The 57,671-nt window shown below is 30.5% G+C and carries 58 protein-coding genes, 1 tRNA gene and 1 other annotated feature (1 of these 60 running past the window's edge); of the genes, 56 read left to right on the top strand and 3 right to left on the bottom strand.

Annotated elements, in window-relative coordinates:
* The 36 genes from V6137_RS01205 to V6137_RS01030 form a co-directional block, all read left to right on the top strand.
* On the top strand, nucleotides 1-715 hold the 3' portion of the coding sequence (locus tag V6137_RS01205; protein ID WP_425446046.1) for a YebC/PmpR family DNA-binding transcriptional regulator. The gene continues 29 nt to the left of window position 1, outside the view; the window shows 715 of its 744 coding nt (coding positions 30-744); its start codon lies off the left edge, out of view; it ends in the stop codon at nucleotides 713-715.
* A gap of 216 nt (nucleotides 716-931) precedes the next feature.
* Nucleotides 932-1,975: an acyltransferase gene (locus V6137_RS01200; RefSeq protein ID WP_425446045.1), complete on the top strand. Its 1,044-nt coding sequence runs from the start codon at nucleotides 932-934 to the stop codon at nucleotides 1,973-1,975.
* A 161-nt stretch (nucleotides 1,976-2,136) separates the two neighbouring features.
* Nucleotides 2,137-2,796, top strand: coding sequence for a hypothetical protein (locus tag V6137_RS01195; protein ID WP_425446044.1), 660 nt, complete (start codon nucleotides 2,137-2,139; stop codon nucleotides 2,794-2,796).
* A 246-nt stretch (nucleotides 2,797-3,042) separates the two neighbouring features.
* Nucleotides 3,043-4,995 (top strand): GTP-binding protein, encoded by a 1,953-nt coding sequence (locus tag V6137_RS01190; RefSeq protein ID WP_425446043.1) that lies wholly within the window; start codon nucleotides 3,043-3,045, stop codon nucleotides 4,993-4,995.
* 215 nt (nucleotides 4,996-5,210) lie between these two features.
* Nucleotides 5,211-6,929, top strand: coding sequence for a Na+/H+ antiporter NhaC family protein (locus V6137_RS01185; protein WP_425446042.1), 1,719 nt, complete (start codon nucleotides 5,211-5,213; stop codon nucleotides 6,927-6,929).
* Between the two features lie 444 nt (nucleotides 6,930-7,373).
* Entirely contained in the window at nucleotides 7,374-8,105 is a 732-nt protein-coding gene (locus V6137_RS01180; protein ID WP_425446041.1) for a hypothetical protein, read from the top strand.
* 91 nt (nucleotides 8,106-8,196) lie between these two features.
* Nucleotides 8,197-8,829: a CBS domain-containing protein gene (locus V6137_RS01175; protein WP_425446040.1), complete on the top strand. Its 633-nt coding sequence runs from the start codon at nucleotides 8,197-8,199 to the stop codon at nucleotides 8,827-8,829.
* A 195-nt stretch (nucleotides 8,830-9,024) separates the two neighbouring features.
* Entirely contained in the window at nucleotides 9,025-9,630 is a 606-nt protein-coding gene (locus tag V6137_RS01170; RefSeq protein ID WP_425446039.1) for a BofC C-terminal domain-containing protein, read from the top strand.
* A 227-nt stretch (nucleotides 9,631-9,857) separates the two neighbouring features.
* Complete coding sequence (ruvC, locus tag V6137_RS01165; protein WP_425446038.1) at nucleotides 9,858-10,352, top strand: crossover junction endodeoxyribonuclease RuvC; 495 nt, start codon at nucleotides 9,858-9,860, stop codon at nucleotides 10,350-10,352.
* 12 nt (nucleotides 10,353-10,364) lie between these two features.
* Nucleotides 10,365-10,955 carry a Holliday junction branch migration protein RuvA gene (ruvA, locus tag V6137_RS01160; RefSeq protein WP_425446037.1) on the top strand — a complete coding sequence of 197 codons (591 nt, stop codon included), beginning with the start codon at nucleotides 10,365-10,367 and terminating at the stop codon, nucleotides 10,953-10,955.
* A gap of 18 nt (nucleotides 10,956-10,973) precedes the next feature.
* The gene (gene ruvB / locus V6137_RS01155) at nucleotides 10,974-11,984 is read left to right on the top strand and encodes a Holliday junction branch migration DNA helicase RuvB (RefSeq protein ID WP_425446036.1); all 1,011 of its coding nucleotides are present in this window, start codon (nucleotides 10,974-10,976) and stop codon (nucleotides 11,982-11,984) included.
* A 30-nt stretch (nucleotides 11,985-12,014) separates the two neighbouring features.
* Nucleotides 12,015-13,622 carry a SpoIID/LytB domain-containing protein gene (locus V6137_RS01150; RefSeq protein ID WP_425446035.1) on the top strand — a complete coding sequence of 536 codons (1,608 nt, stop codon included), beginning with the start codon at nucleotides 12,015-12,017 and terminating at the stop codon, nucleotides 13,620-13,622.
* Nucleotides 13,623-13,634: 12 nt separating this feature from the next.
* Entirely contained in the window at nucleotides 13,635-14,660 is a 1,026-nt protein-coding gene (queA, locus tag V6137_RS01145; protein WP_425446034.1) for a tRNA preQ1(34) S-adenosylmethionine ribosyltransferase-isomerase QueA, read from the top strand.
* 23 nt (nucleotides 14,661-14,683) lie between these two features.
* Nucleotides 14,684-15,805 (top strand): tRNA guanosine(34) transglycosylase Tgt, encoded by a 1,122-nt coding sequence (gene tgt, locus V6137_RS01140; protein WP_425446033.1) that lies wholly within the window; start codon nucleotides 14,684-14,686, stop codon nucleotides 15,803-15,805.
* A 77-nt stretch (nucleotides 15,806-15,882) separates the two neighbouring features.
* Complete coding sequence (gene yajC / locus V6137_RS01135) at nucleotides 15,883-16,146, top strand: preprotein translocase subunit YajC (protein ID WP_425446032.1); 264 nt, start codon at nucleotides 15,883-15,885, stop codon at nucleotides 16,144-16,146.
* 200 nt (nucleotides 16,147-16,346) lie between these two features.
* Nucleotides 16,347-17,702 carry an extracellular solute-binding protein gene (locus tag V6137_RS01130; protein ID WP_425446031.1) on the top strand — a complete coding sequence of 452 codons (1,356 nt, stop codon included), beginning with the start codon at nucleotides 16,347-16,349 and terminating at the stop codon, nucleotides 17,700-17,702.
* 155 nt (nucleotides 17,703-17,857) lie between these two features.
* Nucleotides 17,858-18,247 carry a TIGR04086 family membrane protein gene (locus tag V6137_RS01125; protein ID WP_425446030.1) on the top strand — a complete coding sequence of 130 codons (390 nt, stop codon included), beginning with the start codon at nucleotides 17,858-17,860 and terminating at the stop codon, nucleotides 18,245-18,247.
* Nucleotides 18,248-18,311: 64 nt separating this feature from the next.
* Nucleotides 18,312-18,452: a six-cysteine ranthipeptide SCIFF gene (gene scfA / locus V6137_RS01120; protein WP_425446029.1), complete on the top strand. Its 141-nt coding sequence runs from the start codon at nucleotides 18,312-18,314 to the stop codon at nucleotides 18,450-18,452.
* Nucleotides 18,453-18,611: 159 nt separating this feature from the next.
* Entirely contained in the window at nucleotides 18,612-19,970 is a 1,359-nt protein-coding gene (gene scfB, locus V6137_RS01115) for a thioether cross-link-forming SCIFF peptide maturase (RefSeq protein WP_425446028.1), read from the top strand.
* Nucleotides 19,971-19,972: 2 nt separating this feature from the next.
* Nucleotides 19,973-20,473 carry a gamma carbonic anhydrase family protein gene (locus V6137_RS01110; RefSeq protein ID WP_425446027.1) on the top strand — a complete coding sequence of 167 codons (501 nt, stop codon included), beginning with the start codon at nucleotides 19,973-19,975 and terminating at the stop codon, nucleotides 20,471-20,473.
* Nucleotides 20,474-20,555: 82 nt separating this feature from the next.
* The gene (gene secD / locus V6137_RS01105) at nucleotides 20,556-21,800 is read left to right on the top strand and encodes a protein translocase subunit SecD (protein WP_425446026.1); all 1,245 of its coding nucleotides are present in this window, start codon (nucleotides 20,556-20,558) and stop codon (nucleotides 21,798-21,800) included.
* Between the two features lie 14 nt (nucleotides 21,801-21,814).
* On the top strand, nucleotides 21,815-22,702 hold the full coding sequence (gene secF / locus V6137_RS01100) for a protein translocase subunit SecF (RefSeq protein WP_425446025.1): 888 nt from the start codon (nucleotides 21,815-21,817) through the stop codon (nucleotides 22,700-22,702).
* Nucleotides 22,703-22,804: 102 nt separating this feature from the next.
* Complete coding sequence (locus V6137_RS01095) at nucleotides 22,805-24,490, top strand: ABC1 kinase family protein (RefSeq protein WP_425446024.1); 1,686 nt, start codon at nucleotides 22,805-22,807, stop codon at nucleotides 24,488-24,490.
* Nucleotides 24,491-24,500: 10 nt separating this feature from the next.
* On the top strand, nucleotides 24,501-24,881 hold the full coding sequence (locus V6137_RS01090; protein ID WP_425446023.1) for a LapA family protein: 381 nt from the start codon (nucleotides 24,501-24,503) through the stop codon (nucleotides 24,879-24,881).
* 122 nt (nucleotides 24,882-25,003) lie between these two features.
* Nucleotides 25,004-25,516, top strand: a complete 513-nt coding sequence (locus V6137_RS01085) for an adenine phosphoribosyltransferase (protein WP_425446022.1) — start codon at nucleotides 25,004-25,006, stop codon at nucleotides 25,514-25,516.
* 207 nt (nucleotides 25,517-25,723) lie between these two features.
* A complete protein-coding gene (locus V6137_RS01080; RefSeq protein WP_425446161.1) occupies nucleotides 25,724-27,880 on the top strand; it encodes a RelA/SpoT family protein in 2,157 nt (718 codons plus the stop codon).
* A 13-nt stretch (nucleotides 27,881-27,893) separates the two neighbouring features.
* Nucleotides 27,894-28,343 (top strand): D-aminoacyl-tRNA deacylase, encoded by a 450-nt coding sequence (gene dtd, locus V6137_RS01075; RefSeq protein ID WP_425446160.1) that lies wholly within the window; start codon nucleotides 27,894-27,896, stop codon nucleotides 28,341-28,343.
* A gap of 14 nt (nucleotides 28,344-28,357) precedes the next feature.
* Nucleotides 28,358-28,978 (top strand): MBL fold metallo-hydrolase, encoded by a 621-nt coding sequence (locus V6137_RS01070; RefSeq protein WP_425446021.1) that lies wholly within the window; start codon nucleotides 28,358-28,360, stop codon nucleotides 28,976-28,978.
* A gap of 68 nt (nucleotides 28,979-29,046) precedes the next feature.
* Entirely contained in the window at nucleotides 29,047-29,229 is a 183-nt protein-coding gene (locus V6137_RS01065) for a hypothetical protein (RefSeq protein ID WP_425446020.1), read from the top strand.
* Nucleotides 29,230-29,240: 11 nt separating this feature from the next.
* Nucleotides 29,241-30,725, top strand: a complete 1,485-nt coding sequence (gene hemZ / locus V6137_RS01060) for a coproporphyrinogen dehydrogenase HemZ (RefSeq protein WP_425446019.1) — start codon at nucleotides 29,241-29,243, stop codon at nucleotides 30,723-30,725.
* Nucleotides 30,726-30,767: 42 nt separating this feature from the next.
* Nucleotides 30,768-30,980: a binding site (T-box leader), on the top strand.
* Nucleotides 30,981-31,037: 57 nt separating this feature from the next.
* Nucleotides 31,038-32,303, top strand: a complete 1,266-nt coding sequence (hisS, locus tag V6137_RS01055; protein ID WP_425446018.1) for a histidine--tRNA ligase — start codon at nucleotides 31,038-31,040, stop codon at nucleotides 32,301-32,303.
* A gap of 4 nt (nucleotides 32,304-32,307) precedes the next feature.
* Nucleotides 32,308-34,092, top strand: a complete 1,785-nt coding sequence (gene aspS, locus V6137_RS01050) for an aspartate--tRNA ligase (protein WP_425446017.1) — start codon at nucleotides 32,308-32,310, stop codon at nucleotides 34,090-34,092.
* Between the two features lie 349 nt (nucleotides 34,093-34,441).
* Nucleotides 34,442-34,870 (top strand): SoxR reducing system RseC family protein, encoded by a 429-nt coding sequence (locus V6137_RS01045; RefSeq protein WP_425446016.1) that lies wholly within the window; start codon nucleotides 34,442-34,444, stop codon nucleotides 34,868-34,870.
* 126 nt (nucleotides 34,871-34,996) lie between these two features.
* Complete coding sequence (locus V6137_RS01040; protein WP_425446015.1) at nucleotides 34,997-37,282, top strand: spermidine synthase family protein; 2,286 nt, start codon at nucleotides 34,997-34,999, stop codon at nucleotides 37,280-37,282.
* Nucleotides 37,283-37,296: 14 nt separating this feature from the next.
* Nucleotides 37,297-37,569 carry a metal-sensitive transcriptional regulator gene (locus V6137_RS01035; RefSeq protein ID WP_425446014.1) on the top strand — a complete coding sequence of 91 codons (273 nt, stop codon included), beginning with the start codon at nucleotides 37,297-37,299 and terminating at the stop codon, nucleotides 37,567-37,569.
* 76 nt (nucleotides 37,570-37,645) lie between these two features.
* Nucleotides 37,646-37,966 (top strand): thioredoxin family protein, encoded by a 321-nt coding sequence (locus V6137_RS01030; RefSeq protein ID WP_425446013.1) that lies wholly within the window; start codon nucleotides 37,646-37,648, stop codon nucleotides 37,964-37,966.
* Here V6137_RS01030 and V6137_RS01025 read toward each other — a convergent pair.
* Together V6137_RS01025 and V6137_RS01020 are read right to left on the bottom strand one after the other, a co-directional pair.
* Nucleotides 37,959-38,402 carry a threonine/serine exporter family protein gene (locus V6137_RS01025; protein WP_425446012.1) on the bottom strand — a complete coding sequence of 148 codons (444 nt, stop codon included), beginning with the start codon at nucleotides 38,400-38,402 and terminating at the stop codon, nucleotides 37,959-37,961. The two genes, V6137_RS01030 and V6137_RS01025, sit on opposite strands and share 8 nt — an antisense overlap.
* Before the next feature lies 1 nt (nucleotide 38,403).
* Nucleotides 38,404-39,183, bottom strand: coding sequence for a threonine/serine exporter family protein (locus V6137_RS01020; RefSeq protein ID WP_425446011.1), 780 nt, complete (start codon nucleotides 39,181-39,183; stop codon nucleotides 38,404-38,406).
* Between the two features lie 203 nt (nucleotides 39,184-39,386).
* On the opposite strand from V6137_RS01020, the gene V6137_RS01015 reads away from it, so the two are divergent.
* The 8 genes from V6137_RS01015 (at nucleotide 39,387) to spoIVA (ending at nucleotide 48,184) form a co-directional block, all read left to right on the top strand.
* Entirely contained in the window at nucleotides 39,387-40,619 is a 1,233-nt protein-coding gene (locus V6137_RS01015; protein WP_425446010.1) for a serine hydroxymethyltransferase, read from the top strand.
* A gap of 230 nt (nucleotides 40,620-40,849) precedes the next feature.
* Nucleotides 40,850-41,767 carry a YIEGIA family protein gene (locus V6137_RS01010; RefSeq protein ID WP_425446009.1) on the top strand — a complete coding sequence of 306 codons (918 nt, stop codon included), beginning with the start codon at nucleotides 40,850-40,852 and terminating at the stop codon, nucleotides 41,765-41,767.
* A gap of 11 nt (nucleotides 41,768-41,778) precedes the next feature.
* Nucleotides 41,779-41,973, top strand: a complete 195-nt coding sequence (locus V6137_RS01005; RefSeq protein WP_425446008.1) for a capping complex subunit for YIEGIA — start codon at nucleotides 41,779-41,781, stop codon at nucleotides 41,971-41,973.
* A gap of 248 nt (nucleotides 41,974-42,221) precedes the next feature.
* Nucleotides 42,222-43,553: a DUF512 domain-containing protein gene (locus V6137_RS01000; RefSeq protein WP_425446007.1), complete on the top strand. Its 1,332-nt coding sequence runs from the start codon at nucleotides 42,222-42,224 to the stop codon at nucleotides 43,551-43,553.
* Between the two features lie 11 nt (nucleotides 43,554-43,564).
* Entirely contained in the window at nucleotides 43,565-44,881 is a 1,317-nt protein-coding gene (gene der, locus V6137_RS00995; protein ID WP_425446006.1) for a ribosome biogenesis GTPase Der, read from the top strand.
* Nucleotide 44,882: 1 nt separating this feature from the next.
* The gene (gene plsY, locus V6137_RS00990; protein WP_425446005.1) at nucleotides 44,883-45,479 is read left to right on the top strand and encodes a glycerol-3-phosphate 1-O-acyltransferase PlsY; all 597 of its coding nucleotides are present in this window, start codon (nucleotides 44,883-44,885) and stop codon (nucleotides 45,477-45,479) included.
* A 21-nt stretch (nucleotides 45,480-45,500) separates the two neighbouring features.
* Nucleotides 45,501-46,529 (top strand): NAD(P)H-dependent glycerol-3-phosphate dehydrogenase, encoded by a 1,029-nt coding sequence (locus V6137_RS00985; RefSeq protein ID WP_425446004.1) that lies wholly within the window; start codon nucleotides 45,501-45,503, stop codon nucleotides 46,527-46,529.
* 176 nt (nucleotides 46,530-46,705) lie between these two features.
* A complete protein-coding gene (gene spoIVA, locus V6137_RS00980) occupies nucleotides 46,706-48,184 on the top strand; it encodes a stage IV sporulation protein A (RefSeq protein WP_425446003.1) in 1,479 nt (492 codons plus the stop codon).
* A gap of 155 nt (nucleotides 48,185-48,339) precedes the next feature.
* Here the strand turns inward: spoIVA and V6137_RS00975 are convergent.
* A tRNA-Pro gene (locus tag V6137_RS00975) sits at nucleotides 48,340-48,416 on the bottom strand.
* A gap of 182 nt (nucleotides 48,417-48,598) precedes the next feature.
* Between V6137_RS00975 and V6137_RS00970 the strand changes: the two genes are divergently transcribed.
* From V6137_RS00970 to V6137_RS00915, 12 genes are all read left to right on the top strand, one after another.
* A complete protein-coding gene (locus V6137_RS00970; RefSeq protein WP_425446002.1) occupies nucleotides 48,599-48,979 on the top strand; it encodes a hypothetical protein in 381 nt (126 codons plus the stop codon).
* 188 nt (nucleotides 48,980-49,167) lie between these two features.
* Nucleotides 49,168-50,502: a biotin/lipoyl attachment domain-containing protein gene (locus V6137_RS00965; RefSeq protein ID WP_425446001.1), complete on the top strand. Its 1,335-nt coding sequence runs from the start codon at nucleotides 49,168-49,170 to the stop codon at nucleotides 50,500-50,502.
* 23 nt (nucleotides 50,503-50,525) lie between these two features.
* Nucleotides 50,526-51,215, top strand: a complete 690-nt coding sequence (locus tag V6137_RS00960) for a YggS family pyridoxal phosphate-dependent enzyme (protein WP_425446000.1) — start codon at nucleotides 50,526-50,528, stop codon at nucleotides 51,213-51,215.
* 11 nt (nucleotides 51,216-51,226) lie between these two features.
* Nucleotides 51,227-51,685, top strand: coding sequence for a cell division protein SepF (locus V6137_RS00955; protein WP_425445999.1), 459 nt, complete (start codon nucleotides 51,227-51,229; stop codon nucleotides 51,683-51,685).
* A 17-nt stretch (nucleotides 51,686-51,702) separates the two neighbouring features.
* Nucleotides 51,703-51,984 carry a YggT family protein gene (locus V6137_RS00950; RefSeq protein WP_425445998.1) on the top strand — a complete coding sequence of 94 codons (282 nt, stop codon included), beginning with the start codon at nucleotides 51,703-51,705 and terminating at the stop codon, nucleotides 51,982-51,984.
* A gap of 3 nt (nucleotides 51,985-51,987) precedes the next feature.
* Nucleotides 51,988-52,779, top strand: a complete 792-nt coding sequence (locus tag V6137_RS00945) for a YlmH family RNA-binding protein (protein WP_425445997.1) — start codon at nucleotides 51,988-51,990, stop codon at nucleotides 52,777-52,779.
* Between the two features lie 13 nt (nucleotides 52,780-52,792).
* Nucleotides 52,793-53,257: a DivIVA domain-containing protein gene (locus V6137_RS00940; RefSeq protein ID WP_425445996.1), complete on the top strand. Its 465-nt coding sequence runs from the start codon at nucleotides 52,793-52,795 to the stop codon at nucleotides 53,255-53,257.
* Between the two features lie 382 nt (nucleotides 53,258-53,639).
* On the top strand, nucleotides 53,640-53,921 hold the full coding sequence (locus tag V6137_RS00935) for a DUF5665 domain-containing protein (protein WP_425445995.1): 282 nt from the start codon (nucleotides 53,640-53,642) through the stop codon (nucleotides 53,919-53,921).
* Nucleotides 53,922-54,002: 81 nt separating this feature from the next.
* Nucleotides 54,003-54,701 (top strand): TraR/DksA C4-type zinc finger protein, encoded by a 699-nt coding sequence (locus V6137_RS00930; protein WP_425445994.1) that lies wholly within the window; start codon nucleotides 54,003-54,005, stop codon nucleotides 54,699-54,701.
* A 97-nt stretch (nucleotides 54,702-54,798) separates the two neighbouring features.
* Nucleotides 54,799-55,812: a S41 family peptidase gene (locus V6137_RS00925; protein WP_425445993.1), complete on the top strand. Its 1,014-nt coding sequence runs from the start codon at nucleotides 54,799-54,801 to the stop codon at nucleotides 55,810-55,812.
* Nucleotides 55,813-55,899: 87 nt separating this feature from the next.
* Nucleotides 55,900-56,352 (top strand): signal peptidase II, encoded by a 453-nt coding sequence (gene lspA / locus V6137_RS00920; RefSeq protein WP_425445992.1) that lies wholly within the window; start codon nucleotides 55,900-55,902, stop codon nucleotides 56,350-56,352.
* Between the two features lie 17 nt (nucleotides 56,353-56,369).
* On the top strand, nucleotides 56,370-57,287 hold the full coding sequence (locus tag V6137_RS00915) for an RluA family pseudouridine synthase (RefSeq protein WP_425445991.1): 918 nt from the start codon (nucleotides 56,370-56,372) through the stop codon (nucleotides 57,285-57,287).
* Nucleotides 57,288-57,671: the final 384 nt, after the last annotated feature.

The following is a 57,671-nucleotide window of genomic DNA, read 5'->3' as shown; positions in this document are numbered from 1 at the left end:
AAAACATAGAAAAGGAAGACAGGATGCTAAAAAAGCAAAGGTATTTACAAAATTAGCTAGAGCTATAACTGTTGCTGCAAAAGAAGGTGGGGGAGACCCTGAATATAACGCAGACCTTAATAATGCTATAGAAAAGGCTAAAGCTAATAATATGCCAAATGATAATATAGACAGAGCAATAAAGAAGGGTACTGGAGATTTAGAGGGAGTAAGCTATGAAGAGATAACATATGAAGGGTATGGACCAAATGGTGTAGCAGTAATGGTACAGTGTCTTACAGACAATAAAAATAGAACAGCAGCGGATATAAGACATTACTTTTCCAAATATAATGGAAACCTTGGAGCAAACGGTTGTGTTTCCTTTATGTTTGATAGAAAAGGCATACTTATTATAGATAGGGACGAAGATATGGATGAAGAAGAAGTAATGATGGCAGTATTAGAAGCAGGAGGAGAAGACTTTGAAGCAGGAGAAGAATACTTTGAAGTAACAACAGCTCCAGAAAACTTTGCAGAAGTTAGAGATAACTTAAAAGAGTCAGGATTTAAGTTTTCAACTGCCGAAGTAAGTTTTATTCCTCAAAATGAAACTAAATTAACTGATGAAACAGATATAAAGAATATGTCTAGGATGATTGATGCTATTGAAGATAATGACGATGTTCAAGAAGTGTGGCACAACTGGGACATGCCAGAAGATTTAGATATGTAGATAAAAAACCTCTTATTTTTAAAAATAAGAGGTTTTTTATTATTTGCTTGTACTATGGGCTCACCAACTCCCTGTACCCTGCTCCTTGCACTTTGCACTGAACAAAGGAGCGCCAAGGGCGCCCTTGTTCAAATAATATATAAGATAATTGTAGATATAGCAAGTTTTATGCTATAATCAGATGTAAAGTAAAATTACCTAAGAAAGGGGCATTAAATGAAAAAACGAATAGATGAAATAAATGTATTGAGGGCATTTGCATGTTTGTCTGTTGTATTAGTTCATATTTCAGCTATACCTGTATCAACTTTAAGAAGAAGTTATGTATTGATGGGATTTACTGTTTTAAATCGAGCAGTTAAGTATACTACACCTGCTTTTATTTTTATGAGTGGCCTTCTTTTAGTATATATATATAAAGATAGAGAATTTAATTATTTTAGATTTTTAAAAAAGAGGTTAAAGAGTACATTAATACCTTACTTTATATGGACGGTTATTTATTATGCTTACTTTATAAAAAGGGGATATTATGTTTTTTCACTTGAATTCTTTATGGAAAATTTATTGTTGGGAAAAATGAGTTTTCATCTATATTTTATAGTAACCATTACTCAATTTTATTTCTTATTTGGACTTATTAGATATTTATTTAGGAAGTATAACCCCCATATATTGTTGGTGGGATCCTTCGTTATTAATGTTTTAGTTATTAAATATGTTCACTTTAAGTATACAGATAGATTTTTCTTGCAGTATATTTTCTTCTTCACATTGGGAGGGTATATATCTATATATATTGAAAGTTTTAAAGCTATTATAAAGAGATATAAATATCCAATATTATTAGGACATGGAGGTATTGTGGCATATTATGCATATCAATACTATCAATATCAATTTTTACAAAGGTCTGTGGATGGTTTTATTGTTAATATGACTTGGTTTATTTTTTCCTTTATATCTATAGTTTCATTGTATGGAATTGCTGTTTGGGTTACTAATAGATATAAATTGTTGTATAAAGGATTTAAAGAGGTAAGTAAAGCTTCCTATTATATTTACCTTTCTCACCCTTTGGTATTAACGATATCTAATAGTTTTCTTAAAAAGGTAGGAATATTATCCATTAGTTTAAGGTTCGTTTTAAATCTTATAATTGTAACAGGGACGGTAGTATCTATAGCTATAATCTATACAAGGATAAAGGAAACTTATTTTAGAAATAAAAAGAAAAGGCAGGTTAGCACTGCTAAATAATATATATAAATAAACGATCTATGAAATTCATAGGTCGTTTATATTTATAATAGAGAGTAATGCTGTTGTATTATAATGGTATTTAATATAAAATATAGTTACATGTTAAGTTTAAGGAGAAAGACTTAATAGTGATGTTTTATTATAGAAGGGGGACATACATGAAGATAAATAAAAAACTTAAGTTAGGTTTAGTATTTATATGCTTAGTGACAATAGCATTAGTGAGTATACTTATATATACGGATAAAAAGGAGGTTATAAATCAGCAAAAATTTCTAAGTTATATAGAGGAAAATACCTTTGAAAGTATTGATTTTAATAAATTATTTGTAGAATCAATGGAAACTTCTATATTAAACTCCAAACCTAAATATAAGGTGCAAGAATTTCAGTTAGGCTTAACAGATGCAAAAGAAATAAGACTTTTAATAGGAAGGATAACAGTGGAAGGTTTTTTAACAGACAAAAAATATAGAATTTTTTATAATAGAGATTCTGATTACTTTAAAATAGAAAAGGAAGAAATAGATAACTTTAACTATAGTCGTGGTTTAAATGGAAGAGTTTTACTTAATGAATTCAATAAACTTAAAAAAGAGTCTGTGATCCCTAAAGGAAAATATGATCATTATACAGTTGAACTTTTAGGTGATATAGGACCTATAGAACCCTCTAATAAGGCTATATATGTGTGGCATATCGATAAGTTAATGGAATTACAAGAAAAGGTTGAAGGAGCAGGATTCTATATTTATGGGCAACCAATAAAAGAAGATGATGAAATTATAATGTATATTATTCAAAATGATAATTTATAAATATAATAAATACTTAAATTGCAATAATAAATAACAAGTTATGAGAAAGATTTATTTCTTATAGCTTTTTATCTTCTAGTATGTACCAACAAAGAAGTATTGAATTATCTTTCTTTTTGTAGAGAACTAATAAAGTATTATATAATATCTATAGTATTAACAAAATAGTAAAATGTAAAGATTTAGTGTGCAATTTATTCTTCCCTATGACATAATAAAACTTATAACTAAAATAGAGGTGTTAAGATGAATAAGACTATTGGAATATTAGCCCATGTGGATGCAGGAAAAACTACATTTGCAGAGCAACTTCTTTATCATACAAAAAGTATTAAAAAAAGGGGGCGGGTGGACCATCAAGACTCCTTTTTAGATAATCATGATATAGAAAAAAAGAGGGGTATTACAGTATTTTCAGATCAAGCTTTAATGTCTTATAATGGATCCAATTACTATTTAGTAGATACTCCAGGCCATGTTGATTTTTCTCCGGAGATGGAGAGGTCCATTCAGATAATGGATTATGCCATTATTATAATAAGTGCAGTAGAAGGAATAGAAGGTCATACAGAAACAGTATGGCAGCTACTTAGAAAGTATAAAATACCTACTTTTTTCTTTGTAAATAAAGTAGATAGAGTGGGAGCAGATCCAAATAGAGTTTTAGAAGAGATTAAAACAGATTTAACAGAAAATGTATGTGACATAACAGACTCATTAAAAGAAGATCAAATGGAAAAGGAACTTATAGAATTTATAGCAGAAAGGGATGAAAAGTTATTTGAGAAGTATATTGAAGAAGGATATGATAAAAAACTGTGGTTCAACACTATAATATCTATGATAAAGGAAAATAGATTTTTCCCTTGTCTTAAGGGGTCTGCTTTAAAGGATATTGGTATAATAAATTTTTTAGATAAATTAGATAGACTAACATTTACAGATTATAAAAATACCGGTTTATTTGCAGGTAGAGTATATAAAATAGGACATGATGATAATGGGTCAAGGATAACTTATATTAAGGCTTTACAGGGGAGCTTAAAGGTTAGAGATGAAGTGAACTATGGAGATGAAGAAGATATAATTAATGAAAAGATTACAGAAATAAGGTCTTATAATGGAGATAGTTATGACATGATAAATGAGGTAAAGGCAGGAGAGCTTTTTGCCGTAACAGGATTATCCAAGTCATCTTCAGGGGATGGATTAGGAGAGTTAAAAGAAAAGGTTAATTATGAGATGACTCCGACACTAAAATCTAAGGTTATATTCCAATCTTCCATAAATCCAAAGGAAGCTTTAAAATTTTTTAAGATATTAGATGATGAAGATCCATCCTTAAATGTAAAATGGGATGAAAGTTTACAACAGATACATATACATGTAATGGGGGTTATTCAACTTGAGGTATTACAATATATTGTAAAGGAAAGGTTTGACCTTGAAGTTACTTTTGGAAGGCCAGAAATTATTTATAAAGAAACTATAGATAGTATAGTTAATGGTTATGGGCATTTTGAACCCCTTAGGCATTATGCAGAGGTACATCTTAAGCTAGAACCAACCGAAAGAAATACGGGGATATTTTTTGAAAATAAATGTCATGCTGATGACCTGACTATAGGACATCAAAATTTAGTTAAACACCACATTTTTGAAAGGGAACATAATGGGTTATTAACAGGGGCACCATTAACGGATATAAAGGTTACTTTATTGACGGGAAAAGCCCATAATAAGCACACAAGTGGTGGAGATTTTAGAGAGGCTACATATAGAGCTTTAAGACAAGGATTAGAGAAGGCAAGAAACATACTACTTGAGCCATATTATAATTTTAGGATCAAAGTGGAATTAGACCATATGGGAAGGGTTTTATCAGACATACAAAATGCTTTTGGAATATTTAATCCACCTAAAACTGAAGGGGATAAGGTAAGTATAGTTGGGAGGGTACCGGTGGTTAATTTTATGGATTATAGTACTAAATTAGCCTCATTTACCCATGGCAAAGGTAGCATAAGTTTGAAATTTGATGGATATTATCATTGTCATAATCAAGAGGAAGTTATTAAAATAATAGGATATAATAAAGATAGAGATCCTCGATACACATCCTCTTCAATCTTTTGTTCTAAGGGACAAGGGTATGTAATACCTTGGGATAGGGCAGAAGAGAAGATGCATTGTTTATAGAGGATAGGGATAAAAATGCTCTTCACCCTTCCTCTACTTATATTTTGTACCTTATTATTTTAAATAAGCTCATATAATAAAATTAATAAATTAAATATTTAGAAAATTTAAAATAATTAAAGGATTTTATGTATATATATAGAATAATAGCATTAATTAAAAAAAGGAGGTGTAATTTTACTATATTTAATAAATAAAATAAAGGGGAGTGGGAAATGAAAAGAAGAACATTAAGTATCGTATTATTTGCAATTGTAATTTTGACCTTAGCACTTATGTCATTTTTTATGGATTCTTCTATGGGAAAAGAGAATGTGGAATTTGGAATACTATCTCTACTACCACCACTTATAGCAATATTATTAGCCTTTTTAACTAAGCAGGTATTATTATCATTGTTTATAGGAATACTTGTGGGAACTACAATGTTACATGGCAATATTTTCTTTGGTTTTTTAAGAACTATAGATGAGATTATAGTTGGTTCCTTAGCTGATACTTGGAATGCCGCTATAATAATATTCACCCTTAGTATAGGAGGGATGGTTGGAGTAGTAGGAAAAATGGGGGGAACAAAGGCGATAGCAGATAAGTTATCTAAATTAGCCAAAACTGCTAGAAGTGCCCAGGTTGTTACTGCTATTATGGGTATACTGGTTTTCTTTGACGATTATGCAAATACCCTTATAGTTGGACCTACAATGAGACCCCTTAGCGATAGACTAAGAGTATCTAGGGAAAAGCTTGCTTATATAGTAGATTCCACAGCGGCACCTGTGGTAGGTATGGCTGCAATCTCCACATGGGTAGGTACAGAATTAGGATTTATTAAAAAGACTTTTGATACATTAAGTATAGATGCCAATGTATTTAGTGTGTTTATTAAATCAATACCCTATGCCTTTTATAATATTTTCGCATTGGTATTGGTTTTTACTATAGCATTAACATTAAGGGACTTTGGACCTATGTATAAAGCAGAAAAAAGGGCAAGGAAGTATGGAAAACTTTTAGATGATAATGCTAAACCAATGGCAAGTGATGAAGTAACTAAGATGGAATTAAAAGAAGGCACAAAATTAAGGGCTAGAAATGCAATAGTTCCTATCCTAACTTTAATTATAGTTGCATTCTTTGGTCTTTGGTACAATGGATATACGGCATTATCTTCTACAGGAATAGACCCCTTTACTCTAAAGGGAATGAGGGAATGTTTTGGAAGTGCTGACTCAAGTATCGTGTTAATCTGGGGAGCCATAGTATCTAGTATAGTAGCCATAGTAATGGGATTATGGCAAAAAATATTAACCTTAGATGAAGCCTTTGATTCTTGGGTTAGTGGGGCTAAATCCCTTGTTATTACTTGTATGATATTGGTTTTGGCTTGGTCTTTAGGAGGAGTGACTGGTTCTGTAGGAACTGCTGACTACCTAGTTCAAGTTGTTAGGGATACCATACCTGGAGGATTTATACCGGTTATAGTGTTCCTATTATCTTGTTTGATGGCATTTGCAACAGGAACATCATGGGGAACTATGGGTATTGTAATACCCCTGGCTTTACCGTTGGCAAATAGTTATATAACGGGGGATCCTACCCAATCAACCATAATGTTAGCCACTATTAGTGCAGTATTATCAGGTTCAATTTTTGGAGACCATTGTTCGCCAATATCTGATACGACTATCATGTCCTCCATGGCATCGGCATCTGACCACTTAGATCATGTTAAGACTCAAATACCATATGCTATAACTGGAGGAGCATTAGCTATAGTGGCATATCTAATAGTAGGATTCTTAGATGCTGGTATGATAGTAACACCATTGATATCATTAATAATAGGTATAGCAGTGATTATTTCATTAGTATTCATTTTAGGTAAAAAAACCGATAAAAATACTTTGGGAGTTCAGAAAAAGGAAACTATATAAATAAATATAAGTCCACATTAAAACTGTGGGCTTATATTTATGTGTTGATAAATATTTAATAATCTTATAAAATGTAAGTTAGCGAAAGTTTTAATAGAATTATGACGATATAGGGAGATGAAGCGAATGGGTAATAAAATTAAAAAGATTGTTGCATTGCTAATAGTAGCAATGATGGTTGTGGGGACTTTTTCTGCAATGTTGGTTAATTTATAGTATTGCTTACAATATTTTGGTTAGTTGTGCTTTAACATCTTTTCCCCTTGTATAATTTTATACACTGTACCTTCTTTATAGAAGTTACTTTATCTAAGGATGAGTAGCTTTAAATTCATTTGAAGGTTAATTATATTATAGTGGCAGATTTTAATTAAAAATAAATATATTTAGTTGTTATAACCCTATGATATATTGGTAATAATTTCTAGAGGGAGGGATGATTAAATGACAACGAAGCCACTTAGACTATGGGAGTTATATGACGGATTACAAAATAAATTTCTTTATAATAATGACTTAAACTCAATTTATATCCTCCTTAATTTATACGATTTAGAGGAAAATATTAGCAATATATATCCTAAGTATATTTGTTTGAAAAATCTTAAAAGAAGAATCAAATATGCGTTAAAAAACAATCCTAATAAGGATAAAATAGCTGAAAATATAAGTTTTATAATACACGAAGACATCAATAGAATAGAATTGTGTTTTTATTTAGAAGGATACAAGTATGGGTATAATAATAATAATGTAGTTAATATGCTAGAGAAGAAAGCAATATATAAATATGGAGTAGAGGGACTATATAAAAGAAAAACACTATTTCATTACCAATATGATGATGATATTAAAGAAATAAGACTTAAAAGTAGAAAAGAAATTGATAATATGGAAAGGAAAAGCAGATATATAGAAGGACTTGTCTATACCTTTTCAAATAAAGTAGTAAAAAAGAAGATAGAGAATATAGAAAAATACGTAAATAAACAATTGAAGATGGAAATAAGACCCAATGATATATCAATAAAAGAGGAGAAGTTTGAGCTTAAAGATGATGAAATAGACAAGGTGTATCACTCTATTGTTAGATTTTTGGTTAAGAACTTAAAAAATATATATAAAGATTCCTGCTGGATGGCATTAAATGATAAGGTTTTAAATAGATATTTATAGTGAGTATTTATTACAAAAAATTAAAGGTATTTTGGAAATTTTGTAGAATAACATAATTAGGTAGACTATAAGTGTTTAAGGGGGAGTTCAAATGTATGTAAAAAATCATATGTTGCCAAAGGAAAAATTGGAAAAATTACAGGTGGAAGAAACCATAAGTAGTGCTTTAGATAAAATTAATAGAGGAAACTTTTTATCCCTTCCAGTTTTTGATGGAGAGGTATTTAAAGGTATTTTAATGAAAGAAGTTATTTTTAGAAACTATTTTGAAAATGGTTATTCAAATAAAGAAAAATACTTACAGGATACTAGGGTTGGAGACCTATGTAATAAAGAGTTTGAGACTATATTAGAAAGTGAATTAATAGAAAATGCTTCTTATCTATTGCAGGAATTAAGGACTCCTTTCTTGCCTGTTATAGATGAAAATGAGAAATTTGTGGGAATATTAACCCACGCGGCAATATTTAATGCTTTTTCTGAGATATTTGGTCTTAAATCGGGAACAAGATTAGTTATTAATGCCTATGATATACCAGGACAAATAGCTAAATTAACCGAGGTTATTAGAAGGTCAGAGGTAAACATAGCTAATTTTGCTGTTAAAGATGCTAAAGTTATGGATTTATATAAGATAGTATTAAGGGTAAATCAATGTAATGTGGATCAACTGGTAAAGGATATAGAAGAAGCTGGATTTAAAATAGCAGAACTTAATAACTAAAAGACTTGCCTAGGCAAGTCTTTTAGTTTGTATTTGTACTTTGAAGCTAGCTATAATGTTGTATTACTTAATCTCTGTACTCTGCACATTGCCCCCTGCACAGAACAAAGAATGGGCAAAGCCATCTTGTTCTAAATGTATAAAAAACGAAATTTTGGAAATAATATTCCTTTAGATAGTAGAAGGAGGAATATTATGAAAAGAAACTTTATATTACCCCTTATAATAACTTGTGTAGTATTATTAACAGGAGGTCTTATTTTTGGTTACATTATAGGGAGTACAAATATAGAACAAAAACCTAGACAAGATGAAATCATTTATAAAGGTTCTAATGATGGGACAGATATAGAACAAGAGGCCCCATTTACATCCAACGAGAACAAATGTATTGGACCCAATACAGAGGTAGTTTATAAAACCCACTATAGAAGGTGTGGACATACAATTGAAGAGAAAAAGCCTTCTGATGATTATATGGTAAATATGACAGAAGAGCAGTTAAATGATTTTATTATAAAGGAACATCCTAGTTGGAAATTAAAATCCTTTTCAAATGATAAAATAGTTATAGAAATTGAGAAAAATCATTTATGTCCAGAACACTATATTATTGGAATTAAAGATGGAAACTTAGCTATATATAAGGTGAATAAAGATGGAGAAAAGATATTAAAAATGAAATATAAAGATAGTAATATATTAATGTTAAAGAAAATAGATCAAGAGAAGCTTGAAAGAGGGATAGTTGTAGATAGTCTAGAAGAGGTAGATAGTGTACTGGAAGATTATATGAGCTAAAAGCGGTATTATGCCGCTTTTTATTTTAATGTTTATGGTTTCACCAACACCATACTCCCTGCATAGAACAAAGAAGGGACAAAGGCCCCTTTGTTCATATATAATATAATTAAATAAAAATTAAAAGGATTTATCATAAAAATATCGAATATATGTTTGTATACCTTTGTAATTAATAGGTGTAAATTTTAACTTAATATAATGTTCAACTTTAAGGAGATGATATAATGGTTATAGTAGGTTTAGATCCAGGTATTGCAATATTAGGATATGGAGTAGTACAATATAAAGGTAACAAGTTTAATGTTTTAGATTACGGAGTATTAACTACAGAACCTAAAAACTCTTTTCCAGAGAGATTAAAAATATTATATGATGATTTAACCCAACTGTTAGACAAATATAATCCAGATACTGTTGCTATAGAGGAATTATTTTTTAATAAAAATGTTAAAACGGCAATAACAGTGGGACAAGCTAGAGGGGTTCAAGTTCTAGCTGCGGTTAATAAAGGTATTGATATATATGAGTATACACCATTGCAGGTAAAGCAAGGGGTAGTAGGATATGGTAGGGCGAAAAAGAAGCAGGTTCAAGAAATGGTTAAACTACTATTGAATTTAAAGTCCATACCCAAACCAGATGATGCTGCCGATGCCCTTGCAGTGGCTATATGTCATGCCCATTCGGGAAACTTTAGAAGTATGTTTAAAATAAAATAGTGGAGGGATTTTGTGTTTTCTTATATAAAAGGACAGTTAGAAGAGATAGGTGATAATTACGTAGTAATTGAAAATAATGATATTGGCTATATAATAAATACATCACAAAATTCAATAGCAAATTTAAAGGGAAAAGAGGGAAAGGTAAAGTTATATACCCATTTACATGTTAGAGAAGATGATATAAGTGTTTTTGGATTTTACAATAAAGAGGAATTAGATATGTTTAATCTATTATTATTAGTATCTAAGATTGGGCCTAAAGTTGCTTTAAGTATCTTATCAACATTATCTACATCTAATATAAAACTTGCCATAATTAGTAATGATGTAAAAACATTATCTAAAGCACCGGGAATAGGTAAAAAAACAGCCAATAGACTTATTCTTGAGTTAAAGGATAAAATAGATGATGATATTCCTATTGAAGGGGAAGATTTATTAACCAATGGAGATATTTTTGATGATGAAGTAATAGGAGCTCTATTGGCATTAGGGTATACTAGAGTAGAGGCTAATAGTGCTTTAAAAAAGATTGATAAAACCGGACTTAATACAGAAGATATTATAAAGAAAACTCTTATCCAACTATCTAAGAGTTAGTAAGGGAGTTGATCTAAAATGGAAGAAAAGGAAAATAGAATAATATCCACGCAAGTAAATGAAGAAGACATAGATATAGAAAAGGGACTTAGACCTAAAAATTTAGGTGATTATATAGGTCAAGAAAAAATAAAAGAAAAACTAAAAATATTTATTCAAGCGGCCAAGGAAAGAAATGAACCATTAGATCATGTTTTATTATATGGACCTCCAGGGCTAGGTAAGACTACCCTTTCTAGCATTATAGCAAATGAAATGGGGGTAAATATTAGAATAACTTCTGGACCCGCCATAGATAGACCTGGAGATTTGGCAGCTATACTAACTAATTTATCAGAAAATGATGTCCTGTTTATAGATGAAATACATAGGTTAAATAGAAGTGTAGAGGAAATACTCTATCCTGCTATGGAAGACTTCTCATTGGATATAATCATAGGCAAAGGGCCTAGTGCAAGGTCTATAAGATTAGATTTGTCCCAGTTCACTTTAATTGGAGCCACCACAAGGGCAGGTCATTTAACTTCTCCCTTAAGGGATAGATTTGGAGTAATATGTAAACTTGATTTATATAAGATCGATGAATTAAAGGAAATAGTTAAAAGATCGGCTAATATTTTAGGTGTGGAAATAGACGAAATGGGAGCATTAGAAGTTGCCAAAAGATCTAGGGGAACACCGAGAATTGCAAATAGGCTATTAAAAAGGGTAAGGGATTATGCCCAGGTTGTAGAAGATGGAGTTATAAGTGAGGAAGTATCGAAAAAGGCTTTAAAGCTTTTAGAGGTAGATGAATTAGGTCTTGACGGTATAGATAAGAAAATGATAGATACTATTATCAATAAGTTTAATGGAGGCCCTGTGGGATTAGATACCCTTGCTGCCGCTACAGGGGAAGAAAGAAATACCATAGAGGATGTATATGAACCCTATTTATTACAAATCGGATTTCTTAATAGGACACCTAGAGGTAGAGTAGCTACGAAAAATTGCTACGACCATTTTGGCTTAGAATACCCTACAGAATAAAACAAATAAAATACAAGGGGGAATATATTAATGAGTAAAAAAATAATTTCTATAGTTATGATTTTTGTTTTGGCAATTACTTTAACATTTTCATCTTTAAGTTTTGCTACTTATAAAGAAGAGTATATAAATGTTGGCCTAACTAGACCTTTAAAGTCTAATTACCAAGTTAAGTTAAGTAGTAATAATAGTTTTAAACTAATAAATATTGACAAAGATGTTGAAGAAATAGCCAAAATAGATTATAGTAGTATAGTGGTTAAATTAGCTAATAACTACATTGAATCAGACAATAATTACTATAATACCGTTAAAGATAACAGATTTTATTATATAGAATTAAATGAAAACTTTAATGATTATAGTGATGTATTAGATTATATAAAGTATTTAAAAAAAGAGGGAATCGAAGCTTACCCTGCATATTATGAAGGTGAATATAGAATATGGATAGGACAGTTTGATAATAAGGGGGATGCTATAGATACTGGTGAAGAATATGATAATATTATAAATAATGAATTTCATATTATAGAGGCTAATAATTATTTAATAATTGAAGATGGGAAAGGTGAAAGGATATTTGCCTTTAATGTAGACTCTAATTTAATATTAGAAACAGAGGATGATATAATAAAAGTAGAGAATACTAGCTATAGGGACCATATTATGTTTAATATATATAAGGACAAGTTAGTGGTAATAAATCATGTTTTAATAGATCATTATTTATATGGTGTGGTACCTAAGGAAATGTCCCCCAGTTGGCCAATGGAAGCATTAAAAGCTCAATCCGTTGCAGCAAGAAACTTTATGTTATTATATATTGGTCGCCATAGTGAGAAGGGGTATGATTTATGTGACACATCCCATTGTCAAGTATATGGGGGATTTGATTTGGAAAACATAAGAAGTAATGAGGCAGTGGATTTAACCAGAGATAAATTATTAAAATATGATGATAAATTGGTATATACATATTATCATTCATCAAGTGGAGGATATACTGAAAGTAGTGAAAATGTATGGTCAAATGAAGTTCCCTATTTAAAAGCCACAGATGACCAATTCTCAATAGGATCTCCAAATGATAATTGGAAAATAGTTCTAAGTAAAGATGAAGTAAAGGATAAACTTAAAGAAAACAGCATAGATGTAGGAGAAATAATTTCTATTTCACCTACAAAAGTTTCAGAAACCGGTAGAGTTATTGAACTTGAAATAGTTGGAAGCAGAGGAGTAGAGAGATTAGAAAAAAATAAGATGAGGGAAGTGTTTGGGTATAACACACTAAAAAGTACTTTATTTGAAACAAAAACAGACGGAGATGTCTATGTTATGTCAGGAAATAGTAGTGAACCAATAAAAATGAATATATCCAATGCTAGGATACTATCTGGCTACCAAGATAAAAGGCCTACTAGAAGTTTCGTTAGAAGGGATAATAATAATATCGCTGTTTTTAACGGAGAAGAAATAAATAAAATGTCAATAAATCCCGATGTCTATGTGTTTGAAGGAAAGGGATGGGGTCATGGAATAGGAATGAGTCAATGGGGAGCTAAAAAAATGGCTGAATTAGGATATACTTATGAGGAAATACTAGAATATTATTATAATGGAACAAAAGTCGAGTAAAGGATGATTAACATGAAAAAAGAAGATTTTTACTTTGATTTACCAGAGGAGCTTATAGCCCAACATCCTTCTGAAAAGAGAGAGGAATCAAGGTTATTGGTTTTAGATAAAAAAAGTGGAGATATTGAACATAAGAACTTCAAAGATATTTTAGATTACTTACAAAAAGGAGACTGTCTAGTATTAAATGACACTAGGGTAATACCAGCTAGACTTTTTGGACAAAGAGAAGAGACTGGAGGTAAAGTGGAGTTTTTATTATTAAAACGTCTAGATGATGACAAGTGGGAAACTCTAGTAAAACCAGGAAAGAAAGCTAAAATTGGAAATAAGATTAGCTTTGGAGATGGAGTTTTAAAAGGAGAAATAATAGATATTCTTCAAGGGGGAACCAGAATAATTAAATTCTATTATGAGGGTATTTTTGAAGAGATACTAGATAAGTTAGGTGAGATGCCATTACCTCCATATATAACAGAGAAACTTGATGACAAAGAAAGGTATCAAACTGTGTACTCTAAAAAGGAGGGTTCGGCAGCGGCTCCAACAGCTGGACTCCACTTCACCCATGATTTACTTAAGAAAATAGAGGAGAAGGGAGTAAAAATAGCTTATATAACTTTACATGTGGGACTTGGAACTTTTAGACCCGTTAAAGTTGAAGATATAAATGAACACAAAATGCACTCAGAATATTATGAAATGAGTAAAGAAACAGCAGATATTATAAATGAAACCAAAGAAGCTGGAAATAGAGTGTTTTCAGTTGGAACCACATCAACAAGAACTTTAGAGAGTATAGCCAATGATAATGGAAGGGTGGAGGCTAAAAAGGGATGGACAGATATATTTATTTATCCCGGTTATAAGTTTAGAATAGTTGATAATCTTATAACCAACTTTCATTTACCAGAATCTACTCTAATCATGTTAGTTAGTGCCCTTGCAGGTAGGGATAATGTACTCAATGCGTATAAAATCGCAGTAGATGAAAAGTATAGATTCTATAGTTTAGGAGATGCAATGCTCATAAAATAAGACTAATTAAGAGGAGGCTTTAGATGGCTGTTGTAGAATATGAACTAATAAAAGAATGTAAAGATACTAAGGCTAGGCTAGGTAAGCTACACACCCCCCATGGAACAATTGAAACTCCAATATTTATGCCAGTGGGAACTAGGGCTACTGTAAAGGCCATGACACCTGAGGAGTTAAAGGATATAGGCTCTCAGATTATTCTAGGTAATACATATCATCTTTATTTAAAACCAGGTCATGATCTTATTGAAGAGGCAGGGGGATTACATAAATTTATGAACTGGGATAAACCCATACTTACAGATAGTGGAGGCTTTCAAGTATTCAGCTTAGGAGATTTGAGAAAAATATCTGAGAAAGGTGTAGAGTTTAGATCCCATATAGACGGTTCAAAACACTTTATATCTCCGGAAAAGTCTATAGAAATACAAAATGCTCTAGGTTCTGATATAATGATGGCATTTGACGAATGTGCTCCCTATCCAGCAGATTGGGATTATGTAAAAAAATCCTTAGAAAGAACCACAAGATGGGCAAAACGTTGTAAAGATGCCCATAAAAATCCCGATACCCAAGCTATATTTGGAATAGTTCAGGGGGGAATGTATAGAGACCTAAGGGAACAAAGTGCAAAGGAAATAATAGATTTAGATTTTCCAGGATATGCTGTGGGAGGATTAAGTGTTGGAGAGCCAGCAGACTTAATGAATGAAGTATTAGATTATACGGTTCCATTACTACCAAAGGATAAACCAAGATATTTAATGGGGGTAGGTAGCCCAGATTATCTATTTGAGTCGGTAATAAGGGGTATAGATATGGCTGACTGTGTATTGCCGACTAGAATAGCTAGAAATGGTACAGTGTTAACCAGTCACGGAAAACTTGTTGTTAAAAATGCAAAGTATAAGAGGGATTTTACACCTTTAGATCCAGAATGTGATTGTTATACATGTCAAAATTATTCTAGAGCATATATAAGACATTTGTTTAATGTAAATGAGATATTAGGAGCTAGATTAGCTACCATTCACAATCTGTACTTTCTATTAAAATTAATGGAGAATATACGAACTGCCATTAAAGAGGACAGACTTTTGGAATATAAGGAAGAATTTTATAAAAAGTATGGTTATATAAAATAAAATTAAAAAATAAATCTTTTATTAAAAGGATTTATTAATAGAGTATTGAATAATATATTATAGAAAGGGGTGAAGTTATGGAGCAATATACAGGTTTATTATTTCCTATTTTATTATTAGTTATATTTTATTTCCTATTAATTAGACCTCAAAGAAAAAAGGATAAACAAATAAGAGAAATGAGGAGTAATTTAAAAGTTGGTGACCAGATTACCACTATAGGAGGAATATACGGAAAGATAGTTAAAGTTAAAGAAGACATTTTGACTATTGAAGTTGGTTCAGATAAAATTAAGCTTAATGTTGCAAAATGGTCAGTTGGTAATGTAGAGGATAAATAATATTATGGATCATAAGTAATAATACATAAAAGAGATTTTCCCTTAGGGAAAATCTCTTTTTTCTATGTTTTTTATTACCAATATCAGATTAATATACGACATTTAAGACATTATTATGTATAATACGACCAATTACCGTTCAATTAAAATATAAAAGCATATACAATTTATATAAATATTATTTGAAGGGGGAATTGTATATGAAAAAAATTTTAATTAAAAAGAATGGGTTAAGAAAAATATTAACTTTATTTATAAGTATAATATTTATTTTTAACTTAACTGGTTGTGATGGTAAAAAAAAGGAGGAGAATAATGAGGTGACTAAAGGAGAAATAACTATAGCTGTTTGGAATAAAGAGATGTTCGGTAGTGATGTTAAAGATCCAATAATAGGGAATACTATGGTAGATTTTCAAAACGACACAGGGGTAGAGGTATCCTATGATATAATTTATGCTAATACATATAATGAGTATTTGAGTAAGTTAAATGCAAAGTTATACAGTGATAATGGCCCTACATTGATTTATTTTCCCAACAGGGCTTCATCTAAAAGGTATATAGAAGCTGGAGTAGCTTTAGATGTGACTAATAAAATAGATAATTTGGAAAAAGTATATGATATATTCAACGATGATAAAGTACATTTTATTGCTGTAGGAATGTATTATCCTTCTATAGTTTTAAATAAAGGCATATTAGATAGATTAGATATTGAGCCCCCCGATGGGGATTGGGATAAAAAAGATTTCTTGTCTATTCGGGAAAAATGGTTAAATGTCAAAGAAAGACATTTTAATTTTATGGAATATTTAAATACAATAGTATTTCCCTATAATGAGTTAGATATCATAGATAAAGAAGAAAAAGTAATAAAGTTAAATAATGATACTGTTAAAAACTTTATAATAAATGCTAGAGATGAAATATTTTCTGGTAATTATAAATTACTCCATGATTCAGAATTTTATCATAAGGCTTTTTTTTATAGAACATCAGATGAGGCAGCTGTTGATTTTCGAGATATGGAAAAATATATTGATGAAAATTTAGTAATTTATGATACTCAAAATGTTCTTAAGGTACAACAATCAGCTAGAGCTAATGAAAATCGAATAGTTTTGCCTAATATTTATGATAGAGGGGTATACACCTATGGATTTATAGTAAATAAGAAGGGAAAAAATAGAGCTGAAGGATTGGAATTTGTAAATCGACTATTATCAAATAAAAATCAAATAAGAATATATGAAGATCAAATATATTGGTTTTATCCAGTTAATTCTGAAGTAGGAGGTGAAATAGAAAAAATAGATAAAAGAAACGGTTTAGACAAAAAATATATAACCATGAGAAATAAAGTTTTAAATAAAATAAAAAAGGAAGAAGATATAAGATATTCATTTGAAGATTTAAAAACCACAAAGATAAAAAGCAGTATAAAAAAAGAATTTTTTAAAATTATATTTTCAGAAGAGGAGTATACTGATGAAAAATTAGAAAGAAAACTTAAACAATTAGAAAATGAATATAGTTTATTATTGACAGAGTAGAAATATTAAAAAGTATAAATATAATTTTACGACCAAGGGAGTAAAATCACCATATCTATTCTTTATTCTCTATTATCTATTCTTTATCAAAAAAAGGGGTTCTATTTAAAAGAAAAATACATAAATATTGAATAAGGAGATATGGAGGTGGAGTAATGAGACAAAATATTAGTACAGGGAATAAAAGCTATGGAATAAACTTAGTTAAAGGATTGATTTTTAGTTATATAATAACCATAGTATTAATATTTATTGCATCATTAATATTAACATATACTGACTTATCAATAGATAGTTTATCTGTTATAAAATCTATAATTATGATCTTAAGTATAGCACTTGGAGCAATATATCTTTCTATGAAGAACAATAAAAAGGGTTGGTTAAACGGAGGTATTGTCGGACTCTTATATGTAGTTATAATGATAATAATAGGAAGTATAATTAATAACTCCTTTAGCTTAGATAGTTATGTTTTAATAAAGCTAATAATCGCTTTGATCACTGGAGCAATAGGGGGAATGATAGGGGTTAACTTAAAATAAATCTTTTTTTAACAGTGGTTTTGTGTTATAATTTTTATGGAAGAAATGGATGAGGAGGAATATCATGAAACACATAAAAACAATATCAGGACGTAGTTTAAAAAATACTATTACAAAAGGTGGATGTGGAGAGTGTCAAACTTCCTGTCAATCAGCTTGTAAGACTTCCTGTACTGTAGGAAATCAGAAGTGTGAGAATAACTAAATAGTACATAGAAAGTAGTGGGATACTACCCACTACTTTTTAATTGGTTGGTGAGGATATAGAGTTTTTTGTATATAAGCCCCTAATCAATTCTCTATTGTAAGAATACTTAATTTAATATAGAATAAAGTAGTTAAACAAACATTTAGGAGGAATATCATGGAAAAGATACATAAATTTCAGCTGAACGGTAAGAATATATTACTGGATATAAATAGTGGTTCAGTACATGTGGTGGACGAACTGGTATGGGATATTGTTTCATTATATGAAAATAACAATCTAGATAATATAATTAAAAAGCTAAAGGATAAACATGAAGAAAATATTATCAAAGAGGCATATAAAGAAATCGGTATGTTAGTTGAAGAAGGCCTACTATTTAGTGATGATGAATATATTGATGATTTTAAGTATAATGAAGAAAATATCGTCAAGGCCTTATGTCTTCATATCGCCCATGATTGCAATTTAAGGTGTGAATATTGTTTTGCGTCTCAAGGAGATTTCCAAGGAGATAGATTTATGATGTCAACTGAAGTTGGAAAGAAGGCATTGGATCTGTTGGTTGAAAACTCAGGAAATAGAATTAATTTAGAGGTGGACTTTTTCGGCGGGGAACCTCTTATGAACTTTGACGTAGTTAAGGAACTGGTTGCCTATGGTAGAAAAATAGAGAAGGAAAATAATAAAAAATTCAGATTTACTATTACGACAAATGGACTATTATTAAATAAAGATAATATGGAATTTATAAATGAAAATATGGATAATGTGGTTTTAAGTCTAGATGGAAGAAAAGAAGTCAATGACAATATGAGAAAAACCACAGGGGGAGATGGAAGCTATGACATTATAGTTCCTAAATTCCTTGAATTTGTTAAATTAAGGGGTAATAAACCATACTATATAAGGGGAACTTTTACAAATAAAAATATTGATTTTTCTAAAGATATATTGAAGTTTAATGAACTGGGCTTTAAGAGTCTTTCCATGGAACCGGTAGTGGCAAGTCCAGAGAATGATTATGCTTTGTTAGAAGATCATTTAGAACCGATTTTAGATGAATATGAAAAACTATCTAAAGAATATATAAAACTTCATAAAGAGAATAAAGGATTTGATTTTTTCCACTTTATGATTGATCTAAAACAAGGTCCCTGTTTTATTAAGAGGGTAGTAGGATGTGGTGCAGGAGTTGAATATTTAGCAGTTACTCCCGAAGGAGATTTATATCCATGTCACCAATTTGTTGGAGATGAAAAGTTTAAGATGGGAGATGTGTATAGGGGAGTAGATAACCAGTCATTAAGGGAAGAATTTAGAGCTGCCAATGTTTACTCTAAAGATGATTGTAAAGATTGTTGGGCTAAATTTTATTGTAGTGGTGGATGTCATGCAAATGCCTATAATTTTAATGATGATATAAACAAGCCCTACAAAATAGGTTGTGAAATGGAGAAAAAAAGAATAGAATGTGCAATATCTATTAATGCAAATTTAAATAAGGAGGAATAAGGTTGTTAATAGAGTATGAAGGAATATCACCTAAAGTTCATAGTAGTTGCTTTATAGCCGATAGTGCTGAAGTAATTGGAAATGTACAAATAGGGGAAAACACCAGCATATGGTATAATTGTGTTCTTAGGGGTGATGAAAATAACATTAAAATAGGAAGTCATACAAATATACAGGATGGTACTGTTATTCATATCAGCAAGGATTATGATACTGAGATAGGTGATTATGTTACTGTGGGACATAAGGCAATAGTTCATGCCTGTAAGGTTGGAAACAATGTTTTAGTAGGTATGGGAGCCATAGTTTTAGATGGAGCTGAAATTGAAGATAATGTATTAATTGGAGCAGGAAGTATTGTTACAACAGGTAAAAAAATACCATCGGGTTCTTTAGTTTTAGGCTCTCCTGCTAAGGTTGTAAGAAAACTAACTGAAAAAGAAATTGAACAACTTAAGCAATCTGCAACAGACTATGTAAAATATGCTGAAAAGCACAAATAGCAACTGTAACTTGATTACTTATTGACTAAAAATTTACTAAGATATATAATTATAATTATGAAGATAAGGAGGAGGAAAGAAAATGAAAACAAGAAGCACTGTAATATTTTTATTAATAGTTGTAGTAGTTGGATTTATATCATATGCAGCCATTAATGGAGTAAATCTTGGTAAGTACGAGATAACAACAGTAAAAGAAGAGATGGATTTAGGACTTGATTTAGCAGGGGGAGTTTATGTTGTATTAGAGGCTCAGACTGATGCTACCGGTCCAGAACTTAGAAGAATGATGGAACAAACTAAAGCTATAATCAACCAAAGGGTTGATGGGTTAGGTGTGTCGGAGCCTAATATAGTTATTGAGGGTGAAGATCGTATTAGAGTTGAATTAGCCGGTGTTGAAGATACCCAAAAGGCCATAGATATGATAGGTAAAACTGCCCAGTTACAATTTGTTGAGCCAGATGGCAGTGTGGTAATTACAGGTGAGCATGTTAGAGAGGCTACTGCTACATTTGAGTCTGTTAATGGAATTAGACAACCGGTAGTCATTTTGGAACTAAATGATAATGGTACAGATGATTTTGCCGAAGCTACAGGTAGATTATTAGGACAGCCAATAGCTATAGTACTAGATGGGAATGCTATATCTTCTCCAGTTGTAAGTTCTAAAATAACCAATGGACAAGCAAGGATTACGGGACAAAAAGATATAGAAGAGGCAAGTAGACTTGCTAATTTAATAAGAGCAGGGGCATTACCAGTTGAGATGAAGGAATTGGAATCTTCTGTAATAGGACCTACTTTAGGGTTAGAGTCCCTAGATAAAAGTGTTTTTGCCGCTATGATTGGAATTATATTAATATTCTTATTTATGATTGTATTTTATAGAATTCCTGGATTAATTGCTGATATAGCTTTAACTATATTTATTCTTATAATATTAGGAGTTATGATTGGAATAGGAGTTAAGCTTACCCTTCCGGGAATAGCAGGATTAATATTATCAATAGGTATGGCAGTTGATGCAAATGTTGTTATATTTGAAAGAATTAAAGAAGAAATAAGAAGTGGAAAAACCATAAGAGCATCTGTAGATGCTGGATTTAAAAGGGCATTATCTACGGTATTAGATGCCAATATAACTACTCTTATTGCAGGTATAGTATTGTATAATTTTGGTACTGGACCAATAAAAGGTTTTGGTGTAACACTTATGATTGGTATAATTGCATCAATGATTACAGCAGTATTTATAACAAGATTAATGCTTAAATTAGTTGTTACTATGAACATTACAAAAAATACTAAATTTTATGGTGCATAGGAAGGAGTGGGAATATGGATATTATATCAAAAAGGAAAATATTTTTTATACTGTCTATTGCCATAATATTAGTGGGGCTTGTTACCATGGCGGTAAATGGTCTTAACCTTGGGATAGACTTTGCAGGAGGAACATTGATACAAATAGATCTAGGAAAACAAATAGCTGTAGAGGAAATTAGAGAAATAACTGATGGACAGAACTTAACTGCAAATATTGTTCATGCTGGAGAAGAAAATCATGAAGTTATTATAAAAACTACTGAGGATTTAAATAATGAACAAAGAAAATCACTTAAAGCAAAATTTAAAGAAAAGTATAACCTTGATGAAGAAGCTTTTATGCAATCTAAGCAAATCAGTCCTTCAATAGGAGATGAAATTAAAAGAAAAGCTTTAATATCAGTGGCAATCGCCACTGCAGGAATGCTTTTATATATAACATTTAGGTTTCAATTTGCATTTGGTATATCAGCTATAATAGCCTTGGTTCATGATGTTTTAATAGCATTAGCTGTTTATGCAATATTTAGAATACCTGTTAATACCTCCTTTGTTGCTGCTATACTTACTATTGTAGGTTATTCTATAAACGATACTATAGTTGTATTTGATAGGATAAGGGAGAACCTAAGGTATGTTAAAAAAGAAGGCTATGAGAATGTAATAAACATGAGTATTTCTCAAACAATAGTTAGATCCATTAATACCTCATTTACCACATTGTTAGCTATAACTTCTCTGTATATATTTGGAGTAGAGGCTATTAAGGACTTTGCATTACCCCTTATTGTAGGAGTTCTAGTAGGAACTTATTCATCAATATTTGTAGCCAGTCCAGTATGGTTTATGTTAAAAACCAGAGGGAAAAATAAAAATGGAAGTAATCCAAGAAAAGCTTAAAACTGCCTGAAAAGGGCAGTTTTTTTCTTAAGAAATGTGATATTTATACTAATATTGTGGTAATAATATCTATAAGTGTTTCTTTGATTGGGGGGTGCTAATTTGAGAATTAATAAAAAAAGGGGTAAGTATAGTAATATAAAAAGATATAGGGAGATATGGAAGATTTTAAGTAAATATGGGTTTACACTATTGGCTGAAAAGATGGAAAGGGTTGGGCCTGTAAAAAGACTTTTTTTAAAAAAGTCTACAAAACTAGTTAATGAATATACTAGAAGTCAAAGGATTCGTTTAGCTATAGAAGAATTGGGACCTACATTTGTAAAATTAGGACAAATATTAAGTACTAGATATGATATAATTCCTAAAGATATAGTAGAAGAGTTATCCTATTTACAGGATAAAGTAAAATCTTTTGATTGGATAGAAGCGGAAAGAATATTTAAAGAAGAATTGAATATGGAAATAGATGACATGTTTATGGAATTTGATAAAGAACCAATCGCAGCCGCATCTATTGGTCAAGTATATAAGGGCAAATTACATAATGGTGACAATGTGGTAGTTAAAGTGCAAAGACCTAATATTGATAATATCATAAATAAAGATTTAGAAATACTTTACAAGATAGGAAATCTAATAGATGAACATTTTAATAAGAAGAAGGTAATTAGATTTACAAATGTGATTAAAGAATTTTCTTATTTTATAAAGAGGGAATTAGACTATAGATATGAAGCACAAAATTGTAATTTATTTAGAGAAAATTTCAAAGAAAATGACAATGTAGTTGTACCTAAGATATATTGGGATTATACTACAAAAAAGATTTTGGTTATGGAAGAAGTTAAAGGTATTAAAGTCAGTAACTTAGAAGAAATAGACAAAAGAGGTTGGGACAGGGAAAAGTTAGCAGAAATAGGTGCCAGTGTTTTTATGGAACAAATATTTATATATTCATTTTTCCATGGTGATCCCCATCCTGGAAATATTATTATACTAGATGAAAAGAAGATAAGTTTTATAGACTTTGGTATAGTAGGTTATATAGATAAAACAACTTTGAATTTTATAGTAAATTTATTAAGATCCAGTTCCGATAAAAATATTGATAAAATGATTAATAGCTTAAAAGAGCTTGGAGCTGTAACAGAAGAAACCGATGAAGTAGAATTTAGAAAGGAACTGTACTATATAGTGAATTATTATTATAATATACCTTTACAAAAAATTAAATTTAGTGAAGCTATTAACGAAGTTCTAACAGCCGCCTATAAACATAAGCTAAAGATACCATCCCAGCTTACCTTGTTAATGAAGTCTATAATAACTATAGAGGGAACAGGGAAAAAACTTAATCCCAAATTTAATTTTGCCCAAATATCTAAAAAAACATTAAGAAATATGAGCAAAAAAAAGCTTAAGCCTAAAAATATTATGGACAATTTATTTAAAAATTCTTGGGATAGTATAGATATGATATCTAATATACCATCAAAATTAAATAATATTTTAGATAATATTGAAAAAAATAAAGTGGAAATTAAGATGAAACAAGAAGGATTTGAACATCTTGAGAAAGAAATAAATACAATGACCAATAGAATTTCTCTAAGTCTATTAGTTTCAGCATTAGTTGTAGGGTCATCAATAGTTATACAGACCAATGATAGTCCTAAAATAATGGGCCTATCAGTTTTTGGATTAGTGGGATATGTTAGTAGTGCTATTTTAGGAATAGGGTTAGTTTTATCAATATTAATAAACATAAGAAGAAAAAATAGATAGGGGGTTTGTTATGCAAGTAGGATTTGTTTTATCATTAATATTTGCAATAATAATAGCAGTTTTTGCAATTAAAAATGGAAATGAAGTAAATATTGACTTTATAGTCACAACAAAGCAAGTTTCTCAAGCCATTGTAATATTAGTTTCCACAGCATTAGGAGCGATTATTGTTACAATATTAGGTTTAGTTAGACAAGTAAAATTAACTATGAAAATAAGGGAACAGAAGAGTATAATAGAGAAATTAAGAAATAATAATATGGATAAAGAGCTAGAAGATAATGTTGGTTTGACTAATGATGTTGTTATGGATAGTGAAAAAGCAGATAAAGGTGATAAAAAAAACATAGAAAAAGACAGTTATAATGAGAATGAAAAAATTAATAACTAATATTCCATGTCTGAGTTTTTTACATATACACTGATAATATGATATAATATATATCTTAAAAACGGTTATATAATCACCACATCTTTTAAGAAACAATTTAATTATAATTAGGAGGAAATAGTATGGATTTAAAAAGTAAAATACGTGATATTTATGATTTTCCAAAGGAAGGAATTATATTTAGGGATATAACCACTTTACTTAAAGATAAGGATGCTTTTAACTATTGTATAAAAGAGATGGCTAAAACTTTAGAAGGAAAAGATATTGATATAGTGGTGGGTCCTGAGGCAAGGGGATTTTTAGTTGGGACGCCCTTAGCATACGAGATTAATGCAGGTTTTGTACCTATAAGAAAACCTGGGAAATTACCAGGGGAAACTATAAAATATGAGTATGAATTGGAATATGGAACAGATACTTTAGAAATGCATAAGGATAGTATTAAACCAGGACAGAGGGTAGCTATAGTAGATGATTTATTGGCTACAGGGGGAACAGTAAATTCTACAGTTAAGATGATAGAGGAGTTAGGTGGAGAAGTGGTAGCAATAAGTTTTTTGATTGAATTGGAATTTTTAAAAGGAAGAGATGTACTTAAAGATTATGATATTAATTCTTTAATTGTGTACTAAAAAAAGTATCCCACTTATGTGGGTATTTTTCTTATAATTAGTTTGGGGATTACTAATCCCCAAACTAATTATAATTTTGATTGTTAGCAATTATAAATAGGTGCATATATTTATAATTTCAATAAAATTGTTGAGAAAACATTATTATATGATATACTGTTATTAAATATTTAGAAGCTAATAGACTTGGTTAAGAAGGTGGAAAAATTGTTACAGAACCTAATATCAAGAATTGAACAATATAATCCAAAAGGCAATCTAGACTTAATAATAAAAGCCCATAACTTTGCAGAAACTGCCCATGAGGGACAAATGAGAAATTCTGGAGAAAGATTTTTTATTCATCCCTTTAATGTGGCTATGATACTTGCTGATTTAAGTATGGACTTAGATACAATTGCCGCTGGACTATTACATGATGTTATAGAAGATACAGATGTAACCTTTGATGATGTAGCTAATGAGTTTAGTACAGATATTGCAAATTTGGTAGATGGAGTAACTAAACTAAAAAAGCTAAAATATAGAACCAAACAAGAAAATCAAGCTGAGAACCTAAGAAAAATGGTTATAGCAATGTCAAAGGATATAAGAGTTATAATTATCAAGTTAGCAGACAGGCTCCATAATATAAGAACATTGGAGTATATGCCCGATGCAAAGAAAAAGGAAAAGGCATTAGAGACTTTAGAAATTTATGCACCAATTGCCCATAGATTAGGAATGTCAAAGATAAAGTGGGAATTAGAAGATAGGTCCTTAAGATATCTAGATCCAGAGGGATACTATGATTTAGTGGATAAAGTTTCTAAAAAGAGAAAAGAACGGGAAGAATATATTAATTATATTATTAATATGTTAAGGGATAAACTTGATGAAATGGACTTAGAAGGTGAAATCAATGGTAGACCGAAGAGCTTTTATAGTATATATAGAAAGATGGTTTATCAAAATAAAAACTTTGAGCAAATTTTTGATTTAACAGCGGTTAGGGTTATTGTTGATACAGTTAAGGATTGTTATGCTGTTCTTGGAGCTGTACACACAATGTGGAAGCCTATACCAGGGCGATTTAAGGATTATATAGCCATGCCTAAAGCTAATATGTATCAGTCCCTTCATACTACCCTTATTGGACCCCAAGGGGAACCCTTTGAGATACAAATAAGGACTTGGGATATGCATGGAATTGCTGAATACGGAATTGCAGCCCATTGGAAATATAAAGAAGGAAAGCTTAAAAATGATGATTTCGATAGTAAGTTATCATGGTTACGACAAATATTAGAATGGCAAAAAGATATGAAGGATCCAAATGAATTTATGGAATCATTAAAAATAGATGTATTTACCGATGAAGTGTTTGTATTTACCCCTAAGGGAGAGGTAATTAATCTTCCAGCAGGATCTACACCTATAGACTTTGCTTATAAGGTTCATACAGCAGTGGGAAATAATTGTGTTGGTGCGAAAGTTAACGGTAGAATAGTGCCAATAGATCATAAATTAAAAAATGGAAATATAGTAGAGATTTTAACGTCGGCCCACAGTAATGGTCCCAGTAGAGATTGGCTCAAAGTCGTAAAGAGTAGTCAGGCTAAAACTAAGATAAGACAGTGGTTTAAAAAAGAAAAGCGGGATGAAAATATAGTAAAAGGAAAAGAACTCTTAGAAAAAGAAGTAAAAAGACAAGGCTATAAGCTTACTGAAATATTAAAGGAAAATTGGCTTGAGAATATATGTAGGAAGTTAAGTATTAAAGAGGTAGATGATTTATATGCTGCCCTTGGATATGGTAGTATTACCCTTTCTCAGGTTGTTCCGAAGCTTAAGGAATACCATAAAGAGTATTATAGTAAGAAAGAAGAAGAAAAGCCCATTGTAAGGTCCGTAAATAAAAATGAAAGACAATACAAACTAAAACAGGGAGTAACCATTAAAGGTATAGATAATATTAAGGTTAGATTTGCCAAGTGTTGTAACCCTGTGCCTGGAGACGATATAGTAGGTTATATAACCAGGGGTAGAGGTGTTTCAGTTCATAGAAAAGATTGTCCAAATATTAATGAATTGGAAGGCCATGGAAGATTTATAGATGTGGACTGGGATACTGATAAGAAGACATCTTATTTAGCTGAAATACAGTTAAAGGGTACTGATAGGTCGGGATTACTTACAGAAGTTACCCAATTGTTAGTTCAATCAAATTTATCTGTAACATCATTAAATGCTAGAACTAATAAAGAGAGGGTTGCTATTATAAATATGACCTTAGAAATTAAGGATATAGATCAATTAACACAATTAATGAAAAAGATAAAGGAAATTGATGGTGTCATTGATGTGTATAGAGTTACAACTTAGAAGGGATGATTATGTGAGAGCAGTGGTTCAAAGGGTATCTAAGTCTAGTGTCAGGGTAGACAATAGAGTTGTAGGAAAAATTAATAAAGGACTATTGGTGTTACTTGGAGTTGAAGAAGAGGATGATGATAAGGATTTAAAATATATAGTGGATAAAGTAACGGGACTTAGAATATTCGAAGATGAGAATGAGAAAATGAATTTATCGGTAGTAGATATAGAAAAAGAAATATTGGTAGTTTCTCAGTTTACTTTATATGGAGATGTTAGAAAGGGAAAACGTCCTAACTTTATGAAGGCAGCAACTTCTAGAAAAGCCGAAAAATTATATGAAGACTTTATAGATGAATGTGAAAATCGTGGCATAAATATTGAAACAGGGGTTTTTGGAGAGCATATGGAAGTTGATTTAGTAAATGATGGACCAGTAACTATTTTATTAGATAGTAATAAAGAGTTCTAGAAAGGATGGATGCTATGATTATAGAGAGATTACCATTGGGAATTTATGCTGCCAATTGTTATATAGTTGGTTGTGAAAAAACTAAGGAAGCTGCAGTTATTGATCCCAGTGGAGAACATGAGGAAATATTAAAGAAACTTGAAGAACTGGGATTGGATTTAAAATATATAATCTTAACCCATGGACATGGAGATCATATAGGTGGGTTAATACATCTTAAAAGGAAAAGTGAAGTTCCTATACTTATCCATGAAGAGGATAAAGAGATGCTAATTGATGCTGAAAAAAATCTTTCAAGTCAAATGAGTATTCCAGATGTAGAGTTAAATCCTGATGATGTGATTGAAGATGGAGATATAATTAATATTGGTGAACTTGAGATGATGGTGATACATACACCGGGACATACAAAGGGGAGTATATCACTAAAGATTGATGATAATATAATAACAGGAGATACATTATTTGCAGGCTCAATAGGAAGAACTGATTTATATGGGGGTTCGTATGAAGACATTATTTTATCAATAAATGAGAAAATAATGGTTTATGATGATGATGTGAAAGTTTTCCCAGGACATGGGCCCCACAGTACTATAGGAAAAGAAAGAATATCTAATCAATTTATTAAATAAAAACTATATTTGTATACTCTTAATAGTTTATGGAAAAATAATAAAAAGGCTATTAGGAGGGTTTTAAATTGAAAAGTACAATATTTAGTTTTATAACTAATAAAAACAGTCATAAATTTAAGGATGTAGATTTCCATGATTTTGTAAAAATGAATGAAATGGGGCTTAGTACAGAGGAAATATCCAACGAACTTGGAGTTCCTAAGTCATATGTTACAAAGTTATCTGATGATTTAAGAAAAAATTATTAAGGAGAAATATTATGATATCTGTACATTTATTAGGACATGATTTCAAATATGAAGTTAGCGGGCTTATAAAACTCTTCTATCCAAAAGAAAAAATCAACTTTTTAGATCAAAAGACTTTGGTTACAAACCAAAGTCTTTTGATTGAAAGTTGTCTATATAATAATGATAATTCGGTTTTAACTAAAATAATTAAAGATGGCCAGTGTATGTTAGAACATAATATAGATGATATTAATTTAATTGATATAAAAGAAAACAATAGGAAGAAGAAAATAAAGATTGCTATTAAATCTAGTTTATATAAAGTTTTAAGTGATATAACAAATATTAAAGTACCATGGGGAATACTTACTGGAATAAGACCTACTAAAATAGTACATGATTTATATGATAGAGGGGAAGAATATACTGTAATTAAAGACATACTAACAAATAAATATAAAATTAATGATGATAAGGCAAACTTGATAATTAATATTGCTAAAAAAGAACGCCCCTACATATATCCTTTAAATAGTAAGCGGTTTAGTTTGTATGTTAGTATCCCTTTTTGTCCCACTAGATGTATATACTGTTCCTTTCCATCTAATCCTATTGATAGGGTCAAACATTTAGTTGAAGATTACACAGATGCATTGTTATATGAGATAGATAGTGTGGGAAAAATGATGAAAGGTAGAAACATTAATACAGTATATATAGGTGGAGGAACCCCCACAGCCCTTCCAATCCATCAGTTAAATAGAATTATAAAAAAAATATATGATGTGTTTGATAGGGAAAAAATAAAAGAGTTTACAGTGGAAGGGGGAAGACCCGATACCATAACTAAGGATATGTTATTAATGTTAAAGGAAAATGGTGTAGACCGTATAAGTATTAATCCCCAAACAATGTGTAATGATACCTTATCGTTGGTAGGTAGGGATCACAACTCTGAAGATGTAGTTAATGCCTATAACTTGGCTAAGGAAATAGGATTCGATTCTATAAACATGGACTTGATAGTGGGGCTACCCGGTGAAGGGGTAGAAGAGATTGAGGGAACTATGGATGAAATGATTAAACTTAATCCAGATAATTTGACAGTACATACTCTAGCTATAAAAAAAGCTTCCAAACTAAGGGATGAAATCGATGGGTATTCCTTGGCAAAACAAAAGAACATAGAAAAGATGCTTAATGTTACAAGTCTAGGGACAAAAAAAATGATGATGGAACCCTATTATATGTATAGGCAAAAACAAATACTAGGGAACTTTGAAAACATCGGATATTCTAAAAGGGGCAAAGAATGTATATATAATATGTTAATAATGGAAGAAAAAGAGACCATTATAGCTACTGGGGCAGGAGGAGTTTCCAAAATATTTTATCCCGAAACCAATAGGTTAGAAAGGGTTCCCAATGTTAAGGATATAAATATGTATATAGATAGACTAGAAGAGATGGTATTAAGAAAAAATAAAAATATAAATTTTATTGACAATATATAATAGTTTAAGTATAATTAATGACATCATAAAGTAAAGATATGTGTAAATATTATGAAGAGGAATAGTAGTTAAATTGACTATCTATAGAGAGTCGGTGATGGTGGAAATCCGATGATAAGTATTTAATGAAGACACCTTGGAATAGATAGATTGAATTTAGTAAATCTATACGTTGGCCAGCGTTAAAGGCTATTAAGTGGAATACTATTATTCAAAATAGGGTGGTACCGCGGGAATTAACCTCTCGTCCCTGTCAAGTGACAGTGATGAGAGGTTTTGTTTTTGTTTATTAATAAAAGAGGAGGTAAATAGATGCTAACGAGAAGACCTAAGGGTACTAAGGATGTACTAAAGGATGAAGTCTATAAGTGGAGATATGTTGAGAAGGTTTTTGCAGATGTTTGTAAAAACTTTGGATATGAAGAAATAAGGACTCCAGTATTTGAACATACTGAACTGTTTAAAAGGGGAGTAGGAGAGACCACGGATGTGGTGCAAAAAGAGATGTATACTTTCGAAGATAAAGGTAATAGAAGCATAACTTTAAAACCAGAAGGAACTGCGCCGGTTGTTAGGGCATTTATTGAGAATAAACTATATGCGGATGCACAACCAACAAAACTTTTCTATAATACCCCTTGTTTTAGGTATGAGAGACCTCAAGCTGGAAGACTAAGGGGATTTCATCAATTTGGAATAGAAGCATTTGGTACTGATAAGCCCTCAATAGATGCTGAAGTAATAAGTGTAGTTTCGGTATTTTTTAATAGATTGGGACTTGAGAATATAGAGTTAAATATAAATAGCATAGGATGTCCAAAATGTAGAGAGGAATATAGTAAGATTTTAAGAGATTATTTGTCTGATAAAATAGAGGATCTTTGTGATACATGCAAAGTTAGGTTTGAAAAGAATCCCATGAGGATACTGGATTGTAAAAGAAAATCCTGTAAAGAGTTAATTGAAAACCCACCTTATATGGTTGATCATTTATGCGGTGAATGTGAGGAGCACTTTAATAAGGTTAAAGAATACCTTAATATCGCAGGTGTTGAATATAAAGTGAATCCTAAGATAGTTAGAGGTCTAGATTATTATACCAAAACTGCTTTTGAATTTATTTCTAAGGAAATAGGAGCCCAAAGTACAGTATGTGGTGGAGGAAGATATGATGGATTAGTAGAAGAAATAGGGGGTCCTTCTACCCCGGGAATAGGATTTGGAATGGGAATAGAGAGACTACTACTAACTATTGAAAATCATAATATAGAGTTACCAAAGCCTGATGACTTGGACATTTTTATAGTAACAATAGGAGAAAAGGCAGAAAAAGAGGCATTTAAGATATTATTTGATTTAAGAAACGAAGGTATATCAGCTGATAAAGATCACCTAGGAAGAAGTATAAAGGCTCAATTTAAATATTCAGATAAGATAAACTCTACTTATACAATAGTTATTGGGGATGATGAGATTGATAATGATGTGGTTACCCTTAAAAATATGAGGACAGGAGAACAAGGTGAAATAAATTTAAGTAAGTTAATAGAAGTAATAAAAGTAAAATTAGGGAGGTAGTAAAATGGCAGAATCTATGGGCAAGTTAAGAAGAACACATATGTGTGGAGAATTAAATATTGATAATGAAAAGGAAGAAGTAATATTAATGGGATGGGTGCAAAAAAGAAGAAATCTTGGATCCTTAGTTTTTGCAGACCTAAGGGATACAACTGGAATAGTTCAAATTGTATTTGACAATGATATATCAGAGGAAGCATTTAAGAAAGCAGAAAAAATAAGAAGTGAATATGTGTTAGCAGTAAAGGGAGAAGTTTATAAGAGACAATCTATAAATAAAGATTTACCTACTGGAGAAATAGAGGTGTTTGTTAGTGAACTAAAAATACTTGATGAAGCAGAGACGCCACCTATTTATATTAAAGATAATGATGATGTATCAGAGACTATGAAATTGAAATATAGATATTTAGATTTAAGAAAGCCTTCTATGCAAAAAAGTCTAAAAATGAGACACAAAGCAGGAAAAATAATAAGAGAATACTTAGATAATAATAACTTTGTTGATGTGGAAACTCCAATGCTTGCAAAACCTACTCCTGAGGGAGCAAGGGATTATTTGGTTCCAAGTAGGGTTAATAAAGGTAAGTTTTATGCTTTACCCCAATCACCTCAATTAATGAAGCAGTTATTAATGGTTTCAGGAATGGATAGATATTATCAGATAGTAAGGTGTTTTAGGGATGAGGACTTAAGAGCAAATAGACAACCTGAATTTACTCAGGTAGATATAGAAATGTCATTTGTTGATATTGAAGACGTAATATCAATAAATGAAAAACTTATATATAAGATATTTAAAGAATTAAAGGGTGTAGAAGTAGAACTACCTATTAAAAGAATGGAATATAGTGAAGCTATGGATAGATTTGGATCAGATAAGCCGGACCTACGTTTTGGATTTGAACTTAAAAATGTTAGTGATGTGGTTGAGGATAGTGAGTTTAAGGTATTTAGTGGAACAGTAAAAAATGGTGGAAGTGTAAGGGGAATAAATGTAAAGGGATATGGAGAAGAATTTAGCAGAAAGAAAATCTCTAAGTTAGAGAAATTTGTAAAAACCTATGGAGCAAAGGGTCTAGCATGGATTAAGATTACTGAGAATGAGATTTCATCACCTATTGCTAAGTTCCTATCTGAAAAGGAACTAAATGGCATCATAGATAGAATGGAAGGAAAGGCTGGAGACTTATTATTATTTGTGGCAGATAAAACATCGGTGGTTTATGATTCACTGGGACACTTAAGGGTAGAAGTTGCAAAACAACTGGATATAATTGATAAAGATAAATATGAGTTTGTCTGGATTACAAACTTCCCACTATTTGAATATGATGAGGAAAATGAAAGATATGTCGCTAAACATCATCCATTTACCCACCCTGTAGATGAAGATATAGAGCTTTTAGAGACTGCTCCTGAAAAAGTTAGGGCTAAAGCATATGATATAGTTATAAATGGAGACGAAATAGGTGGAGGAAGTATAAGGATAAACAACTCCAAACTCCAAGAAAGAATGTTTAAAGCTCTAGGATTTACAATGGAGGAAGCATGGAATAAGTTTGGTTTCTTACTTGAAGCCTTTAAATATGGGGTTCCACCCCATGGTGGTATTGCATATGGCTTTGATAGGCTAGTTATGTTACTTACAGATAACGATAATATCAGAGACGTAATAGCATTCCCTAAAACTCAAAGTGCAACTTGTCTAATGACAGAAGCGCCAACTACAGTTTCAGATGAACAGTTAAAAGAACTTAGTATAGAAACATTGGAAGTAGAGAAATAAAATTTGGATACTTATTACAGTTGAGAATTGACAATTGACAGTGGACAGTTAAGGTACAAATCAGCTGAAGCTGATTTGTGATATAATATTTTACGAACGAAGTGAGTAAAATCAACTTTAACTGTCAATTGTCCACTATCAATTATAATAGTTAGAAAAGAATTCATGTGTCATATAATATAGGGTTTATAGTTATTGAAAAATTTAAAGTTAAAAAAAGGGTGCCATGTTTTTTGGCACCTTTTGTTGATAGTATATAAAAATTATGCTATGATTTTATTATGAAAATTATACCTAGTAAGGGTATATAATATTTTATATGTGAAAAAGATAAGAAAGGAGTGGGATGATGGAGCAAATAGGATATGTAAGTAAAATAGATGGAGATAAAGCTCAAGTGGATGTTAGGAGAGTTTCATCCTGTGGGGAAAAGTGTGCTTCCTGTGGAAGTAGTTGTAATATACCTGCCACTAGGGTGACTTTAAAAAATACAGTAGATGCTAAAGAAGGAGATTTTGTTGAAATAGAGATGGAAACTTCTTATGTTATTAAATCTGCTTATATAGTTTATGCTATACCATTAATCTTGATGATACTAGGAATAGGTATAGGAATCTATGGGTTTAAAGCCTTAGGATTTGCTAGTTATGAGATTTTAAGTTTTTCAACTGGCTTAATAGCATTGATTATATCATTTTTTGTTTTAAGAAAAATAGATAAAAAAATCCAAAAAGAAAACAAGTCGGCATTTAAAATGACTAGGATATTAGACAGTTAGTATAAAGATATTTTATAGAGTAATAGAATATCTTCCACTATTAGTGGAAGATTACATACAACAATTAATAAAGTAGTTTTGAATTCATGGGCATGTTATATTAACAAAGAAATAGGGAGTGGTTTTTTGAACAATAGTAAGCAAAAGACTATATTAATATTGGTGGGACTATTTTTTGTAACTTCATCATTGTTTATTTTTGAAGTACTAAATACTAGACTATTTTCTACTATATTAGCTTATCATTTTGTATTTTTAGTTACTTCCCTTGCCATATTAGGTTCAGGTATAGGAAGTATACTTGTATTTTTATTAAGTAGAAAATCAAAATTTTTTGATAATAGACTAAAATCTATTTTTAATTTCTCTTTTATATTAGCATTCTCTTATTTAATAGTTATGATGATAATATATAAACTTCCGTATATAGATAGTTTTATATTTTATGCGGTGATTTCCAGTATACCCTTTGTGTTTGGAGGTATAATATTATCTTTAATTTTTAAAGAGTTTCAACAAATTGGTCATAAATTATATTTTGCAGATCTTTTAGGGTCCTCCATTGGGAGTATAGCTATTATATATTTTATGGACAATTTTAGTTTTATTGGTACACTTTTTATAGTTACATCCCTTACTTTAGTAGGAACTATTATTTTTGCCTATATGATTAAATTGAAAAAGATAATTGTTATTCCTGTTATATTATTAGTGTTGTTAGTACTGGGAGCTTTTAATAATAATTTTATAAATAGTGTACAAAAGAACTTTAGTGCCTATATAAGTAGTCCTAATACCGCAATAAAGTATTGGAAAGATAGGGTTGATGGTAAGGTAGAAATAGAATATACAAAGTGGGATTCCATATCACGGACTGACGTTGTTGATTATGGATCTGAAAATAGGAAAACTATTATAACCGATGGTGGGGCCAGTGCGCCAATGGTGAAATATGATGGTGATTTAGATGAAGTGTCATATTTAAAGGATAAGATTGAATATATCCCCTTTAGTTTCGGAAGTAACAAATCATCATTACTTATTGGAACTGGGGGAGGAGAAGATATTTTATTATCTCTATTGGGAGATGCCGTTGATATTGATGCAGTTGAAATTAACCCATCCACAATAGAAGCAGTAAATGATTATAAAGATTTCAATGGAGATATATATGGATTGAAAAATGTAAATCTTTATATTGAAGATGGTCGTAAATATATTAGCAATACCGATAAAAAATATGATCATATATATTTAGGGAAAGTATTTTCCAATGTAGTTGATAATTCATCGGCTATGTTATCAGAAAACTATATATACACAAAAGAGGCATATAAAGAGTATTTAAAAAAGCTTGATGACGATGGAAAATTAACCTTTGTGTTTAATGATGTAAGGGAATTAATAAAGTCTTTAAACACAATGATTGAAATATTTATAGAGGATGGAATGAATAAAGAGGATGTAATTAAACACTTCGTTGCAATAAACAGTTATTCGGAGGAACTTAGCAAAGCTAGGGGTGGAAGCATATATATGCCTATAGTTATATATAAAAGCACTTCATTTACTGACGAAGAAATAAATAAGGTTAAAGAGTTTGCTAAGGTTCAAAATAGGGATATCATACATTTGCCAGGAGAAGAAGAGCTTCCTATATATAAACAATTTGCAAATGGAAGTATTAGTTATAATGAATTAGTAAATAGATTTCAATTTAATGCAGAACCTACGACAGATAATAATCCTTTTTTCTATGATTATGATAAAGGTATACCCGATAAATTATTATATCTATTAATAGGTGTATTATCTGCTGGGTTAATAGTATTTTTTAGTGTTTTTCAAAATAAAGGTCTTAGAAAGGTGTCTCTATACTTTGGAACCATAGGACTTGGGTTTATGCTAGTTGAAATGCCCCTTATACAAAAGGCAATACTATTTATAGGAAGTACAACTAGAGCCTTTACATTTATTTTATTTTCCCTATTATTGAGTAGTGGTATAGGTAGTTTTATTAGTAGTAGTAAAATTATTAATAGAATAAATAAAAAGAGGGATTATATATTCTTAATAATCGTGGGATTAAATATTATAGTTAATTTAGCACTACCATTTGTATTTGATACATTTTCCGATGCCAGTATGATAAGTAAGTTTTTTATAGTTTCATTAGTAATTTTCCCATTGGGATTATTCTTAGGGATGCCATTTCCTAGAGGAATCGAAAGCATAAGAAAGATAACAACAGAAAATGGGGTACCCTTGGCTCAAGGTATAAATAGTATAATGTCTGTGGTAAGCTCCACCCTTGCACTGATAATTTCAATGAAATTAGGCTTTAATCAAGCATTGATATTGGGAACTTGTTTTTATATAGTATTGTTTATTAAAAATCCATTAAGATCATAGAAGGAGGGAACTATATGGATAAAAATGAAAAAAATACTGAAGCTATTATCAAGAGACTAAGAAGAATAGAAGGACAGATAAAGGGAATACAGAGGATGGTTGAAAGTGGAAAGTATTGTGGAGATATACTAATTCAAGTTGCTGCTTCTAGGTCTGCTTTAAACAAAGTCGGAGGATTAATTTTAGAAAATCATATGAAAGATTGTGTAAAGGGATATTTAGAGAATAGTAAGGACGATAAGGCTATTGATGAGTTAATAGATACAATGATTAAATATACGAAATAATCATAAAATCCTTCTATCTATAATAAAGTTTAGATAAGAAATAAATTTCATTATAGAAGGGAGAAGGAAATGGATTATGATTAAAGATATATGTTTAGATTCATTAGATGAAGACATATTTAATAAAGATAAATTAGTTTTATTAATGTTTTATGCCCATTGGTATAAGCCATCGATGGAAACCTTAAGTTGTTTAAAACAGATAGATGTTAAAGATATTGATATATATAAAGTGGATTATAATAAATATAGAGATCTGTCTAAAGGGTTTGAGGTGGTAAGTATACCTACTATTGTTTTTTTAAAAAAAGGTAGGGAATTAAGTAGGTATTCAGGTACACAAACAATTAAACAACTTAATATCATTATTGATAAGATAAAGGAAGTTCCTATTTAAGGAGCTTCCTTCTTCTTTTCTTTAGAATTCTACTGAAAGATGATGATATCACAATGCCGCTGGCTATTGATAGTGCAATAAATATAGTTTCAGCTCCTATGTCTATAGCCGTTAAAAATTTCTTTTCAATTACAGCCAACATAGTATCATACATACCTGCTCCCGGAACTAAAGGTATTATACCTGGAATTATAAATACTGTTGCTGGTTTTTTAAAAAATCTAGCAAAAAACTCTCCTAAAACTCCCACTGTTACAGCGGCAAAAAAGGCTCCTGCCATTTTAGAGTCTGATAGACTATCAACTCCTAAAAATACAAACCAACCTATTCCTCCTATAAAGCCAGATTTTATAATTGAACCTTTGGGAATATTGAAAAGTACTGCAAAACCTATTGTAGATAAAAAGGCATATATTGACTGACTAAGAAAAAACATACTAAAAACCTCCAAAATATGTAAAGTATATTCGTAGAGTTATACCTACTCCAAAAGCAATGGAAAAGGCTATAATTAATGCTTCAAGTCCTCTAGACATTCCCGATAGAAAATCACCGGAGATGGAATCTCTAATTGCATTTGTTATTGCTACTCCCGGTACTAGGGGCATAATGGCTCCTATAATTAATTTATTCATATCAGATTGCATTACTAGCTTAGAAAAAATTATAGACAGTATTGTGACCAATATTCCTCCTAATATATTTCTTAAAAAGAAGTATACATTAGCTTTACTTAAGTAATCAGTTAAAAAAACTACAGCAACACTTATTATAAATGCACCTAATAAATCGAAAAACTGTCCCCCAAATAGCAATGAAAAGAAGCCACCGGCAATACCTCCAAAGATTAATTTCATACCAGTAGAATAGGTTTTAGACTTATCAATATCTTTTAAAATACGATGTCCATCTTTTATAGGCATATTAGAGTTAACAAATTTTCTTGAAAAATCATTTACCAGTGCAATCTTATTTAAATCAAATTTAATAGTGGTTATTCTGTAAATATAAGATATTATATCATCTTCATACTCAACAGAGAGAAATATACCTGTAGGAGTCACAAATGCCTCTGCATATTTTATATTAAATCTTGATTTACAAAGTCTAATTATAGTATCTTCCACTCTAAATGTTTCTGCTCCATTTTTTAGCATAATTCTTCCAGCCAATAGGGACATAACCAATAACTCTTTAACTTCTTTTTTTACTGACAAAGTGGACACCTCCTCATATATAAATATATTGTCTGTATCGACAAAAATATATAAATAACAAAAAAGTTGTAAATTATAATAAAAGTTTATATAATGGACATTGTAAGAAACATATTTTTGGGTATATTATATACATGATAACATAATGTATCATTATATCCTATGGTTAATATTAATATTTACTAAAGAAAGGAGTTTTAAATATGAATTATAATAATCTAGAGTCTTTTGACCCAGAAATTATGGATGTTGTGAAAAAAGAAATTGGTAGACAAAGGAATAAAATTGAACTAATAGCATCTGAAAACTTTGTTACTAAACAAGTTATGGAGGCTATGGGAAGTCAATTAACAAATAAATATGCCGAGGGTTATCCGGGGAAACGTTATTATGGCGGCTGTGAATATGTAGATATAGCTGAAGATTTAGCTAGGGAAAGACTAAAAAAATTATTCGATGCAGATCATGCTAATGTACAGCCTCACTCTGGAGCAAATGCCAATTTAGGAGTATATTTTGCTATATTAGATCCAGGAGATAAGGTGTTAGGCATGAATCTTTCCCATGGTGGACACTTAACCCATGGAAGTCCAGTAAATATTTCCGGTACATATTTTGATTTTGTAGATTATGGTGTAAGTAAAGAAAGTAACACTATAGACTATGAAGAAGTTATGAAAATAGCCAAAGAAGAGAAACCTAAGCTAATAGTTGCAGGTGCCAGTGCATATCCTAGAAAGATAGATTTTAAAAAGTTTAGGGAGATTGCAGATGAAGTTGGTGCGTATCTAATGGTTGATATGGCACATATTGCTGGTCTAGTTGCTGCAGGTTTACATCAAAATCCTGTAGAGTATGCTGATTTTGTTACTACAACTACCCATAAAACATTAAGGGGACCAAGGGGAGGCGCGATACTTTGTAAAAAAGAACATGCTAAAAAAGTTGATAAAGCTATATTCCCTGGATTACAAGGTGGACCTCTTATGCATGTGATAGCAGCTAAAGCAGTTAGCTTCAAAGAGGCACTGGAAGATGACTTTAAACATTATCAACAACAAGTAGTTAATAATGCTCAGGCCTTAGCAGAGGGATTAATGGATAATGACTTTAATTTAGTGTCAGGTGGTACTGATAACCATCTTGTATTATTAGATTTAAGAAATAAAGGATTAACAGGTAAAAAAGCAGAGGCTCTTTTAGATGAAGTGGGTGTAACAACAAATAAAAATACAATTCCATATGACCCTGAAAGTCCCTTCGTAACAAGTGGACTTAGGATAGGTACTCCTGCGGTAACAACTAGAGGAATGAAGGAAGAAGATATGAAGGAAATAGCTGAAATAATTGCTTTAGCCCTTGATGAATCTAAGGATAGAGATATGGTTAAAGCTAAAGTTAAAACTCTTTGTGATAAATTTCCACTGTATGAGTAATAAGGACTTTATATAGAAAATGAATGAAGTTATAGAAATGTACCTTATGGAACATTCTATTATGTGCAGGGTGTAAGGTGCAGAGTATTGTGACTACATTATTTAAAAAGTAAATATAACTTTAATTAGAAAAAGCAGTCAGTTTTGACTGCTTTTTTGTATATATTGATATATATGTGGGAAATATAATATAGTCAGCAGTTAGATATTTAATAATCGTAGGTGATTTAATGATTAACTATAGTTACATAATAATTCCTTCAATAATTATAGGAATATTATCAAGGGTTTCTATGCTTAAAACAGATTATAGACAATATCCTAGCTATCCACAAGGGGTATTTTCCCATATAACTTTAGGGTTGATAGCTGCAAGCTTGGGTTCAGTAGCTGTGCCTGCTTTAGTAGCAGAAGAGTTTTCAGCAGTTACATTTTTAGCTTTAGCAGCTCAACAATTTAGAGATGTAAGGAGCATGGAAAGACAAAGTCTTGATAACATAGAACCAACTGAATTAATACCTAGGGGAACCGCATATATTGAAGATATAGCCAAGGCATTTGAGGCTAGAAACTACGTAACCATGCTATCCTCTTTAATAGTTAGTATAATAATTTTTCTTTTAGTATCCTTTGATGTCTCTAAGATGTATGCCATAATTATAGCTTCAATAATTGGAATACTGGCAATAGTCTTTTTCAATAGTGCAATATCTAGACAAACCATTAGTGAGATTGCTAAAGTTAGACCTGCAACCATAACATTTAAAGGAAGTCTACTGGTAGTAAATGATGTAATCATAATGAATGTAGGTCTTAAGGCATCTAAAGATATTTATATGGAAAAGGGTATTGCTATTGAGATAGAACCAAAGGACGAAAATGCTGTTGCAACTTTAGCTAATGTAGGCCAAAGACAGGCTATACAACATAATGCTTCAACGTTACTGGGCATAAGAAAAGATGTAGATGAACCGGATTTTACACCTATAGCAAGGAGAGATCCCCATACCGGTAGAGTAGTCATGGCAATAGTAACTATGGAACCAGATGTGGAATGTTTAGTTAAGGCGGTAGAAGATACTATTGTATTAGAAAGTTCTAAAAGAAAGCCATTGGATTCTAAAATTGGAAGAAAAGCTGCAGATTAAGGAGTGGTATTTTGGATACAGGATTAAAAGATACTATACTTGCTGTTATAACAACAAATAGAGAAGCTGTATCTAGTGAAGGTGCACCAATTTTTTATGCCAAAGATGAAGAAGAAAAGGAAAGAATAGCACTGTTATTATCAAAGGTAACATTGGGAATGGTACATGATTTAGAGAACGGATGCTACGTTATTATAAAGCATTAACTACATTTTCCTGCTTTATATACTTTGTTTTTAATTTAGAATTTAAAATTTACAATTTAAATAAATGTGGCCATGCTTTTAGGCCACATTTATTTAAGTGGTATGTTATAATATATATATAATTTTAAAATAGATTGAAATAAAGTTGATTAATTGATATTATAGTCTAGTTGAATTTTATCTAAATTTTTTATAATATAGAGTTATGACCTAGTACTAATATTAGATTATATGTAGAGGGGATTTTAATGGAACTAAATAATATTAATGAAAATAGAAATATCATACAGAATATAGAAAAAAACAGTATTGCAGAGGAATTAGGAGTTGAGACTGGAGATATACTGTTATCGATTAATGGAGAAAAGGTTAAGGATATAATTGACTATAAATATTTAATAGCAGATGAATACATAGTTGTGGAAATAGAAAAGAGAAATGAAGAAATATGGGAATTAGAAATTGAAAAGGAGTATAGTGAAGATATAGGGATTGTTTTTACAAATCCACTGATAGATAAGGCAAGGAGCTGTAAAAATAAATGTATGTTTTGTTTTATAGATCAATTACCTAAGGGAATGAGAGAAACACTATATTTTAAAGATGATGATTCTAGACTTTCTTTTTTACAGGGAAACTTTGTAACCCTTACTAACATGAGCGATGACGAAATCAATAGGATTGTTAGGTATAGACTAAGTCCAATTAATATTTCCGTTCATACCACAGAGCCTGACCTTAGGGTAAAAATGCTAAGAAATAAAAATGCTGGAAAAATATATGGAATTTTAAAAAAGTTCAGCGAAGCCGGTATAGAAATGAACTGTCAAATAGTATTGGTACCAGGGGTTAATGATGGGGAACATCTTAAAAGGACCTTAGATGATTTATTTGATTTATACCCTAATATAAAAAGCACAGCAGTAGTTCCTATAGGGATTACTAAATTTAGAGAGGGATTATCCAAGGTTAGCTGTTATGATAAAGAAAGTGCCAAGAATGTTATAAAGATTGTTGAAGAAAAACAGGAATATTATTTAAAAGAAAAGAATATTAGATTTATATTTGCTTCCGATGAATTCTTTGTATTATCAGGGCAAGAGATACCTAAGTCTGATGAATATGAAGGCTTTCCTCAAATTGAAAATGGGGTTGGCTTAATAAGGGTTTTTAATGATGAAGTTGATAAAGAATTAGCAACAGTTGATGAAGGTAGAGTAAATAATAATAGTTATTTGTTAGTTACAGGAACATTAGCCTATGATTTCATGAATAAAATTACTAAAAAAATATCAGAAAGAATCGAAGGACTAAGATTGAAAGTTGTAGCAATAACAAATAATTACTTTGGGGAAACTATAACCGTATCGGGACTTGTAACAGGTACTGATATAGTTGATCAACTGGGAGATTGCCATGAATATGATGGAGTAATTATTCCTAGGTCAATGTTAAAGAGCAATGAAAATATACTATTAGATGACTTAACAGTTAAAGATTTGGAAAAAAAATTAAATACAAAGATTATTATATCCGATGTAGATGGAAAATCTTTTGTAAATATTTTTAATAATAATTAGAGGTGATATAAATGGGAAGACCAGTGGTGGCTATAGTAGGAAGACCAAATGTAGGAAAGTCTACACTATTTAATAAAATAGCAGGTAGTAGAATTTCAATAGTAGAAGATAAACCAGGAGTAACTAGAGATAGAATATATGCAGAGGGAGAATGGTTAAATAAATATTTTACTCTAATTGATACTGGAGGGATAGAACCAGATACTAAGGATATAATCTTAAGTCAAATGAGAAGACAAGCTGATATTGCAATAGAAACAGCAGACGTAATTCTATTTATGGTAGATGGAAGAGAAGGGATAACATCAGCAGATAGAGAAATATCTAATATGCTAAGAAAATCTGGAAAAGAAGTTTTATTAGTTTGCAATAAAGTCGATACTCCTAAAACTCCCGATACAATATATGAATTTTATGAACTGGGATTGGGGGATCCAATAGTAATATCTGCAGGCCAAAAACTTGGATTAGGTGATTTATTAGATGAAGTAATAGCAAGATTTCCAGATAAGAAGGATACAGAATATGATGATGAAGTAATAAAGGTTGCCGTGATAGGTAAACCAAATGCTGGAAAGTCATCATTTATAAACAAAATATTAGGTGAAGAAAGGGTAATAGTTAGTGATATACCGGGAACCACAAGGGATGCCATAGACACTCCCTTTACCCGAGGTGATGATAAATATGTCTTTATAGATACTGCAGGTATTAGAAGAAAAAGAAAGGTAACAGAGAATATAGAAAGATATAGTGTTATTAGATCATTTACTGCAGTTGAGAGGGCAGATATATGTATATTAATCATAGATGCAACAGAGGGTGTAACAGAACAGGATAAAAAAATCATTGGATATGCCCATGATAATGGAAAAGGAATTATAATAGCAGTTAATAAATGGGATTTAGTAGATAAGGATAATAAGACCTATAGGGAATTTGAAAAAGATATAAGAAATAACTTAAGTTTCTTATTATATGCACCTATTTTATTTATTTCAGCCAAAACAGGTCAACGGGTAAGCAAAATTTTTGATTTGATAACATTAGTATCAGAGAATCATTCAAGAAGAATAGCTACAGGAGTCTTAAATGACATAATTGGGGAAGCTACACTAATGAATCAACCTCCTTCAGATAAAGGTAGGAGACTAAAGATCTTTTATGGAACTCAAGTGGCAGTTAAGCCCCCAAAATTTGTTTTGTTTATAAATGATGAGGAACTTATGCATTTCTCATATGCAAGATACTTAGAAAATCAAATTAGAAAAACCTTTGGATTTGAAGGAACACCTATTCAATTTGAATTCAGAGAGAGGGGGGAATAATTTGCTAGATGTTTTAGCAGTTATTGTAATTGGGTATTTTCTAGGAAATTTTTCATCAGGCTATATAATGGGAAAATACCTTAAAAATAAGGATATTAGAAAATATGGAAGTGGTAATGCGGGCGCTACCAATGCCCTAAGGGTTTTTGGAGGGAAAATAGCAGCATTAACATTTGCATTTGATGTTTTAAAGGGAGTTTTAGCAGTAATAATTGGAAATATGATATTAGGATATGATGGACAACTATTATCGGGCATTATGGTTGTAGTTGGCCATAATTGGCCTATAGTTTTTAAGTTTAAAGGAGGAAAGGGTATAGCTACTACTATAGCTGTGGTTATGATGATTAATTATTTAGTAGCTATTATATCTGTTGCAGTGGGGATAATATTTATAATAAAGACTAAATATGTATCCCTAGGCTCAGTAATTGGGATGTCAGTTCTTCCTATAGCAACACTCATTGTAGTACGACCTTTTAATACTAAGATGATAGTATTTACAATAATATTATCATTTATGGCCTTATTAAGACATAGGGGTAATATAGTAAGATTATTAAATGGACAAGAATCAAAATTAGGAGAAAAGGCTTGATAAATTTGTGGGGGTGAAGTAATGAATGATAGTATAGCTGTAATAGGAGGAGGTAGCTGGGGTACAGCCTTAGCTATTTTATTAGGCAAAAAAGGATATAGTGTTGATATGTGGTTGAGGAATAGAAAACAATGTGAGGAAATAAATTATACAAGGGAAAATATAAAATATCTTCCGGGAATAGTGTTACCTAATAATGTAAAAGCCACAAATGATATAGAGAAAGCTATTAGTGGCAAGAAGGTTATTGTCTTTTCTGTACCATCCCATGGAGTAAGGGAAACAATAAAGAAAGTTAAGGGTAAAATAAAAGATGATCAATTGATTGTTAATGTGGCTAAGGGGATTGAAAATGATACATTGTTGAAGATCTCTGATGTTGTGAAAGAGGAACTTCCAAGGGTAAAATATACTGTCTTATCGGGACCATCCCATGCAGAGGAAGTGGGAAAAGATATGCCAACTACAGTGGTTGCTGCTTCTAAAGAAAAGAAAGTTGCAAAGTACATACAAGATGTATTTATGAGTCCTAAGTTTAGAGTATATACAAATCCAGATGTTACTGGAGTTGAACTTGGAGGAGCCCTTAAAAATATTATAGCATTGGGAGCAGGAATATCAGATGGTCTTGGATACGGGGATAATACAAAGGCAGCATTAATGAATAGAGGGATAATTGAAATAGCAAGACTTGGAGAAAAAATGGGTGCAAAAAAGATGACATTTGCGGGTTTGTCTGGAATAGGAGATCTAATAGTTACATGTACCAGCATGCATAGTAGAAATAGAAGGGCCGGAATAAAGATTGGTGAGGGTATGAGCCTAAAAGAGGCTGTAGACTCAATAGGTATGGTTGTAGAGGGAGTGAAGACTAATAAAGCAGCTTATAACTTATCATTAAAATATGGGGTTAAGATGCCCATTACAGAGGAAATATATAATGTACTATATAAAGGATCAGATGTTAAAAATTCTGTTGTGAATTTGATGTTAAGGGATAAGACCCATGAGATAGAGGATATTATTGAAACTGAAGATTTTGATTGGTAAAGGACATACAAACGTATGTCCTTAGTTTTTTAATTAGGTTTGAGACATACAAATGTATGTCTTTTTTTTATTTGAGATGTCATAATCTTAGTATTTAGTCATATATTTATATTGATGGAAGTATAGATTTTATTAGTCAGTATTATTATCCATTATTATATAAAGGAGGGGAAGAAATGGATAAGTTTAATATATACAAGGATATTTCAGAAAGAACAGATGGAGACATTTATGTAGGAGTAGTAGGTCCAGTTAGAACTGGAAAGTCAACATTTATAAAGAGATTTATGGAACTGTTAGTACTTCCTAATATTGATAATAAGTATGAAAAGGAAAGGGCGAATGATGAGCTACCATTAAGTGGTGCAGGAAAAACTATAATGACTACAGAACCTAAATTTGTGCCAAATTCAGCGGTGGACTTAACAATTAAGGAAAATGTTAACTTTAAAGTGCGAATGGTGGATTGTGTTGGTTACCTTGTTAATGGAGCTTTAGGTCATGAAGAAGATAATATGCCTAGGATGGTCAGCACCCCTTGGTATGAAAAGGAGATACCCTTTGAAGAAGCGGCTGAAATAGGAACAAAAAAAGTGATAAACGACCACTCTACAATTGGTATAGTAGTTACAACCGACGGCTCTATAACAGATATAGAAAGGGCAAACTACATAAATGCTGAAGAGAGGGTTATAGGAGAGTTAAGGGAACTAGAAAAGCCCTTTGTTATTTTACTAAATTCTAAAAATCCTGAATTAGATAGTACTGTAGCATTAAAGGAAAACCTAGAAGAAAAATATGGGGTGCCTGTTGTTAGTGTGGATTGTATGAAGATGGACATGGACGATATAAACATGATATTAGAAAAGGTACTATTGGAATTCCCAGTAAAAGAAATAAACTTTAATCTCCCAGGATGGGTAGATGGTTTATACAATGAACATTGGATTAGGAAAGAAATATTAAATTCAGTAAAAGAGGTTACAGGAAACCTTCAGAGGTTAAGTGAGATAGAAAATATTCCGAAACATTTTAAAGAATTAGATATAGTTAATGATGCAAATACAAAAGAGATAAACTTAGGTGAAGGGGTAGCTGATTTAGAAATTGATGTAGATAGTAAGTTATTTTATGATGTGTTAGGGGAATTAACAGGATACGAAATAGATGGAGATTATCAAATATTAGGATTAATAACGAAATTATCCCAGGCAAAGAAGGAATATGATAAAGTTGCCAATGCTTTAGTAGAGGTGAGAGAAACTGGATATGGAGTGGTTCCTCCAAGCCTAGAGGAATTAGAACTAGCAGAACCAGAAATATTTAAGCAAGGAAATAGATTTGGAGTGAAATTAAGGGCCAATGCTCCTAGTCTTCATATCATTAGGACCGATATAACAACAGAGGTATCTCCTTTAATAGGAACAGAAAAACAAAGTGAAGAATTGGCTAAATATTTCTTAGATCAGTTTGAAAGCGACCCATCAAAAATATGGGAATCAAATATGTTTGGAAAGTCATTAAATGATGTTGTTTCAGAACAATTACAAAGCAAATTAAATATGATGCCCGAGGATGCTAGATACAAGATGCAAAGAACATTACAACGTATTGTAAATGAAGGCGGAGGAAGTATCATTTGCATTATTATTTAGGAAAATTGGAGTTTTAGAACTTCTAAAAAAGTTCAGGATGTGAAGAAAATGTGCAGAGAGCAAAGTGCAGAGTACAGGGAAAGACATAAAAAACGAGAAGGCTTTAGCCTTCTCGTTTTTTACTCTGCACTTTATGTGCTCGGCACATAAAAAAATGGTCGGGATGACTGGACTTGAACCAGCGGCCCCAAGTCCCCCAGACTTGTGCGCTACCAAACTGCGCCACATCCCGACAACAATAACATTATATATTAATTAAAATAATTTGTAAAGGAATTTATTGTTTTAAAATAAAATAATAATAGACAATAATAAATATATTATAGGGCCCTATAATATATTTATTATTATCTAAATTTATGTTATACTTTGATATATAATGGGTCATATCTATAATGTGAGGGTTGTGATAAAATGTTTAGTGAAATTATAAGTATACCTATTATGCTTTTAATAGTAAGCTTAATAGGGTATATATTTGTTGTTATAAAAGAAAAATTATACTTAAAGAAAAACATGATAGTAATAAATAAAAAAGCCGTTACAGAAAATTATTTAAAAGAGGCGGAAACTAAAGCTTTTCTTTTAGGGGGAAAACATATAAAATCTGGAGATGAAGTTAGATTTGTTTTAAATAATGAGGAAAAATTAGAGGGAATAGTTATTGGTGCTAAGAAAAAGGATAATTCGATTTTATTAGTTACCCATAAGGATAGTGTTGAAAGGTTCAATGTTAAAAATGTAAAAAGATTTAAAATAATAAGCAAATATGGTAAATTTTTTAAAAAAATTTAATGATAGATTTTATTTTACTAAGGGGTTCGATTTTATTAGATGATATAATAGACAGAATTAAATTGTATATGAATTAAGTCCAATTTATTTGTATAGTTCTTTTGTCAATAGTTTAATTTTAGGTCGTTATTCCTAAGATTGAACTATTATTTATTTTATATAGATAATAAGAAGGAAATTTATAATAAATGAAGAAGTATATACTAAAGGTGTGTGGTGGTGATAAGATGTCAATAGAGGAGAGAAAAAAAAGAAGAGAAAAGAGAAAGAAGAGAAGAATAATTCTTATAATTGTCGTTACCGTATATCTTATTTTCCGCATAATACCCACTCTTTATGCTAATAACTCAAAAACTGTAACAGTTAAGGAAGATATATTAGAGATAACCAGTGAAGCTAAGGGAATTTTAATTAAAGATGAGAAGGTATTTAAGGCCCAAAATCCCGGCAGTATTACATTAATAGCATCTGAAGGGGATAGAATATCTTCGGGAAGTAAAGTAGCACAGATATTTACAGATAGTGTTAATGAAAAGCTAAAGGAAGAATTAAATAATATTGATAAACAGCTAAATGATTTAAATAGTAATAGTATATCATCTTCTATTTTTGAAAATGATATTGAGAAAAACGAAGCCTATATTGAAAAACTAAAAGAGGAAATAAAAAAAGAAGTGGATAATGGAAACTATGATAAAGTAAAAAATTTGAAAGAACAACTAAAAAAAAGACTTTCTAAAAATAGCAAGTTAACTGGAAAAAATGGATACACTAAATCTAATATAGAGAAGTTGACAAATAGAAGGAAGGAACTTCAAAACATATTAAAAAACTCTGTTGTAAATTACTATTCTAATATAGCGGGAATTGTTAGTTATAAAATTGATGGACTAGAAGAACTATACTCTATAGGGAAAATTAATGATTTTAGATTAGATAGTTTTGATGTGTTAGAAAAAGAGAATAAAGAAATTGTGAATAATGACATAATAAAAGTTAATCAGCCAATTTTTAAGATCATAGATAATTTTAAATGGTATATTGCAATAAAAGTAAAAAAAGAGAATATATTAAACCTAAAAGAAAATGATTTTTTAGATATTAGAATAAATGGAATTGATGACACATTAACTGCTAGAGTTGTTAAGATTAGTAATGGAGACCCAGATTCAATATTAGTTTTAAAATTGAAAAAATATTTATATAAAATATATGAAAAGAGATATGTGGATGTTACCATTATAAATAATAGTTATAAAGGATTAAAAATTCCTCTAAAATCTATAATAGAGAAAGATGGTCTAAAGGGGGTTTATATAAAGGATATATCTGGAATAATCAAATTTAGACCAGTTAAAATATTGGGCAAAGATGATAAATATGCTATAGTGGACAAAGGGAATATGTATAATATTATAGAAATAAATATAAATGGTAAAAATGAAAAGAAGCGTACTTTATCAATGTATGATGAAGTATTTTTAAACACATCAAGAATAAAAGAGGGTCAATTAATAAATTAATAAAGATAGGAGGACTTGTAAACATGGATTTAGAATGTAACTTACAAAAGATAAAAGAAAATATAAGCAATGCAGCAAAAAAAGTTGGAAGATCACCAGAAGACATAACATTAGTGGCTGTAACTAAGACTGTAGATACAGATATAATTAATGAAGCTTTAAAACTAGACATAGAACATATAGGAGAAAATAAAGTACAGGAGATACAAAGAAAATATGATCAAATTGAAAAAGATGTTAAGTGGCATATGATAGGACATCTTCAAAGTAATAAGGTAAAATATATTATAGATAAAGTAGATTTAGTTCATTCTTTAGATAGAAAGTCTTTGGCTAAGGAATTAAATAAAAGAGCTAAAAAAAATAATAAAATAGTAAATGCTTTAATTCAAGTAAATGTTGCTGAAGAAGAATCTAAGTATGGTTTAAAATTGGAAGAGACTATTCCTTTTATCGAATCAATTTTAGATTATGATAACATAAAAATTAAAGGGCTAATGACCATGGCGCCCTATGCAGAAGATCCAGAAGATATTAGATATGTGTTTAGAGATTTAAAAAAGTTATCTGAGAATATAAAAAATAAAAATTATGAAAATGTGGATATGAATTATTTATCAATGGGTATGACAAATGATTATGAAATAGCTGTTGAAGAAGGAGCAAATATTGTTAGGGTAGGTACAGGTATTTTCGGTAAAAGAAATTATTAGGAGGGATTTATATGGGTAATAGTGCAAACAAATTATTTGATAAATTTAAGTATATAATTGGAATTGATGATTTAGATGATGAGTATATAGAGGAAGAGGAGGAGCAAGAGGAGGATATGGAAAAACCACTAAACTTCCACTCTCCAAGTAAGCTGAATAATAAGGTGGTTAATATACATACCAACAAAAATATAAAGATGTCGATACACCAGCCAACAAAATATGATGAAGCCCCTAGTGTTGTGGATGATTTAAAGGTTAAGAAGCCTGTAGTAATTAATCTAGGGGAGCTAGATAGTGATATAAAAAGACAGGTGTTTGATTTTATAAATGGAGCTTTATATTCATTAGAGGGAAATATACAAAAAGTAGACAAGGATATATTTATTCTTGCACCAGAAAATGTAGAAATAGACTCAAAAATAAAGCAAGAAATAAAATCTAAAGGGTTATTCTCTTGGTATAAATAGATTATGAGGTGGATTTAATGACTATAACATTTTTAATATATAGATCAATCAATGTATTCGTAAGAATAGTTGAATTATTAATTTTTGCAAGGATAATACTATCATTTATAGGAGGCGGGATGTATAACCAAAGATTTGGTATAATATATCAATTAACAGAACCAATACTATCTCCTTTTAGAAAGTTAATAGAAAAATTAAACATAAATACAGGTATGATTGATTTATCACCATTATTGGCGATATTAGCTTTAAATTTAATCTCCCGTATATTAATAAGATTATTGTTTTGGTGGTAAAATATGATACAAGATAAGAATCAATATTTAGAGCATATAAATGATACTGAACAGATAATCACAATGAAAAAAGTATTAGATAAAATTGAAAAGGTTTTAAAATATCATAGTACTGAAACTACCGACTTTCTAAACCCATATCAAAGGAGGTTATCCTATTCTTTTTTAAATAGGTTCGTTGATATTTCTTATCACGAAGAAGGTGGATATGACCAAGGGGAGAGAAAGTCCATAATAATTTATCCCAGTTATTATGAAAAAGGGTTTATAGAAAGTTCTGTGGGTGCAATACAAATAAATGGCAATTTTAAGTTTCATACTGTTAGTCACAGGGACTATTTAGGTTCAGTAATGGGACTAGGTATAAAAAGAGAAAAAATTGGGGATATAATAGTACATGAAGATTATGCACAAATTGTCTTAATGGAAGATATAATTGATTATTTAATTTATAACTTAGATAAAGTAGGAAAAGAAAGGGTTAATATCATTAAAATTCCTTTGGATCAAGTACATAAAGGAAAGGAAAATTTTAAAGAAATCTCCACAACGATTTCATCTTTAAGATTAGATGGATTAATTAGCGGATCTATTAATATTTCTAGGTCTGATAGTCAAAAATATATAAATGGAGATAGGGTTAAAGTAAACTGGGAACCTATAAACAAGGTATCCCAAGAAGTCAATGAAGGGGATCTCATCTCTGTAAAAGGATTTGGTAGATTTAAGCTTGATAAGGTTTTAGGTCGCACTAGAAAGGATAGAATAAGAATAATAGTAAAAATTCTTAAATGACAGGGGGGAGAATATGATAACACCACTTGATATTGAAAATAAAGAATTTAGTACTGGTATAGGAGGGTATAAGAAAGGGGACGTAGATGGGTTCTTAGATGAAGTTATTGTTGATTATGAAAAAATATATAAAGAAAACAAAGAACTAAAGGAAAGGGTTAAAATGCTAAAGGAGCAGTTGGAGCATTATAATGATATAGAAAAAACCCTACAGGATACTTTGGTAATGGCTCAAAATACAGCTGATGAAGTAAATGCCAGTGCAAAAAAGAAGTCACAAATGATTATAAGTGAAGCTGAAGAAAAGGCTAGAAGAATAATAGAAGGTGCAGATAATGAAGTGGTTAAGATAAAACAGGAATATGAAAATATAAGAAAAGATATGATGGTATTTAAGACTAGATTTAGGACATTACTTAAATCACAGCTGGATTCTTTAGAGGAACTTTGTGATCTTAAAGAAGAAGAGGCTATTTAAAAAGGGGTTTACAGATAAAGTAAATCCTTTTTGTAACTAATTTTATATTTTAACATAGTATATAATAACAATACTATGTTGGAGTGATGTGAATGATAAAAAGGTCTGAGAGGCAAAATAGTGATTATTTATTATTCTTCTTTTTACTTTTAACGGAGATATGGAATGCAAAATATGACAGGGACAGTCTGTTTTTTTTCTTTTTAATGTTGTCTTTTTATAGATAATAAAACTTAGTTTTAATATAAAACGGCCAAATTAAGGTCGTTTTTATACTATTTAAATATTATTGGGATTTAAAATCCATCAACTAATTCTGTTGACTTTGGGTAATAGTATATATAGAGTTTTAATAGTAATAATTTAAAGAAAGGGGATTTTAATGGGAAAACCTAAGGATAAATTAGAAGAAAAGGTAGAAGAACTATCTATTTCAATAGAGAAATCAAAAATATCTCAGTATGTAGATTTGATGGATAATAAATGGAGGCTATTATATATAAATTTTATAAGTGGAATAGCTAGAGGTTTTGGTATGGCAGTGGGATTCACGTTGCTTGGTGCAATCGTTATATATTTACTTCAAAAGATAATAGAGTTAAATTTACCTTTAATAGGAGATTTTATAGCAGAAATAGTTAAAATAGTACAAAATAGTTTATAAAACTATACATACATAAAAAGAAGTCCCCAGTAAATAATAATATATATCCACAAATAAAAGCTGCTTTTCAGGAGGATATATATGGATAAAAATAAGTTAGATCACTATAAAAAGCTTTTATTAAATGAAAAAAAAGAATTAAGACAAAATATGAAAAATTTAAGTAAAAACATGAATGATTCTATGCCGGAATACTTTGATGAATTGTCAATGTATGATAATCATTCTGCAGATTTAGGGGCAGAAATGTTCATGGCAGAGCATAATATGAATCTTAAAAATTTTGATAAATCTTTATTAAGTGAAATAGATATATCTTTAGATAAAATCAAAGATGGAAGTTATGGAAAATGTGAACTATGTGGTAATGATATTAAAGAAGAAAGATTAGAGATAATACCCCATGCAAAAACCTGTGTAGATTGCGTAACAGATGAATCTCCTGTGGAAACAAAAATAGACTATAGACCTCTAGAAGAAGAGGCTTTAGGATTTCCCTTTGGTAGAAGCTTTAAAGATATTTCTGAGGAAGATACAGTCGAATTTGATGGAGAAGATAGCTATCAGGCGGTGGCTAGATACAACGAGGTCAAAGATGATGAATCCTACTCAGGTGGAGACGATTTGGGAGTATATGATGAAAGGGACCCAGGAATTGTGGAAGAAGTGGAACAAATATCAGAAGGGTACTATAAGGGACAGCTTGAAGGGTATAACAGAGAAGACATTCCCGATGAACAAAAAGTTAGTGAAAATAAATATGAAGATGAGCTAGACTAATGGGTCTGGCTCTTTTTAATATTCATTAATTTTATTTGTTCTTTTCTTTGATATTTATTATAATAAATATCAAAGAAATAAGTTTAGGGGGATAGATGTGATAAAAAATAAAAAAGCAAATAAGTCTAAATTAAGAAAAATAATTGAAAATTTTCTTATTGTTTTATTGGGAATAGTAACTGCTTTTGTTTTCTTAATAGTACAAGAATACTTTCACATTAGAAATGATAAATTACTCGTGATGAAAGAGGATATTTTAACAAGTTATTATAATAAGGAAAATATAAAAAAAGTGTTAAAGAGCAGATTAGGAGATGATTATAAAGGAGATTTACAAAAAGATTTTGAAAACTATATAATAACCATGGTATTAGAAGATTTAAGTGAATTAGAAGCTGATAAATGGAAAAGATATAATGGGTTTAAAACAGAAAAGTGGATGAATAATTTTAAAAAAACGAGGGAAAAAAGGGCAAATGAATTAATAGGTAGAGAAATAAACAAAGAAATTTACTATATTAATATACAGGCATTTTATGATGGGATAACGTATGAAAAATTTTATTCCCATATGGATGAATTAAAGACACACAAAAATTTAATAATAGATTTAAGGGATAATTCTGGGGGTAACTTTACAGATATGAAAAAGATAGTTGACCTTTTATTAAAAAAGGGCAAGATCATATATAGACTGAATTCTTCAGATGGGATTGAGAAAGTCTACTCAGAGGATGAAAGAAAACTGAAATTTGATGAAATAGTTGTCCTTACAAATAATAATACTGCCAGTGTCTCAGAACTTTTCATATTAGCTTTAAAGGGGAATTTAGATAATGTTACTACACTAGGAGTAAATACATATGGTAAGTCTATATCCTATGGTATAAGAAGGTTTGAAGACGACTCAGGGATGCTTTTTATTACAAATAAGATGGAGGGTCCAAATTCAGAAAAAATTAAGACTAATGGTATTGAACCCGATATAAAAATAGGTCACTTAAATGAATATTATAAAAAAATCCAAAGTGACAATGAACGAAAAATAGTTGAAGATAGGGATAAAAAACAACAACTTGATAAAGCTATTGAATATATAAAAGGTTCTTAATATAAATCATTGGTTGTAATAAATACAATAATACTTTAAAATGTATATATAATGTTGACAAAGTCAGAAAAAATAGAGGAGGAATATATGTATTATATTATATTTATATCACTAGTATTGATAGACCAGATAACTAAGTTTTATGCAATTGATTTATTAAAAAATGACTTACCCTATGTTATTATTGATAATTTTCTTCAATTTAACTATCTTGAAAATTATGGTGCAGCTTTTGGCAAACTACAAGATAAAAAAGTGTTTTTAATTATCGTGACCATAATAGTTATTATAGGTATTATTTTTTACTTAATTAAAAACAAGAAATTAACTACTATGTCAAAGATTTCAATGGTGATGATAATTTCTGGGGCTATTGGAAATCTAATAGATAGAATAAAATATGGATATGTGGTGGATTTTATTGATGTAAAATTTGGTAGTTTTTACGACTATCCAGTGTTTAATATAGCAGATAGTGTAATAGTAGTGGGAACCATATTATTTGCATATTTAGTACTAACAGATAAATATGAATATTAATTAGAAAGAGTGGTTTAATGGATATTATAGAGATATTAGTAGATGAAGATGATGGTGAAAGAATAGATTCATATTTAGCAGATGAACTAGATGAAGTATCAAGGTCATATATAAAGAAGCTTATTAAAGATAATCTGGTTAAAGTAAATGGTAAGAACATAAAACCTAAATATCCAGTCAATCAAGGGGATAGTATAGTGGTTAATTTGCCAGAGCCTAAAAAATTAGAGGTAAAGGCAGAAAATATACCAGTTGAAATAGTATATGAAGATGATGATGTTGCTATTGTTAATAAACCCCAAGGGATGGTGGTACATCCGGCTCCAGGAAACTATAATGGAACCTTGGTTAATGCTCTATTATATAATCTAGATAGTTTATCATCTATAAACGGAGTTATAAGACCGGGAATAGTACATAGAATAGATAAGGATACATCGGGATTACTTATGATAGCAAAAACCAATCTTGCCCATATGAGTTTGTCGGAACAATTAAAGGAGCATAGTATAACCAGAAAGTATTACACTCTAGTTGAAGGAAACCTTAGGGAAGATAATAAAACGGTTGATGCCCCCATAGGGAGACATCCTAAAGATAGAAAGAAAATGGCGGTGATATATAAAAATAGCAGAGAAGCCACTACCCACTTTACAGTTTTAGAAAGATTTACTCAATATACATTACTACAAGCTCAGCTAGAAACAGGTAGAACCCATCAAATAAGGGTTCATGCTTCATATATTAAACATCCTGTAGTTGGGGATCCTGTCTATGGTAGTAAAAAGCAAAAGTTTAATTTAAAGGGACAGTTACTACATGCTAAAGTTATAGGCTTTGTACATCCTAGAACAAAAAAATATATGGAGTTTAGTGCGGAGTTGCCGGACCATTTTGTTAAAGTGTTAAATTCTTTAAGAACCATGGGAAAATAAATTTATAAAAAACTAGACAAGAATATAGTTATATGATATTATATAGGAAATTGCATAAAGGATCCTTTAAATTGGTCCAGAGAGATTAATAAGGATGGTATTTTGGTAGTAATGGTATAAACTACTATTATGACACGGGCAAAGTGTAACCTCCTATTAATCAATAGGAGGTTTTTTATGTGTGCCCAGCATGGACACAGTCTATAGGGTGAAAGTCCCGAACACCGAAGGTGATATAGGTGCTAGCTGAAGACAAGGGTGTCCACCGTGAGGTGGAATCTGAAGGAAGTCGGCGGCAAAATCCCGGTCTGAGGTATACGAATCACATTTGAGGCTGTCTATAGTTGGATAAGGTTGCATAACAAACTAAAGTCCGTATCACCC

The sequence above is a fragment of the Dethiothermospora halolimnae genome (assembly GCF_037577855.1).
In the GTDB taxonomy this organism is placed as follows: Bacteria; Bacillota; Clostridia; order Tissierellales; family VENL01; genus Dethiothermospora; species Dethiothermospora halolimnae.
The sequence above is the reverse complement of the archived record's forward strand: the minus strand, read 5'-3'. Positions and strand labels throughout refer to the sequence as shown.

What these genes read in the sequence shown, in the direction of transcription:
- V6137_RS01200 (WP_425446045.1), top strand. Translation starts at nt 932, where the DNA reads ATGAAAAAACGAATAGATGAAATAAATGTATTGAGGGCATTTGCATGT.
- V6137_RS01195 (WP_425446044.1), top strand. Translation starts at nt 2,137, where the DNA reads ATGAAGATAAATAAAAAACTTAAGTTAGGTTTAGTATTTATATGCTTA.
- V6137_RS01190 (WP_425446043.1), top strand. Translation starts at nt 3,043, where the DNA reads ATGAATAAGACTATTGGAATATTAGCCCATGTGGATGCAGGAAAAACT.
- V6137_RS01185 (WP_425446042.1), top strand. Translation starts at nt 5,211, where the DNA reads ATGAAAAGAAGAACATTAAGTATCGTATTATTTGCAATTGTAATTTTG.
- V6137_RS01180 (WP_425446041.1), top strand. Translation starts at nt 7,374, where the DNA reads ATGACAACGAAGCCACTTAGACTATGGGAGTTATATGACGGATTACAA.
- V6137_RS01175 (WP_425446040.1), top strand. Translation starts at nt 8,197, where the DNA reads ATGTATGTAAAAAATCATATGTTGCCAAAGGAAAAATTGGAAAAATTA.
- V6137_RS01170 (WP_425446039.1), top strand. Translation starts at nt 9,025, where the DNA reads ATGAAAAGAAACTTTATATTACCCCTTATAATAACTTGTGTAGTATTA.
- ruvC (WP_425446038.1), top strand. Translation starts at nt 9,858, where the DNA reads ATGGTTATAGTAGGTTTAGATCCAGGTATTGCAATATTAGGATATGGA.
- ruvB (WP_425446036.1), top strand. Translation starts at nt 10,974, where the DNA reads ATGGAAGAAAAGGAAAATAGAATAATATCCACGCAAGTAAATGAAGAA.
- V6137_RS01150 (WP_425446035.1), top strand. Translation starts at nt 12,015, where the DNA reads ATGAGTAAAAAAATAATTTCTATAGTTATGATTTTTGTTTTGGCAATT.
- queA (WP_425446034.1), top strand. Translation starts at nt 13,635, where the DNA reads ATGAAAAAAGAAGATTTTTACTTTGATTTACCAGAGGAGCTTATAGCC.
- tgt (WP_425446033.1), top strand. Translation starts at nt 14,684, where the DNA reads ATGGCTGTTGTAGAATATGAACTAATAAAAGAATGTAAAGATACTAAG.
- yajC (WP_425446032.1), top strand. Translation starts at nt 15,883, where the DNA reads ATGGAGCAATATACAGGTTTATTATTTCCTATTTTATTATTAGTTATA.
- V6137_RS01130 (WP_425446031.1), top strand. Translation starts at nt 16,347, where the DNA reads ATGAAAAAAATTTTAATTAAAAAGAATGGGTTAAGAAAAATATTAACT.
- V6137_RS01125 (WP_425446030.1), top strand. Translation starts at nt 17,858, where the DNA reads ATGAGACAAAATATTAGTACAGGGAATAAAAGCTATGGAATAAACTTA.
- scfA (WP_425446029.1), top strand. Translation starts at nt 18,312, where the DNA reads ATGAAACACATAAAAACAATATCAGGACGTAGTTTAAAAAATACTATT.
- scfB (WP_425446028.1), top strand. Translation starts at nt 18,612, where the DNA reads ATGGAAAAGATACATAAATTTCAGCTGAACGGTAAGAATATATTACTG.
- secD (WP_425446026.1), top strand. Translation starts at nt 20,556, where the DNA reads ATGAAAACAAGAAGCACTGTAATATTTTTATTAATAGTTGTAGTAGTT.
- secF (WP_425446025.1), top strand. Translation starts at nt 21,815, where the DNA reads ATGGATATTATATCAAAAAGGAAAATATTTTTTATACTGTCTATTGCC.
- V6137_RS01090 (WP_425446023.1), top strand. Translation starts at nt 24,501, where the DNA reads ATGCAAGTAGGATTTGTTTTATCATTAATATTTGCAATAATAATAGCA.
- V6137_RS01085 (WP_425446022.1), top strand. Translation starts at nt 25,004, where the DNA reads ATGGATTTAAAAAGTAAAATACGTGATATTTATGATTTTCCAAAGGAA.
- V6137_RS01070 (WP_425446021.1), top strand. Translation starts at nt 28,358, where the DNA reads ATGATTATAGAGAGATTACCATTGGGAATTTATGCTGCCAATTGTTAT.
- hemZ (WP_425446019.1), top strand. Translation starts at nt 29,241, where the DNA reads ATGATATCTGTACATTTATTAGGACATGATTTCAAATATGAAGTTAGC.
- hisS (WP_425446018.1), top strand. Translation starts at nt 31,038, where the DNA reads ATGCTAACGAGAAGACCTAAGGGTACTAAGGATGTACTAAAGGATGAA.
- aspS (WP_425446017.1), top strand. Translation starts at nt 32,308, where the DNA reads ATGGCAGAATCTATGGGCAAGTTAAGAAGAACACATATGTGTGGAGAA.
- V6137_RS01045 (WP_425446016.1), top strand. Translation starts at nt 34,442, where the DNA reads ATGGAGCAAATAGGATATGTAAGTAAAATAGATGGAGATAAAGCTCAA.
- V6137_RS01035 (WP_425446014.1), top strand. Translation starts at nt 37,297, where the DNA reads ATGGATAAAAATGAAAAAAATACTGAAGCTATTATCAAGAGACTAAGA.
- V6137_RS01030 (WP_425446013.1), top strand. Translation starts at nt 37,646, where the DNA reads ATGATTAAAGATATATGTTTAGATTCATTAGATGAAGACATATTTAAT.
- V6137_RS01025 (WP_425446012.1), bottom strand. Translation starts at nt 38,402, where the DNA reads ATGTTTTTTCTTAGTCAGTCAATATATGCCTTTTTATCTACAATAGGT.
- V6137_RS01015 (WP_425446010.1), top strand. Translation starts at nt 39,387, where the DNA reads ATGAATTATAATAATCTAGAGTCTTTTGACCCAGAAATTATGGATGTT.
- V6137_RS01010 (WP_425446009.1), top strand. Translation starts at nt 40,850, where the DNA reads ATGATTAACTATAGTTACATAATAATTCCTTCAATAATTATAGGAATA.
- V6137_RS01000 (WP_425446007.1), top strand. Translation starts at nt 42,222, where the DNA reads ATGGAACTAAATAATATTAATGAAAATAGAAATATCATACAGAATATA.
- der (WP_425446006.1), top strand. Translation starts at nt 43,565, where the DNA reads ATGGGAAGACCAGTGGTGGCTATAGTAGGAAGACCAAATGTAGGAAAG.
- V6137_RS00985 (WP_425446004.1), top strand. Translation starts at nt 45,501, where the DNA reads ATGAATGATAGTATAGCTGTAATAGGAGGAGGTAGCTGGGGTACAGCC.
- spoIVA (WP_425446003.1), top strand. Translation starts at nt 46,706, where the DNA reads ATGGATAAGTTTAATATATACAAGGATATTTCAGAAAGAACAGATGGA.
- V6137_RS00970 (WP_425446002.1), top strand. Translation starts at nt 48,599, where the DNA reads ATGTTTAGTGAAATTATAAGTATACCTATTATGCTTTTAATAGTAAGC.
- V6137_RS00965 (WP_425446001.1), top strand. Translation starts at nt 49,168, where the DNA reads ATGAAGAAGTATATACTAAAGGTGTGTGGTGGTGATAAGATGTCAATA.
- V6137_RS00960 (WP_425446000.1), top strand. Translation starts at nt 50,526, where the DNA reads ATGGATTTAGAATGTAACTTACAAAAGATAAAAGAAAATATAAGCAAT.
- V6137_RS00955 (WP_425445999.1), top strand. Translation starts at nt 51,227, where the DNA reads ATGGGTAATAGTGCAAACAAATTATTTGATAAATTTAAGTATATAATT.
- V6137_RS00950 (WP_425445998.1), top strand. Translation starts at nt 51,703, where the DNA reads ATGACTATAACATTTTTAATATATAGATCAATCAATGTATTCGTAAGA.
- V6137_RS00945 (WP_425445997.1), top strand. Translation starts at nt 51,988, where the DNA reads ATGATACAAGATAAGAATCAATATTTAGAGCATATAAATGATACTGAA.
- V6137_RS00940 (WP_425445996.1), top strand. Translation starts at nt 52,793, where the DNA reads ATGATAACACCACTTGATATTGAAAATAAAGAATTTAGTACTGGTATA.
- V6137_RS00935 (WP_425445995.1), top strand. Translation starts at nt 53,640, where the DNA reads ATGGGAAAACCTAAGGATAAATTAGAAGAAAAGGTAGAAGAACTATCT.
- V6137_RS00930 (WP_425445994.1), top strand. Translation starts at nt 54,003, where the DNA reads ATGGATAAAAATAAGTTAGATCACTATAAAAAGCTTTTATTAAATGAA.
- lspA (WP_425445992.1), top strand. Translation starts at nt 55,900, where the DNA reads ATGTATTATATTATATTTATATCACTAGTATTGATAGACCAGATAACT.
- V6137_RS00915 (WP_425445991.1), top strand. Translation starts at nt 56,370, where the DNA reads ATGGATATTATAGAGATATTAGTAGATGAAGATGATGGTGAAAGAATA.